This is a genomic window from Pseudomonas sp. NPDC087029 (assembly GCF_044745345.1).
Lineage (GTDB): Bacteria > Pseudomonadota > Gammaproteobacteria > Pseudomonadales > Pseudomonadaceae > Aquipseudomonas > Aquipseudomonas faucium.
The window spans coordinates 35,749-92,315 of record NZ_JBIVAB010000001.1 but is presented as its reverse complement, the minus strand read 5'-3'; the positions used below and the strand labels follow the sequence as shown (position 1 = coordinate 92,315).

48 protein-coding genes, 4 tRNA genes and 1 pseudogene are annotated in these 56,567 nt (G+C 63.1%); 13 read left to right on the top strand and 40 right to left on the bottom strand.

Annotation, left to right across the window (positions count from 1 at the left end):
• Positions 1-47: 47 nt before the first annotated feature.
• From ACIPG5_RS00440 to gltX, 4 genes are all read right to left on the bottom strand, one after another.
• Positions 48-123: transfer RNA gene (locus ACIPG5_RS00440), tRNA-Ala, on the bottom strand.
• A 52-nt stretch (positions 124-175) separates the two neighbouring features.
• A tRNA-Glu gene (locus tag ACIPG5_RS00435) sits at positions 176-251 on the bottom strand.
• A gap of 72 nt (positions 252-323) precedes the next feature.
• Positions 324-399, bottom strand: a tRNA-Ala gene (locus tag ACIPG5_RS00430).
• Between the two features lie 325 nt (positions 400-724).
• Entirely contained in the window at positions 725-2,206 is a 1,482-nt protein-coding gene (gltX, locus tag ACIPG5_RS00425; RefSeq protein ID WP_176512250.1) for a glutamate--tRNA ligase, read from the bottom strand.
• Between the two features lie 143 nt (positions 2,207-2,349).
• On the opposite strand from gltX, the gene ACIPG5_RS00420 reads away from it, so the two are divergent.
• Both ACIPG5_RS00420 and ACIPG5_RS00415 read left to right on the top strand, forming a co-directional pair.
• Complete coding sequence (locus tag ACIPG5_RS00420) at positions 2,350-3,405, top strand: HlyD family secretion protein (protein WP_176512249.1); 1,056 nt, start codon at positions 2,350-2,352, stop codon at positions 3,403-3,405.
• A gap of 49 nt (positions 3,406-3,454) precedes the next feature.
• The gene (locus tag ACIPG5_RS00415; protein ID WP_176512286.1) at positions 3,455-4,945 is read left to right on the top strand and encodes an MDR family MFS transporter; all 1,491 of its coding nucleotides are present in this window, start codon (positions 3,455-3,457) and stop codon (positions 4,943-4,945) included.
• A 111-nt stretch (positions 4,946-5,056) separates the two neighbouring features.
• Here the strand turns inward: ACIPG5_RS00415 and uvrB are convergent, their stop codons facing one another.
• Positions 5,057-7,072: an excinuclease ABC subunit UvrB gene (uvrB, locus tag ACIPG5_RS00410; RefSeq protein ID WP_176512248.1), complete on the bottom strand. Its 2,016-nt coding sequence runs from the start codon at positions 7,070-7,072 to the stop codon at positions 5,057-5,059.
• Positions 7,073-7,359: 287 nt separating this feature from the next.
• Between uvrB and ACIPG5_RS00405 the strand changes: the two genes are divergently transcribed.
• Positions 7,360-8,556, top strand: a complete 1,197-nt coding sequence (locus ACIPG5_RS00405; RefSeq protein WP_176512247.1) for an amino acid aminotransferase — start codon at positions 7,360-7,362, stop codon at positions 8,554-8,556.
• A gap of 73 nt (positions 8,557-8,629) precedes the next feature.
• Positions 8,630-8,705: transfer RNA gene (locus tag ACIPG5_RS00400), tRNA-Asn, on the top strand.
• Between the two features lie 56 nt (positions 8,706-8,761).
• On the opposite strand, the gene ACIPG5_RS00395 is transcribed toward ACIPG5_RS00400, so the two are convergent.
• From ACIPG5_RS00395 to ACIPG5_RS00375, 5 genes are all read right to left on the bottom strand, one after another.
• Positions 8,762-9,178, bottom strand: coding sequence for a cupin domain-containing protein (locus ACIPG5_RS00395; protein WP_401372776.1), 417 nt, complete (start codon positions 9,176-9,178; stop codon positions 8,762-8,764).
• A gap of 89 nt (positions 9,179-9,267) precedes the next feature.
• Complete coding sequence (locus tag ACIPG5_RS00390; protein ID WP_286913795.1) at positions 9,268-9,828, bottom strand: DUF1285 domain-containing protein; 561 nt, start codon at positions 9,826-9,828, stop codon at positions 9,268-9,270.
• A 10-nt stretch (positions 9,829-9,838) separates the two neighbouring features.
• Entirely contained in the window at positions 9,839-10,444 is a 606-nt protein-coding gene (locus ACIPG5_RS00385; RefSeq protein ID WP_401372774.1) for a DUF4823 domain-containing protein, read from the bottom strand.
• Between the two features lie 65 nt (positions 10,445-10,509).
• On the bottom strand, positions 10,510-11,478 hold the full coding sequence (locus ACIPG5_RS00380) for a GTP 3',8-cyclase MoaA (RefSeq protein WP_401372772.1): 969 nt from the start codon (positions 11,476-11,478) through the stop codon (positions 10,510-10,512).
• A gap of 107 nt (positions 11,479-11,585) precedes the next feature.
• The gene (locus ACIPG5_RS00375; protein WP_085675550.1) at positions 11,586-12,221 is read right to left on the bottom strand and encodes a TetR/AcrR family transcriptional regulator; all 636 of its coding nucleotides are present in this window, start codon (positions 12,219-12,221) and stop codon (positions 11,586-11,588) included.
• Between the two features lie 72 nt (positions 12,222-12,293).
• Here ACIPG5_RS00375 and ACIPG5_RS00370 point away from each other — a divergent pair, with 72 nt between their 5' ends.
• Complete coding sequence (locus tag ACIPG5_RS00370) at positions 12,294-13,427, top strand: aminotransferase class V-fold PLP-dependent enzyme (protein ID WP_401372770.1); 1,134 nt, start codon at positions 12,294-12,296, stop codon at positions 13,425-13,427.
• Positions 13,428-13,645: 218 nt separating this feature from the next.
• Here the strand turns inward: ACIPG5_RS00370 and ACIPG5_RS00365 are convergent, their stop codons facing one another.
• The 12 genes from ACIPG5_RS00365 to ACIPG5_RS00310 all read right to left on the bottom strand — a co-directional run bounded on the left by ACIPG5_RS00365 (position 13,646) and on the right by ACIPG5_RS00310 (position 23,469).
• Complete coding sequence (locus tag ACIPG5_RS00365) at positions 13,646-14,431, bottom strand: TatD family hydrolase (protein WP_176512241.1); 786 nt, start codon at positions 14,429-14,431, stop codon at positions 13,646-13,648.
• 30 nt (positions 14,432-14,461) lie between these two features.
• Complete coding sequence (locus ACIPG5_RS00360; protein WP_176512240.1) at positions 14,462-15,448, bottom strand: DNA polymerase III subunit delta'; 987 nt, start codon at positions 15,446-15,448, stop codon at positions 14,462-14,464.
• Positions 15,441-16,073, bottom strand: a complete 633-nt coding sequence (gene tmk / locus ACIPG5_RS00355; RefSeq protein ID WP_286914431.1) for a dTMP kinase — start codon at positions 16,071-16,073, stop codon at positions 15,441-15,443. Before tmk ends, ACIPG5_RS00360 begins: the two co-directional genes overlap by 8 nt.
• Before the next feature lie 9 nt (positions 16,074-16,082).
• Positions 16,083-17,234 (bottom strand): endolytic transglycosylase MltG, encoded by a 1,152-nt coding sequence (gene mltG, locus ACIPG5_RS00350; protein WP_401372767.1) that lies wholly within the window; start codon positions 17,232-17,234, stop codon positions 16,083-16,085.
• Positions 17,235-17,238: 4 nt separating this feature from the next.
• The gene (pabC, locus tag ACIPG5_RS00345; RefSeq protein WP_401372764.1) at positions 17,239-18,054 is read right to left on the bottom strand and encodes an aminodeoxychorismate lyase; all 816 of its coding nucleotides are present in this window, start codon (positions 18,052-18,054) and stop codon (positions 17,239-17,241) included.
• Entirely contained in the window at positions 18,054-19,298 is a 1,245-nt protein-coding gene (fabF, locus tag ACIPG5_RS00340; protein WP_176512236.1) for a beta-ketoacyl-ACP synthase II, read from the bottom strand. The genes pabC and fabF overlap by 1 nt, the downstream gene beginning before the upstream one ends.
• A 173-nt stretch (positions 19,299-19,471) precedes the next feature.
• Positions 19,472-19,708 (bottom strand): acyl carrier protein, encoded by a 237-nt coding sequence (acpP, locus tag ACIPG5_RS00335; RefSeq protein WP_008096410.1) that lies wholly within the window; start codon positions 19,706-19,708, stop codon positions 19,472-19,474.
• Between the two features lie 203 nt (positions 19,709-19,911).
• The gene (gene fabG, locus ACIPG5_RS00330) at positions 19,912-20,652 is read right to left on the bottom strand and encodes a 3-oxoacyl-ACP reductase FabG (RefSeq protein WP_176512235.1); all 741 of its coding nucleotides are present in this window, start codon (positions 20,650-20,652) and stop codon (positions 19,912-19,914) included.
• A gap of 16 nt (positions 20,653-20,668) precedes the next feature.
• On the bottom strand, positions 20,669-21,607 hold the full coding sequence (gene fabD, locus ACIPG5_RS00325) for an ACP S-malonyltransferase (protein WP_401372760.1): 939 nt from the start codon (positions 21,605-21,607) through the stop codon (positions 20,669-20,671).
• 124 nt (positions 21,608-21,731) lie between these two features.
• A complete protein-coding gene (plsX, locus tag ACIPG5_RS00320) occupies positions 21,732-22,742 on the bottom strand; it encodes a phosphate acyltransferase PlsX (RefSeq protein WP_373874176.1) in 1,011 nt (336 codons plus the stop codon).
• A 3-nt stretch (positions 22,743-22,745) separates the two neighbouring features.
• The gene (gene rpmF / locus ACIPG5_RS00315) at positions 22,746-22,928 is read right to left on the bottom strand and encodes a 50S ribosomal protein L32 (RefSeq protein WP_003247154.1); all 183 of its coding nucleotides are present in this window, start codon (positions 22,926-22,928) and stop codon (positions 22,746-22,748) included.
• Positions 22,929-22,941: 13 nt separating this feature from the next.
• Positions 22,942-23,469, bottom strand: coding sequence for a YceD family protein (locus tag ACIPG5_RS00310; protein ID WP_176512232.1), 528 nt, complete (start codon positions 23,467-23,469; stop codon positions 22,942-22,944).
• Positions 23,470-23,565: 96 nt separating this feature from the next.
• Here ACIPG5_RS00310 and ACIPG5_RS00305 point away from each other — a divergent pair, with 96 nt between their 5' ends.
• Positions 23,566-24,144: a Maf family protein gene (locus ACIPG5_RS00305; RefSeq protein WP_401372756.1), complete on the top strand. Its 579-nt coding sequence runs from the start codon at positions 23,566-23,568 to the stop codon at positions 24,142-24,144.
• A gap of 98 nt (positions 24,145-24,242) precedes the next feature.
• Here the strand turns inward: ACIPG5_RS00305 and ACIPG5_RS00300 are convergent, their stop codons facing one another.
• Genes ACIPG5_RS00300 through rluC form a run of 3 tightly spaced genes read right to left on the bottom strand, consistent with a single transcriptional unit; the run spans position 24,243 to position 26,875 of the window.
• Positions 24,243-25,232 carry a S49 family peptidase gene (locus ACIPG5_RS00300; protein WP_401372753.1) on the bottom strand — a complete coding sequence of 330 codons (990 nt, stop codon included), beginning with the start codon at positions 25,230-25,232 and terminating at the stop codon, positions 24,243-24,245.
• A gap of 23 nt (positions 25,233-25,255) precedes the next feature.
• The gene (locus ACIPG5_RS00295; RefSeq protein ID WP_176512229.1) at positions 25,256-25,915 is read right to left on the bottom strand and encodes an HAD family hydrolase; all 660 of its coding nucleotides are present in this window, start codon (positions 25,913-25,915) and stop codon (positions 25,256-25,258) included.
• Between the two features lie 3 nt (positions 25,916-25,918).
• On the bottom strand, positions 25,919-26,875 hold the full coding sequence (gene rluC / locus ACIPG5_RS00290) for a 23S rRNA pseudouridine(955/2504/2580) synthase RluC (RefSeq protein ID WP_176512228.1): 957 nt from the start codon (positions 26,873-26,875) through the stop codon (positions 25,919-25,921).
• 810 nt (positions 26,876-27,685) lie between these two features.
• On the opposite strand from rluC, the gene rne reads away from it, so the two are divergent.
• A complete protein-coding gene (gene rne, locus ACIPG5_RS00285) occupies positions 27,686-30,949 on the top strand; it encodes a ribonuclease E (protein WP_401372749.1) in 3,264 nt (1,087 codons plus the stop codon).
• 166 nt (positions 30,950-31,115) lie between these two features.
• Here the strand turns inward: rne and murB are convergent, their stop codons facing one another.
• The 8 genes from murB to ACIPG5_RS00245 all read right to left on the bottom strand — a co-directional run bounded on the left by murB (position 31,116) and on the right by ACIPG5_RS00245 (position 37,950).
• On the bottom strand, positions 31,116-32,135 hold the full coding sequence (murB, locus tag ACIPG5_RS00280) for a UDP-N-acetylmuramate dehydrogenase (protein WP_401372746.1): 1,020 nt from the start codon (positions 32,133-32,135) through the stop codon (positions 31,116-31,118).
• On the bottom strand, positions 32,132-32,596 hold the full coding sequence (locus ACIPG5_RS00275; RefSeq protein WP_176512225.1) for a low molecular weight protein-tyrosine-phosphatase: 465 nt from the start codon (positions 32,594-32,596) through the stop codon (positions 32,132-32,134). The genes murB and ACIPG5_RS00275 overlap by 4 nt, the downstream gene beginning before the upstream one ends.
• A complete protein-coding gene (kdsB, locus tag ACIPG5_RS00270; RefSeq protein ID WP_401372743.1) occupies positions 32,596-33,360 on the bottom strand; it encodes a 3-deoxy-manno-octulosonate cytidylyltransferase in 765 nt (254 codons plus the stop codon). Before kdsB ends, ACIPG5_RS00275 begins: the two co-directional genes overlap by 1 nt.
• Positions 33,357-33,542, bottom strand: a complete 186-nt coding sequence (locus ACIPG5_RS00265) for a Trm112 family protein (RefSeq protein WP_003247142.1) — start codon at positions 33,540-33,542, stop codon at positions 33,357-33,359. Before ACIPG5_RS00265 ends, kdsB begins: the two co-directional genes overlap by 4 nt.
• A 43-nt stretch (positions 33,543-33,585) precedes the next feature.
• On the bottom strand, positions 33,586-34,587 hold the full coding sequence (gene lpxK, locus ACIPG5_RS00260; protein ID WP_401372740.1) for a tetraacyldisaccharide 4'-kinase: 1,002 nt from the start codon (positions 34,585-34,587) through the stop codon (positions 33,586-33,588).
• Positions 34,587-35,021 (bottom strand): biopolymer transporter ExbD, encoded by a 435-nt coding sequence (locus ACIPG5_RS00255; protein ID WP_176512222.1) that lies wholly within the window; start codon positions 35,019-35,021, stop codon positions 34,587-34,589. Before ACIPG5_RS00255 ends, lpxK begins: the two co-directional genes overlap by 1 nt.
• Entirely contained in the window at positions 35,018-35,653 is a 636-nt protein-coding gene (locus ACIPG5_RS00250; protein WP_176512221.1) for a MotA/TolQ/ExbB proton channel family protein, read from the bottom strand. Before ACIPG5_RS00250 ends, ACIPG5_RS00255 begins: the two co-directional genes overlap by 4 nt.
• A gap of 68 nt (positions 35,654-35,721) precedes the next feature.
• A complete protein-coding gene (locus tag ACIPG5_RS00245) occupies positions 35,722-37,950 on the bottom strand; it encodes a DNA internalization-related competence protein ComEC/Rec2 (RefSeq protein ID WP_401372736.1) in 2,229 nt (742 codons plus the stop codon).
• Between the two features lie 142 nt (positions 37,951-38,092).
• On the opposite strand from ACIPG5_RS00245, the pseudogene ACIPG5_RS00240 reads away from it, so the two are divergent.
• Positions 38,093-38,590, top strand: a pseudogene (locus ACIPG5_RS00240) (DUF2062 domain-containing protein); the annotation flags it as partial.
• A 12-nt stretch (positions 38,591-38,602) separates the two neighbouring features.
• Here the strand turns inward: ACIPG5_RS00240 and ACIPG5_RS00235 are convergent.
• The 3 genes from ACIPG5_RS00235 to ACIPG5_RS00225 form a co-directional block, all read right to left on the bottom strand.
• Entirely contained in the window at positions 38,603-39,382 is a 780-nt protein-coding gene (locus ACIPG5_RS00235) for an ABC transporter permease (protein ID WP_012271145.1), read from the bottom strand.
• A complete protein-coding gene (locus ACIPG5_RS00230) occupies positions 39,379-40,311 on the bottom strand; it encodes an ABC transporter ATP-binding protein (protein ID WP_176512218.1) in 933 nt (310 codons plus the stop codon). The genes ACIPG5_RS00235 and ACIPG5_RS00230 overlap by 4 nt, the downstream gene beginning before the upstream one ends.
• Before the next feature lie 135 nt (positions 40,312-40,446).
• Entirely contained in the window at positions 40,447-41,070 is a 624-nt protein-coding gene (locus tag ACIPG5_RS00225; RefSeq protein ID WP_401372733.1) for a glutathione S-transferase, read from the bottom strand.
• A 257-nt stretch (positions 41,071-41,327) separates the two neighbouring features.
• Here ACIPG5_RS00225 and ACIPG5_RS00220 point away from each other — a divergent pair, with 257 nt between their 5' ends.
• Together ACIPG5_RS00220 and ACIPG5_RS00215 are read left to right on the top strand one after the other, a co-directional pair.
• Positions 41,328-43,775 (top strand): acyl-CoA dehydrogenase, encoded by a 2,448-nt coding sequence (locus ACIPG5_RS00220; RefSeq protein ID WP_401372730.1) that lies wholly within the window; start codon positions 41,328-41,330, stop codon positions 43,773-43,775.
• An 80-nt stretch (positions 43,776-43,855) separates the two neighbouring features.
• Positions 43,856-44,254: a PA2817 family protein gene (locus ACIPG5_RS00215; protein ID WP_176518160.1), complete on the top strand. Its 399-nt coding sequence runs from the start codon at positions 43,856-43,858 to the stop codon at positions 44,252-44,254.
• 44 nt (positions 44,255-44,298) lie between these two features.
• On the opposite strand, the gene ACIPG5_RS00210 is transcribed toward ACIPG5_RS00215, so the two are convergent.
• Complete coding sequence (locus ACIPG5_RS00210) at positions 44,299-45,810, bottom strand: hypothetical protein (RefSeq protein WP_401372728.1); 1,512 nt, start codon at positions 45,808-45,810, stop codon at positions 44,299-44,301.
• 247 nt (positions 45,811-46,057) lie between these two features.
• Here ACIPG5_RS00210 and ACIPG5_RS00205 point away from each other — a divergent pair, with 247 nt between their 5' ends.
• The 3 genes from ACIPG5_RS00205 (at position 46,058) to ACIPG5_RS00195 (ending at position 48,010) form a co-directional block, all read left to right on the top strand.
• Positions 46,058-46,606, top strand: a complete 549-nt coding sequence (locus ACIPG5_RS00205) for a fimbrial protein (RefSeq protein ID WP_401372725.1) — start codon at positions 46,058-46,060, stop codon at positions 46,604-46,606.
• A gap of 64 nt (positions 46,607-46,670) precedes the next feature.
• Entirely contained in the window at positions 46,671-47,396 is a 726-nt protein-coding gene (locus ACIPG5_RS00200) for a molecular chaperone (RefSeq protein ID WP_176518157.1), read from the top strand.
• Between the two features lie 74 nt (positions 47,397-47,470).
• The gene (locus tag ACIPG5_RS00195; protein ID WP_401372722.1) at positions 47,471-48,010 is read left to right on the top strand and encodes a fimbrial protein; all 540 of its coding nucleotides are present in this window, start codon (positions 47,471-47,473) and stop codon (positions 48,008-48,010) included.
• 224 nt (positions 48,011-48,234) lie between these two features.
• On the opposite strand, the gene ACIPG5_RS00190 is transcribed toward ACIPG5_RS00195, so the two are convergent.
• The 3 genes from ACIPG5_RS00190 to ACIPG5_RS00180 form a co-directional block, all read right to left on the bottom strand.
• Entirely contained in the window at positions 48,235-52,062 is a 3,828-nt protein-coding gene (locus ACIPG5_RS00190) for an RHS repeat domain-containing protein (RefSeq protein WP_401372720.1), read from the bottom strand.
• Between the two features lie 57 nt (positions 52,063-52,119).
• The gene (locus ACIPG5_RS00185) at positions 52,120-54,924 is read right to left on the bottom strand and encodes a hypothetical protein (RefSeq protein ID WP_401372717.1); all 2,805 of its coding nucleotides are present in this window, start codon (positions 54,922-54,924) and stop codon (positions 52,120-52,122) included.
• Between the two features lies 1 nt (position 54,925).
• A partial coding sequence (locus ACIPG5_RS00180) for a hypothetical protein (protein WP_401372714.1) occupies positions 54,926-56,567 on the bottom strand: 1,642 nt, incomplete at its 5' end.

The window sequence follows — 56,567 nt, the reverse complement described above, 5'->3', positions numbered from 1 at the left end:
GGGACATAACCTTCGCGAAGATTCGCTTGAGCGAACCCTGGCTGAATTGGTGGAGCTAAGCGGGATCGAACCGCTGACCTCCTGCATGCCATGCAGGCGCTCTCCCAGCTGAGCTATAGCCCCGGATTTCTAGCCTCTCGGCCCAGCGATGCCATCGACATCACTTGTGCAAAACTGGCGTCCCCTAGGGGACTCGAACCCCTGTTACCGCCGTGAAAGGGCGGTGTCCTAGGCCACTAGACGAAGGGGACGAACCTTCTTACCTTCAAGACCCGGTTGCTGGACCCGGTCTTGCTTGCCAGCCTCGGCTGCCAAGCGGAATTTGGTGGAGCTAAGCGGGATCGAACCGCTGACCTCCTGCATGCCATGCAGGCGCTCTCCCAGCTGAGCTATAGCCCCACAATGTCGCTTTGAACCGAACCACCGGCTGGGTGCCTGGCGTTTCGTTTTCGTTCATCGCTGTGGACGGGGCGCATATTAAGATCGGATTGCACAGCTGTCAAACAAATTTTCGAAAAAATTCAAAAGTTTTTTCACAGATAACAATCACTTACCGCCCTGCCCCTGCTATTCGCGGTGCGCATGGCCCTTGTAGGAGCGGCCTTGCGTCGCGAAAGGGGCGCAAGGCGCCCCCCGGCGATGGTGCGAACTTATCGATCGTGGGGCCGCTTCGCGCCCCTTTCGCGACACAAGGCCGCTCCTACAGACGATCAGCGGCGCTGGATCAGGCGATGTTCGCCAGCAGCTTTTCCCATTCCTTGTTTTCTTTCTTCGACACGCCACCCAGCAGGTCCAGGGCCTGGCGCAGGCGGTAGCGGGTCAGGTCCGGGCCGAGGATTTCCATGGCGTCGAGCACCGACACCGAGCTGGCCTGGCCAGTGATGGCAGCAAACATCAGCGGCATGGCATCACGCAGCTTGAGCTCCAGCGACTCGACCACAGCCTGGATGCAGGCGGTGATGCGGTCTTTTTCCCACTGACGCAGGCTTTCCAGCTTCCACAGGATCAGCTGCATCACCTGGCGCACCTGGTCGGCCGACAGCTTCTTGCTCTCGAACAGCTTGGCGTCGAGCTTCAACGCGCCTTCGAAGAAGAAACCACCCAGCGGGGCGATCTGGCTGAAGGTTTCGACCCGGCCTTGCACGTGCGGGGCGATCTTCATCATGTAGTCGCTATTGAAAGCCCACTTCTGCACCCGTGCGGCAAACTCCTGCACCGGCAGCTCACGCAGCCACTGGCCGTTCAGCCACGACAGCTTCTCGATGTCGAAGATCGGGCCGCCCAGGGAAATGCGCGACAGGTCGAAGTGCTCGACCATTTCGGCCAGGGAGAACTTCTCGCGCTCGTCCGGCATCGACCAGCCCATGCGGCCGAGGTAGTTGAGCATCGCCTCGGGCATGAAGCCCATGCGCTCGTAGAAGGTCACCGAAGTCGGGTTCTTGCGCTTGGACAGCTTGCTCTTGTCCGGGTTGCGCAGCAGCGGCATGTAGCACAGCTTGGGCTGCTCCCAGCCGAAGTACTCGTACAGCTTGATCAGCTTGGGCGCCGACGGCAGCCATTCTTCGCCGCGCAGCACGTGGGTGATGCCCATCAGGTGGTCGTCGACCACGTTGGCCAGGAAGTACGTCGGCAGGCCGTCGTTCTTCATCAGCACCTGCATGTCCATGCGGTCCCACGGGATTTCGACGTCGCCGCGCAGCATGTCCGGGACCACGCAGATGCCTTCGCTCGGCACCTTCATGCGGATCACGTGGGGCTCGCCCGCGGCCAGGCGGCGTTGCACTTCCTCGTCGCTCAGCAGCAGGGCGCGGCCGTCGTAGCGCGGCGTCTCGCCACGGGCCATCTGCTCGGCGCGCATCTGCTCCAGCTCATCGGCGGTGCAGAAGCAATAGAAGGCGTGGCCGGCATCGACCAGCTGCTTGGCGTACTTGGCGTAGATCTCGCCGCGCTCGCTCTGCCGGTAAGGGCCATGCGGGCCACCGACATCCGGGCCTTCGTTCCATTCGATGCCCAGCCAGCGCAGGGCGTCGAAGATCTGCTGCTCCGACTCGCGGGTGGAGCGCAGCTGGTCGGTGTCTTCGATCCGCAGGATGAACTCACCGCCATGCTGCTTGGCGAAGCAGTAGTTGAACAGGGCGATGTAGGCGGTGCCGACATGGGGGTCGCCAGTGGGCGATGGCGCGATACGCGTGCGAACGGTGGTCATGGAGAGTCTCGAACGAAAGATGAAACAAAGGCGGGATGTTAGCAGGGAGCAGGCATCGGGCTCCAGCAATGGCGCTAACGACACTTGTGGACAGACCGTCTGTCGCTGTTAAATTTGTTTACATTTCTGGAACGATAGTCCCCATGCCTGCTCAACTCAAACGCCGCCTGCTGATCTTCTTCAGCCTGGTGGCCATCATCGCCCTCGCCTTCCTCGCCCATTGGTACTTCAAGGGCCGCTTCTTCGAAAGCACCGACAATGCCTACGTACAGGGCGAGATCACGCGCGTGTCCAGCCAGCTCGGCGCTCGCATCGACGAGGTGCGGGTAGACGACAACCAGCACGTGAACAAGGGCGACCTGCTGGTGCGCCTGGAAGTCGCCGACTTCCAACTGGCCGTGGACCGTGCCCGCGCCGCCCTGGCCACACGCGAGGCGGAATATGCCCAGGCACAAAGCCGCCTGACCCAACAGGGCAGCCTGATCGCCGCCGGCCAGGCCCAGGTATCGGCCAACCAGGCAACCTTCGACCGCTCGCGCCTGGACCTGAGCCGCGCCGAAAAACTGCGCAAGCCTGGGTTCGTCTCGGAGGCGCAGGTCACCACCCTGTCGGCAGACGCCCACGTGGCCGGCTCCCAGGTCGATAAAGCCCGCGCCGACCTGCAAGGCCAGCGCCAGCAGGTCAGCGCACTGAACGCCGACCTCAAGCGCCTCGACGCGCAGATCGCCAATGCCCGTGCCGACCTGGCCCAGGCCGAGCTGAACCTGACCCGCTGCGAGATCCGCGCGCCCCTGAGCGGCACCATCGGCCAGCGCAATGCGCGCAATGGCCAGGTGGTGCAGGCCGGCGCCTACCTGCTGTCGATCGTGCCCGACGAAGCCATCTGGGTGCAGGCCAACTTCAAGGAAACCCAGATCGGCCACATGCAGCCTGGCCAGCGCGCCGAACTGCTGTTCGACAGCTACCCCGACACCCCGATCGAGGCCCGCGTCGACAGCCTGTTCGCCGCCTCCGGCGCGCAGTTCAGCCTGCTGCCGCCGGACAATGCCACCGGCAACTTCACCAAGGTGGTGCAGCGCATCCCGGTGAAGCTGACCTTCGCCGCCGACAACCCGCTGCACGGGCGCATCCGCCCCGGCATGTCGGTAACCGCCACCGTCGACCTGCGCTCCGCGGACGAAGGCCACGATGGCCGGTGACACGCTGGCGCGGCCGACCGCCGAACCCAGCCGGCGCGACTGGATCGCGGTGATGAGCGTGATGCTCGGCGCCTTCATGGCGGTGCTGGACATCCAGATCACCAACTCCTCGCTCAAGGACATCCAGGGCGCGCTGTCGGCGACCCTGGAGGAAGGTTCGTGGATCTCCACCTCCTACCTGGTGGCGGAAATCATCATGATTCCGCTGACCGCCTGGCTGGTGCAGCTGCTGTCCGCGCGGCGCCTGGCGGTGTGGGTGTCGGCCGGGTTCCTGTTCGCCTCCCTGCTCTGCTCGATGGCCTGGAACCTGGAAAGCATGATCGTGTTCCGCGCGCTGCAGGGTTTTACCGGCGGCGCGCTGATTCCGCTGGCCTTCACCCTGACCCTGATCAAGCTGCCCGAGCACCACCGCGCCAAGGGCATGGCCATGTTCGCCATGACCGCCACCTTCGCCCCCTCCATCGGCCCGACCCTGGGCGGTTGGCTGACCGAGAACTGGGGCTGGGAGTACATCTTCTACATCAACATCCCGCCTGGGCTGGTGATGATCGCCGGCCTGATGTACGGGCTGGAGAAGAAAGAAGCGCATTGGGAGCTGCTCAAGAGCACCGACTACGCCGGCATCCTCACCCTGGGCCTGGGCCTGGGTTGCCTGCAGGTGTTTCTCGAGGAAGGCCACCGCAAGGACTGGCTGGAGTCGAACCTGATCGTCGCCCTGGGCACCGTCGCCCTGATCAGCCTGATCACCTTTGTGATCCTGCAGTTTTCCAAGCCGCACCCACTGATCAATTTGCGCATCCTCGGCAACCGCAACTTCGGCCTGTCGAGCATCGCCAGTTTGGGCATGGGCGTGGGGTTGTACGGGTCGATCTACCTGCTGCCGCTGTACCTGGCGCAGATCCAGGGCTACAACGCCCTGCAGATCGGCGAGGTGATCATGTGGATGGGCGTGCCGCAGCTGTTTCTGATACCCCTGGTGCCGCAACTGATGAAGGTGATCTCGCCCAAATGGCTGTGCGCAGCAGGCTTCTGCCTGTTCGGCGCCGCCAGCTTCGGCTCCGGCGTGCTCAACCCGGATTTTGCCGGGCCGCAGTTCAACCACATCCAGATCATCCGCGCCCTGGGCCAGCCGATGATCATGGTGACCATCTCGTTGATCGCCACGGCGTATATCCAGCAGCAGGATGCAGGGTCGGCTTCGAGCCTGTTCAACATCCTGCGCAACCTCGGGGGCGCCATCGGCATTGCCCTGCTGGCAACGTTGCTGGATGCGCGGACCAAGGTGTATTTCGACTACCTGCGTGAAGCGGTGGTGCCGAACAACCCGCAGGTGGCCGAGCGGCTGGCGCAATTGACCGAGCGGCTGGGCAACGAGGGGGCGGCGCTGGGCAAGTTGAGCGAGATTACCCACCAGCAGGCGCTGATCATGGCCTACAACGATGCCTTCCATTTTGTCGGGATCGGGTTGGCGGTGAGCATGGTGGCGGTGTTGTTGACGCGCAAGTTGCCAGAGGGGTTGAAGGCTGGCGAGGCTCACTGAAACCGTACTGGCCCTATCGCCGGCAAGCCGGCTCCCACAGGTACAGCACAGCTATTTGAAACTGTGCGGACTTTGTGGGAGCCGGCTTGCCGGCGATAGGGCCCGTGAAGGTCAGCTGCTAATCAGCCGCTCACGCAGCTGGGTGATCTCATCGCGCAACTGCGCCGCCGCTTCGAACTCCAGGTCACGGGCAAACTGCATCATCTTCTCTTCGAGCTGCTTGATGCGCTTGGTGATCTCACCCGGCGTACGCAATTCGGCCTCGTAGCGGGCAGCCTCCTCCGCCGCCTTGGCCATGCCCTTGCGCTTCTTGCTGCGCGCCCCCGGCACGGTGGCGCCTTCCATGATGTCGGTGATGTCCTTGACCACGCCCTTGGGCACGATGCCGTTGGCCTCGTTGAAGGCCACCTGCTTCTCGCGCCGCCGCTCGGTCTCGTCGATGGCCCGCTGCATCGACCCGGTGATGTTGTCGGCGTAGAGAATCGCCCGGCCATTGAGGTTGCGCGCGGCGCGGCCGATGGTCTGGATCAGCGAGCGCTCTGAGCGCAGGAAGCCTTCCTTGTCGGCATCGAGGATCGCCACCAGCGACACCTCGGGCATGTCCAGGCCCTCGCGCAGCAGGTTGATGCCCACCAGCACGTCGAAGGTACCCAGGCGCAGGTCGCGGATGATCTCGACCCGCTCCACCGTGTCGATGTCCGAGTGCAGGTAGCGCACCCGCACATCGTGGTCGGCGAGGTAGTCGCTGAGGTCTTCGGCCATGCGCTTGGTCAGCGTGGTGGCCAGCACCCGCTCGCCGAGGTCGACGCGCTTGCGAATCTCCGACAGCAGGTCGTCGACCTGGGTCAGCGCCGGGCGCACTTCGACCTGTGGGTCGACCAGGCCGGTGGGGCGCACCACCTGCTCGACCACTCGCCCGGCGTGCTCGGCCTCATACGGCCCCGGGGTCGCCGAGACGAAGATGGTCTGCGGGCTCACCGCCTCCCATTCGTCGAAGCGCATGGGCCGGTTGTCCAGCGCCGAAGGCAGGCGGAAGCCGTACTCCACCAGGGTTTCCTTGCGCGAGCGGTCGCCTTTGTACATGGCGCCCACTTGCGGCACGCTGACGTGGGATTCGTCGATCACCAGCAATGCATCCGCCGGCAGGTAATCGTACAACGTCGGAGGCGGCGCGCCGGCCGGGCGGCCGGACAGGTAGCGCGAGTAGTTCTCGATGCCGTTGCAGTAACCCAGCTCGAGGATCATCTCCAGGTCGAAGCGGGTACGCTGCTCCAGGCGCTGGGCTTCCACCAGCTTGTTGGCCTTGTGCAGGTACTCCAGGCGGTCCTTGAGCTCTTCCTTGATGCCCTCCACCGCCTCCAGCAGGGTTTCGCGCGGGGTGACGTAGTGGCTCTTGGGGTAGAAGGTGAAGCGCGGCAGCTTGCGAAACACCTCGCCGGTCAGCGGGTCGAAGGCGGCGATGTTCTCCACCTCGTCATCGAACAGCTCGATGCGGATGGCTTCGAGGTCCGATTCGGCCGGGAAAATGTCGACCACATCGCCGCGCACGCGGAAGGTGGCGCGGGCAAAGTCCATTTCGTTGCGGGTGTACTGCAGGTCGGCCAGGCGGCGCAGCAGCGCGCGCTGGTCGAGCTTGTCGCCGCGGTCGACGTGCAGGACCATCTTCAGGTAGGTCTCGGGGCTGCCCAGGCCATAGATGCACGACACCGTGGTGACGATGATCGCATCGCGCCGCTCCAGCAGCGCCTTGGTCGCCGACAGGCGCATCTGCTCGATGTGGTCGTTGATCGAGGCGTCCTTCTCGATGAAGGTGTCCGACGACGGCACGTAGGCTTCTGGCTGGTAGTAGTCGTAATAGGAAACGAAGTACTCCACCGCGTTGTTCGGGAAAAACGCCTTGAACTCGCCATACAGCTGCGCCGCCAGGGTCTTGTTCGGCGCCAGCACCAGGGTTGGGCGCTGCACCTGCTGGATGACGTTGGCGATGCTGAAGGTCTTGCCCGAGCCGGTCACCCCGAGCAGGGTCTGGTGCGACAGGCCGGCATCGATGCCTTCGACCATCTGGCGGATGGCCTCGGGCTGATCACCTGCCGGCTGGAAACGGGTGACGAGCTGGAACTCGGACATGACGGACCTCGCGACGCTGCAGCAACTGTAAATTTAGCCAGTAGTCTATACCCAAATGCGCCCGCCCGGGGCCGGATTCAAGGCCCGCCCGCGAGCGCCTACTGCGATGGACCTGGCAATTCGACCAATGGTCGAAAAATATTTGCGCAAATCCGCTGAAAAGCCGCGACACAGTGTCGCCGTGACCGATCGGTATCACTATACTGACTCCCCGTTTGTGCACCGCTTCAGTGCATTCGGCTGGAGCGTGTACGCCCTATCACTCTCCAATCAGAGCCAAGGTAACAATGAGCCTGTTTTCCGCTGTAGAGCTGGCACCCCGCGACCCTATTCTGGGCCTCAACGAAGCATTTAACGCCGACCCGCGCACCGACAAGGTGAACCTGGGCGTGGGCGTCTACTGCAATGAGGAAGGCCGCATTCCGCTGCTGCGCGCCGTGATCGAAGCCGAAACCCAGCGTGCCGCCCAGCACGCCTCGCGCGGCTACCTGCCGATCGACGGTATCGCCAGCTACGACCAGGCTGTACAGAAACTCATCTTCGGCGCCGAATCGCCACTGCTGGCCGCTGGCCGCGTGGTCACCGTGCAGGCCGTTGGCGGTACCGGTGCTCTGAAAATTGGCGCCGACTTCCTCAAGCGCCTGTCGCCCAATGCCGTGGTAGCCATCAGCGACCCGAGCTGGGAAAACCACCGCGCGCTGTTCGAGACCGCCGGCTTCCCGGTGCAGAACTACCGCTACTACGACGCGCCGAGCAATGACGTCAACCGTGCCGGCATGCTCGAAGACCTGAACAACCTGCCGTCCGGCTCGATCGTCGTGCTGCACGCCTGCTGCCACAACCCGACCGGCGTCGACCTGGGCCTGGACGACTGGAAAAACGTCCTGGAAGTGGTCAAGGCCAAGGGCCACGTGCCGTTCCTCGACATGGCCTACCAGGGCTTTGGCGCCGGCATCGCCGAAGACGCCTTCGCCGTGCGCCTGTTCGCCGAATCGGGCCTGGAATTCTTCGTTTCCAGCTCGTTCTCCAAATCGTTCTCGCTGTATGGCGAGCGCGTTGGCGCCCTGTCGATCGTCACCGCCTCCAAGGACGAAAGCACCCGCGTGCTGTCCCAGGTCAAGCGCGTGATCCGCACCACCTACTCCAACCCGCCGACCCATGGCGCCACCATCGTCGCCACCGTGCTCAACAGCGACGAACTGCGCAACATGTGGGAAGCCGAGCTGTCGGAGATGCGCCAGCGCATCCACGGCATGCGCCAGCAGATGGTCCAGCTGCTGGCCGAGTACGGTGCCAAGCGCGACTTCAGCTTCGTCGGCCGCCAGGCCGGCATGTTCTCCTACTCGGGCCTGACCGTGGAGCAAGTGGCTCGCCTGAAGAACGAGTTCGGCATCTATGCGCTGGACACCGGCCGCATCGCCGTTGCCGCATTGAACCAGAGCAACATCCACGTGGTCACCAAGGCCATCGTCGAAGTGTTGTAACTGCTTGATTCGTATCTGAATTGCCGAGCGGAAGCTTGACTTCCCCTCGGCAATCATTAAGATACGCGCAGATTCCGCGATAGCTCAGTCGGTAGAGCAAATGACTGTTAATCATTGGGTCCCTGGTTCGAGTCCAGGTCGCGGAGCCAAACACTGAAAAAGCCCCCGGGTGCGCAAGCACCGGGGGCTTTTTCGTTGTGGCCGGTTATTTTGCCAGCGGTTCGGTCACAGGCTTGCCCTCGTCCACCAAACTCCAGACCAGCAACTTGGCCGGCGTCTTGTCACTGGCGTTGCGCGACACGCTGTGCACGGTGCCAGGCGCTTCGTACCAGAACTCGCCGGCCTTGTAGGTTTTCTCCGGTTCATCGTTGAGCTTCGAGACCACTGCACCTTCCAGCACATAAGCCATCACCGCACCGGGGTGCTGATGGGCGGGCGAGGCCTGGCCAGGTGCATAGCTGACGGTCAGCATCACGGCGTTCTTGCCGGGTGCGTTCGATGGCTGCTTTTCCTGCAGGACCTTGACCTGATCGGCTGCCTCGCCATGCGCCCAGGCGGCAGGCTGGCCGGCGAGCAGGCCGGCACCGAGGAGCAAGGCAAGGGAAAGGTGGGCAGTTTTCATGGGGCGTCTCCTGATTGGCGATTGCCTGCAGGTTAGGCCCCTGGGGGTGGGCGGCAAACGGCCAATTCAGGGAAAAAGCAGGAGGCCGCTCAGCTGGCACGCCCGATCGGGTAGAACTGGCCATGGCTCCAGACCCCGAGCCACTCCTCGCCCTCGATCACCCTCGGCACCGCCAGCTCGACCAACTGATAGAACACATTGCGGTGGATCAACGCCTCGAGGTTGCTACGCATCAGCACATAGGGCGCCGGCTCCTGGGTGACCGGGTCGATTTCCACCCGCAGCGGGTGATCCGGCCCGGCCTCGGCTTCGTCCTCGACGTTGCTGGTAAAGCGCAGCACCTGCTGCTCGCCACTGCCCTGCACATCCAGGGCCACGGCAACGAATGGCGCATCGTCGACCCGAATGCCGACTTTCTCCACCGGCGTGATCAGGAAGTAGTCGTCGCCATCACGGCGCATGATGGTGGAGAACAAACGCACCATCGGCTTGCGCCCGATCGGCGTGCCCAGGTAGTACCAGGTGCCATCACGGGCGATGCGCATGTCGATGTCGCCGCAGAAATCCGGGTTCCACAGATGCACCGGCGGCAAGCCCTTGTGCTTGGGAATTTGCGCCAACAGGTCATTGGCCTTGCCGGTATCGCTCATCGCGTTTGCCTCACTCACTCATGCCCAGGAGGCTACGAGCGTACTCGCGCATCGGGGCGGCAAGCAAATCCCGGGGCGAGTTGTCGTGGAACGTCAACAAACCGCCACGGCTCTTGATGCGTGCGGTGTCGATCAAGTAGCGGGTGTTGGTTTCGATGAGCATCATCTGCACCACGCCGGTATCCCAGCCCAGGCGATCGACCGCCTGCTCGTCGTACCACTCATCGCCATTGCCGATGCGGTCGTCGGTACACGCGAAGCGGGTGTACAGCACATAGTCGGCGCCCACCGAACGCGCCTGGGCAATCGCCTCCTCCAGGCCCAACGGCCCCTGGGCGCGACGCACCAGCGGGAAGTACTCGACAAAGCTCTTGAACGCTTCCTCTGCCACCGCGTTCTGCTGCGGCAGCGGCCCTTTGCCCGGCGGCATGAACGCGCCCTGGCCGATGAAGATGAACGAATCGGGCTGCAGGCGGATCGACAGGCTGCGGCGCGTATCGCTGTGGTCCAGCAGGCCGGCATCGCTCATGTGGTAACGGACGCCCTCGCCCATATCGCTGACATTCATGCAGCCACCCAGCGCCAACAGCGCCAGCGGCAAGACCAGGCTACGCATCTTTCCTCCAATGGCCGGCGACGAAAAACCGGCGAATAGCCGGCGGATGCAGCTTTTGCGCCAGATCAGCCGCCAATCACCTTCATCACCATCACATCACCGGAAAACGCCAGCGCCTGCTTGTCGGCCAGGGCCTTGACCAGCAGGCGCTGCAGCGCCGGCAAGGCTTCGTGGCGCGGCTTTTCCAGCAGGTCACCGACAAAGTGGCGATTGCTCGACGACAGGCAGCCGTGCAGCCAGCCGGTTGACGACAGGCGCAAGCGCGAACAGCTGCGGCAGAACGGCACGCTTTCGTTGGCAATCACGCCGAAATGGCCCTTGCCGGGGATCTGGTAGCGCAGCGCAGTCGCGTCCACCGGCGCCTGGGCCTGCTGGTAGTCATGCGCCTGGCCGATCACCGCCAGCAGATGGTCAAGGCCCACGAACTGCTGGAGAAACGCATTGTGGTCGCGGGCCAGGTGCCCCATGCGCATCAGCTCGATGAAGCGCAATTCATAGCCGCGCTCGAGGCAGTAATCGAGCATCGGCAGCACCTGGTCCAGGTTCTGCCCGCGCATCGGCACCATGTTGACCTTGATCCGCATGCCCATGCCCTGCGCCTGATCCATGCCGGCCAGCACGCTGGCCAGGTCGCCACCGCGGGCGATGCGGCGAAATGCCTGTGGGTCGAGGGTGTCGAGGGAGACGTTCAAGCGGCGGATGCCGGCGGCGTGCAGTTGCGGCAACTTGCGCGACAGCAGCTGGCCGTTGGTGGTCAGGGAAATGTCTTCGAGGTCGAGCCTGGCAACAGCAGCCAGAAACGCGTCCAGCCTCGGGCTGACCAGGGGCTCGCCGCCGGTGATACGCAAGCGCTCGATGCCGGCGGTTTCGATCAGGTAGGCCACGCCGCGTGCCAGGGCTTCGGCCGACAGCTCGTCCTGGGCCGCCACCAGGCGCTTGCCGTCAGGCACGCAATAGCTGCAGGCATAGTTGCAGGCAGCCGTCAGGCTGACGCGCAGGTTGCGAAAACGCCTGCCTTGACGATCGACGATCATGGGTGACTCCGGCATGGATGAAACGGGGCCGGCAAAACCTGACTCAAAATTCAGGTTTTTGCAAGCCCCTGCTCCATGCCGTGTTCAACGCGAAGTGGCGGATGCCTTCAGTTGGCCGCTTCCGGGTCGCGCTTGCGCTTGTTGCCCATGCGCACGCCGATGTCCATGAGGAACTGGAAGAAGCCTTCCTGATCTTCCAGCACATTGCTCCAGAACGGCGAGTGATACAGCGCCACGGCGCCGTGCACCAGTGCCCAGGCGGCGCAATAGTGGAAGTACGGCGGTACGTCTTCGAGCTTGCCTTCGCTGATGCGGCCCTTGATCAGCTGGGTCAGGCGATCGAAGTTGGAGGCGCGGATGCTGTGCAGCTCCTCGACCATCTCCGGCACCTGGTTGCCCTTGACCACCTTCTCTTCAAGGCGGTCGAACAGCCGGTAGCGCTGCGGGTCACGCATGCGGAACTCGAAGTAGGCGCGCGACAGCGCCTCCTTGTCACGGTCGACATCGGCCGAATGCAACAGCGCGTTCAGGTCGCGCTCGTAGTCGAGCATCAGGCGCAGGTAGATCTCCGCCTTGGACTTGAAGTGCTTGTAGATCGTGCCTTTGCCGATGCCCACGGCATCAGCGATCATCTCGACGGTGACGCTGTCTTCACCCTGTTCGAGAAACAGCTTGAGTGCAGTGTCGAGGATTTCCTGTTCGCGACGGCGAAACTCACGGACCTTACGAGGTTCTTTCTGCATAGGAAGGACTGGATGACAATCGAAGCGGTTTATTATGCCTAACTTGCGGCAAATTGCACGGATCTTCCAACCATGTCTATGTTTCACGATGAGTTCGAGCAAGCCCCGGGGCTGCGCTACCTGAACCACGCCGCCATCGCCCCCTGGCCGCGGCGGGCCAGTGAGGCGGTGGCGCGCTTCGCCCGTGACAACGTCAGCCTGGGCGCCAGCGAGTACCCGGTTTGGCTGGCCACCGAACGGCGCCTGCGCGAGCGCCTGGCACGCCTGCTCAACGCCCCTTCGCGCGCTGACATCGCGCTGGTCAAGAACACCTCCGAAGCCCTCTCGCTGGTCGCGTTCGGGCTTGATTGGCAGCCAGGCGAGCAGGTGGTGATCAGCGACGAGGAGTTCCCTTCCAACCGGGTGGTCTGGGAGGCCCTGCCCGATCGTGGGGTCGAGGTGTTGCAGGTGAGCCTTGCCGGGCCCGACCCGGAGGCCTCGCTGCTGGCTGCCTGCACCGCGCAGACGCGCTTGCTGGCGGTCAGCGCGGTGCAATTTGGCAGCGGCCTGCGCCTGGACCTGGCGCGCCTGGGCCAAGGCTGCCAGGCGCGCAATGTGCTGTTCTGCGTCGACGCCATCCAGCAGATCGGCGCCCTGCCCTTCGATGTCCAGCAGTATCAGTGCGATTTCGCCATGGCCGACGGCCACAAGTGGATGCTCGGCCCCGAGGGGCTAGGCGTGTTCTATTGCCGCGCCGCGATACGCCCACGCCTCAAGCTGCACGCCTACGGCTGGCACATGCTGGAACAGCTGGGCGACTTCGAGCGCCGCCAGTGGCAGCCCGCGCGCAGCGCACGGCGCTTCGAATGCGGCAGCCCGAACATGCTTGGCGCCTGTGCGCTGGAGGCGAGCCTGTCGCTGCTCGAAGAGGTCGGCATGGACGAGGTGGCGCGGCAGTTGCAGCAGCGGGTGGAGCAGTTGCATCAGGGCCTGGCCAGCATCCCCGGCGTGCGCCTGCACAGCCCCGCCGCCGCGCAGAGGCGTGCAGGCATCGTCAGTTTCAGCATTCAAGGGCAAGACAGCGGGGATGTTTACCGGGCGTTGTCTTGCGAGCGCACGATCTGCGCATTACGCGGGCCTGGTGTGCGCTTTTCGCCGCATTTCTACACCAGGGAGCACCTGATCGACGAAGCTGTGCAGCAAGTGCGGCGACTGGCCATACGCTGAGGAAGGAACGGAGGGCGGGCGTATTCCAAATCTGTTTAAAAAACGACCAACAGGCACTGGCACTGCGCCAAACCTGACCAATACTTGAAGTGTTGGCGCGGCGCATCCCCCCCAAGTGGCGCGCCAATAAAGGTGCTCAGGGACCGCGTACCTTTGTTTTACTCCTAATGGTCTTAACCCGGATTCCCCCCCCAGAACCCGGGTTTTTTTTGCCCGCCTTAAGCCGCTACGCGGGCAAGGGGGAACAAGCGCTTGAAGTTGTCGGTGGTCTGGCTGGCCAGCTGCTCGTAGCTGACCCCGCGCAAGGACGCCACGTACTCGGCCACCTCGCGCACGTACTGCGGCAGGTTCGGCTTGCCGCGGTGCGGGATGGGCGCAAGGTAGGGCGAATCGGTTTCCACCAGCAGGCGGTCGACCGGCACCTGGCGCGCCACTTCGCGCAAGGCATCGGCGTTGCGGAAGGTGACGATGCCCGACAACGAAATGTAGTAGCCCAGGTCCAGGGCGGCCTTGGCCATGTCCCAGTCCTCGGTGAAACAGTGCAACACGCCCGCCTGGGGCAGGTTGGCCTCGCGCAGCAGCGCCAAGGTGTCGGCCCTGGCAGCGCGGGTATGCACGATCACCGGCTTGCCGGTCTGGCGAGAGGCTTCCAGGTGCAGGCGGAACGAGGCCTGCTGCAGCTCTGCGGCTTCTGGCTCGTAGTGGTAGTCCAGCCCGGTTTCGCCGATCGCCACCACATGCGGGTGCGCCAGTTCGCGCAGCAGCCATTCCAGGGCCGGGGTTTCGCCGGGCGCCAGGTCCAGCGGGTGCACCCCCACCGAGCAATCCACATCGGCGTACTGCTCGCTCAGGGCCTTGACCGACCCGGCGTTCTCGGCGCTCACGCCAATGCACAGGAAATGCCCGACACCGCGCTCCCGGGCCGCCTGCAGGGCGGCATCGAGGGAACCCTGGTGGGCGCTCAGGTCAAGACGGTCGAGGTGGCAATGGGAATCTACGAGCATGGGATACGACACACATGAGGAAGTGAAAAATCAGCGAGCGCCCGGCAACTGCTGCCAATGGGCCAGCAACGCTTCCAGCAGCAGCACGCGATTGAGGTTGGCCTTGCCCAGCACCTTCTGGCGCTGTTCGAGGATCCACGCCTGAACCTCGAGCACCTTGCCCTGGCGGCTCTTCTGCGCCAGGTACTGCACGACCTTGCGCATATCGGCCAGGCCCAGCCCTGCTTCGTCCTGGCTCAGTTGGTAGCGCAGGATCAGGTGCGACCAATCGAAGAACCAGTCGAACAGCAACAACAATGGCACACCACTCCAGGCCTCGGCCAGCTGGCTGGGCGATTGCTGCTGCTTGAGCAGCTTCTTCACCCCTTCGGTGACCAATGCGCGCTGCTCGCGCACGCCCTGGGCCTGCAGCTTCACCGCCGTCAAGGGCGAACCGGCCGCCAGGGTCAGCAGCTCATCGCGCTCGGCTTCGTCGCTGTCGGGCAGCGCCGCGGCCAGCCACGCCTGGCTCTGGGCCAGGCTTGGCTGCGGGCAGGTCACCTGCTGGCAGCGGCTCTTGATGGTCGGCAGCAGGCGGCTGGGCTGGTGGCTGACGAGCAGCAGCACGGTATCGCCGGAGGGCTCCTCGAGGCTCTTGAGCAAGGCGTTGGAGGCGTTCACGTTCATCGCCTCGACCGGCTCGATCAGCACTACCTTGCGGCCACCGAGCTGCGCGGTCTGGACCACGAAGGACACCAGCTCACGCACCTGATCGACCTTGATCGGCTTGTCGGCCTCTTCCGGCTCCAGCACGAAGTTGTCCGGGTGGCTGCCGGCCCTGAGCAGGTGGCACGCCTTGCACTGCCCGCAGGCATCCAGCCCCTGCGGTTGCTGGCACAGCAGGCGCGCCATCAGGCGCTCGGCCAGGGCACGCTTGCCGATGCCCTGGGGGCCGTGCAGCAGGTAGGCATGGGCATGCCGGGCGCGCCCGGCCAACTGCTGCCACAGCGCCTGCTGCCAGGGGTAGGCCTCAGCCACGGCAACGCTCCACGATGGCCGGCAACAAGGCGTCGATGGCACGCTGCACGCCAGCCAGTGGCTGCGCGGCGTCCAGCAAGGTGTAACGCTGCGGCTCGCGCTGCGCGCGCTGCAGGTAGGCCTGGCGCACGGCCTCGAAGAAGGCTTGGCCTTCCTGTTCGAAACGGTCCAGGCGACCGCGCGCGGCGGCGCGGGCCAAGCCGACTTCCACCGGCAGGTCGAAGACCAGGGTCAGGTCCGGGCGCAGGTCGCCCTGGACGAATTGCTCCAGGGCGGCAATGCGCTCGACCGACAGGCCGCGACCGCCACCCTGGTAGGCATAGGTGGCATCGGTGAAGCGATCGCACAAGACCACCGCGCCCTTGGCCAAGGCCGGGCGGATCACCTGCGCCAGGTGCTGGGCACGTGCGGCGAACACCAGCAGCAGCTCGGTGTCGGCCGCCATTGCTTCGTCGCTGGGTGCCAGCAACAGCTCGCGGACCTTCTCGGCCAGCGGGGTGCCGCCCGGCTCGCGGGTCAGCACCACGTCCAGCCCCTGTTCGCGCAGGCGTGCGGCCAGGTAGTCGCGGTTGGTGCTCTTGCCCGCGCCTTCGGGGCCTTCAAGGGTAATAAACAAGCCGCTCACAGGCAGTCCTTAATGTTGTTCGTCAGGCGCCGGCGCTTGGGCCGGTGCAGGTTCGCTGGCCGGGGCCGGGGCCGGCTCCTGCGCCTCGGGCTCATCCCCCGCGGGTTGATCGTCGGCAGGCGCGGCCTGTGGCCCGGGGCTGGAGCGGTAATCGGCGCGCCGCTTGAGCTGGAACTCGCGCACCGCCGAGTTGTGGTTGTCCAGGTCGTCGGAGAACACGTGGCTGCCATCGCCGCGGGCGACGAAGTACAGGCTGGTGCCATCGGATGGATTGAGCGCGGCGTGAATCGCCTCGCGCCCGACCATGGCAATCGGCGTCGGCGGCAGCCCGCTGATGGTGTAGGTGTTGTAGGGCGTCGGCTCGCGCAGGTCGGCGCGGGTGATCCTGCCGTTGTAACGCTCGCCCATGCCATAGATCACCGTGGGGTCGGTCTGCAGCATCATGCCCAGGCGCAGGCGGCGCACGAACACGCCGGCGATCTGCCCGCGCTCCTGGGGAATGCCGGTTTCCTTTTCCACCAGCGAAGCCATGATCAGCGCCTGGTAGGGGTCGCGATAAGGCAGGTCGGTGCTGCGCTCAGCCCACTCCTTGGCCAGCACATCGTCCAGGCGCATGTAGGCCTGTTGCAGCAACTCGGCGTCGCTCATGCCGCGCACGAAGCGGTAGGTGTCAGGGAAGAAGCGCCCCTCGGGGAATACCCCGGTGTGGCCGAGCTTGTCCATCACCTCGGCATCGGACAGGCCGTCGAGGGTGTGCTTGAGCTTTTCATGCTTGGCGATCGCCGAGCGCACCTGGCGGAAGGTCCAGCCTTCGACCAGCGTCAGGTTGTATTGCACCACATCGGCCCGGCGCCAGGCGTCGAACAGGTCTTCGACGGTCATGCCGGGGGTGAGGCGGTACTCACCGGTCTTGAGGGGCACATCGGCCATGTTGAAGCGCCAGTACAGGCGCAGCCAGACGGCGTCATCGAGCAACCCCTCGTGCTGCATGCGGTAGAACATGCGGTTGGGGTTGGTGCCATTGGGCACGTCGAGCAGGCGCTCCTGCGTCACGGCCAAGGGCTGCTCCAGCACCGAGTTGAGCTTCCAGGCCGACCAGCCCAAGGCCAGGCCTGCGAGGATCAAACCCATTTCCAGCAGCAGCAGGAATTTGCGTCTCACGAATTCAGGTATCCAGTAACGTACGGGCAACGGCCTGCAGTTTACGGGTGAGTGGGCCCGGCGACCAGTTCAGCGCGGCAATTGCCCGCACCGGCCAGACACCGTAGACACTGTTGCAGACGAACACTTCATCGGCCTGTTCGAGCTCGTCGAAGGCCAGGTCGCGCACCTGCAACGGGATCGACAGCGCCTGCGCCTGCTCCAGCAACGCGCCGCGCATCACCCCGGCCACGCCGCAACGGCTGAGGTCGGCGGTGAGCAGCTTGCCATCGCGCACCAGGAACAGATTGCTGTACACCCCTTCGATCACCCTGCCCTGCCCATCACGCATCAGGCCTTCGGCATGCTCGCTGTCCTGCCATTCGGCACGGGCCAGCACCTGCTCCAGGCGGTTGAGGTGTTTGAGGCCGGCCAGCAAGGGTTGTTCCCCAAGCCGGGTCTGGCAGGGGAACAAGCGCACGCCGTGCTCGGCATGTTCGACAGGATAGCTGGGCAGCGCGCTGCCCTGCAGGATTCGTCGTGGTGCAACACCCACCGCCGGCGCATAGCCACGCTGGCTGTCGCCACGGGTGAGGATGAGCTTGGCGACACCGTCGCCCAACTGGCTGGCATAGCGCTGGATTTCATCGCGCAGCAGCGCCAGGTCGCCAGCCAGTGCCAGGCGCTGGCAACCCAGCGCCAGGCGGGCCATGTGGCCGTCCAGCAGGCTGGGCCGGCCGTTGCGCACGGCGATGGTCTCGAACAGCCCATCGCCGTAGGCCAGGCCGCGGTTCTGCAGGTTGAGCGCAGTCGCCGGCTGGCCATCGATCCAGCTTTGCATCAACCGGCGAACCGGCGGAACACCAGCGAGCCGTTGGTGCCACCAAAGCCGAACGAGTTGGACAGCACCACATCGATCGGCATGCTGCGCGCCACGTGCGGCACGAAGTCGAGGTCGCAGCCTTCGTCCGGCTCATCGAGGTTGATGGTCGGCGGCGCCATCTGGCTGTTGATCGCCAGCACGCTGAAGATCGCCTCTACCGCGCCTGCGGCACCCAGCAAGTGGCCGGTCATCGACTTGGTCGAACTGACCGCCAGCTTGTAGGCGTGCTCGCCGAAGACGCGCTTGATCGCCGCCACTTCAGCAATATCGCCAGCCGGCGTCGAGGTGCCGTGGGCATTGATGTAGCTGACCGCTTCCGGGGCGATGCCAGCATCGCGCAGGGCATTGGCCATGCAGCGCGCCGCACCTTCACCGCTGTCGGGCGGCGAGGTCATGTGATAGGCGTCGCCGCTCATGCCGAAACCGACCAGCTCGGCATAGATGGTCGCGCCACGGGCCTGGGCGTGCTCCAGCTCTTCGAGCACCAGGGCACCGGCGCCGTCCGACAGCACGAAGCCATCGCGGCCCTTGTCCCACGGGCGGCTGGCCCGGGCCGGCTCGTCGTTGCGGGTGGACAGCGCGCGCGAGGCACCAAAGCCGCCCATGCCAAGGCCACAGGCCGCCATTTCGGCGCCACCGGCGATCATCACGTCCGCCTCGCCATAGGCGATGTTGCGCGCGGCCATGCCGATGCAGTGGGTGCCGGTGGTGCACGCCGTGGCGATGGCGTAGTTCGGCCCCTGCAGCCCCAGGTGGATCGACAGGAAGCCGGAGATCATGTTGATGATCGAACCGGGCACGAAGAACGGCGAAATGCGGCGCGGGCCCTGCTCGTGCAGGGTACGGCTGGTTTCTTCGATGTTGGTCAGGCCGCCGATCCCCGAGCCCATGGCAACGCCAATGCGCTCGCGGTTGGCGTCGGTGACTTCCAGGCCGGCATTACGCACTGCCTGGAAACCGGCCGCCAGGCCGTATTGAATGAACAGGTCAAGCTTGCGAGCTTCCTTGGCCGACAGGTATTGCTCGACCTCGAAGCCCTTCACCGAGCCGCCAAAACGGGTGGAGTAGGCAGACAGGTCCGTGTGTTCGATCGGACCAATGCCACTGCGGCCAGCCAGAATGCCCTGCCAGGTGCTCGGTACATCGGTACCCAGTGGCGACAGCATACCCATACCGGTGACCACGACGCGTCTACGCGACACAGTACTCTCCTTTTCTAATATCAGAGTCTCTTGCCATTGCATTCAGGCAATGGAATGAAATGGCAACAGGCTCTCGGTGCGAGCGGATCGACGCCAGCGTTTCGCAAAGAAAAAACCGCACGCCGGCAAAGGCAGTGCGGTTTTTCTCGTCAAGAAGCGACGACTACAGCGTCTTAGGCCTTGTGGCTGTTGACGTAGTCGATGGCAGCTTGAACGGTAGTGATCTTCTCGGCTTCTTCGTCAGGGATTTCGGTCTCGAATTCCTCTTCCAGAGCCATCACCAGCTCAACGGTGTCAAGCGAATCGGCACCCAGGTCATCGACGAAGGACTTCTCGTTGGTCACTTCCTCTTCCTTGACGCCCAGTTGCTCGGCGACGATTTTCTTGACGCGTTCTTCGATGGTGCTCATACCTAGTTTTCACTCCTAATGGACATATGTCAGGCAGCTGGCCGGTGACCAAGTTTATAGAAAGACGTTCGCTTTTCAAGCGGAACGCACCTTCGGAATGGTTACCTAACCCTCTGCCTGGAATCTGGTTGCAGCTTTATAACGGATTTTAGGCTCGCAGTATGACTCTTTTTTGAAGCAATCCGTCACATTGAGTTGCAGTTTTACATGTACATCCCGCCGTTGACCGGCACGGTAGCGCCGGTAACGTAGCCTGCGCCGTCGGACGCCAGGAACGAAACCACCTTGGCGATTTCGTCGGCCTGGCCCAGGCGGCCCAGCGGAATCTGGGTTTGCAGGGCTTCGCGCTGCGCTTCTGGCAGTTCGCGGGTCATGTCGGTGTCGATGAAGCCTGGGGTCACCGAGTTGACGGTGATGCCACGCGAGCCCACTTCACGCGCCAGGGCGCGGCTGAAGCCTTCGAGGCCGGCCTTGGCGGCCGCATAGTTGGCCTGGCCAGCGTTACCCATGGCACCGACGACCGAGCCGATGCTGATGATACGGCCCCAACGCGCCTTGGTCATGCCACGCAGCACGCCCTTGGACAAACGGTAGAGGCTGTTGAGGTTGGTGTCGATCACGTCGAACCACTCGTCATCCTTCATGCGCAGCATGAGGTTGTCGCGGGTGATGCCGGCGTTGTTGACCAGGATGGTCGGCGCGCCGAACTGCGTGCCGATGGCGGCCAGTACCGCTTCCACGGACTCGGCGCTGGTCACGTTCAGTTCCATGCCGGTACCGGTGATGCCGTGCTCCTTCAGGGTGGCGGCAATGCGCTCGGCACCGGATGCGGAAGTGGCGGTGCCGATCACGGTCGCGCCCTGGCGGCCCAGCTCGAGGGCGATGGCCTGGCCGATACCACGGCTGGCGCCGGTAACCAGTGCAACTTTACCTTGCAGGCTCATGCAAGCTTCTCCAAATTCAGGCCAGCGCCGCGCGGGTGGCGGCGACGGCATCGGGGGTATTGAGGTTGTAGGTGGTGACGCCGTCGGCGCAACGCTTGTTCAGGCCGGCCAGGACCTTGCCCGGGCCGCACTCGACCAGGTTCACGGCACCGTTGGCTGCCAGGGTCTGCACGCACTCGACCCAACGCACGGGCTGGTACAGCTGTGCAAGCAGGTCATGCTTGAGTGCATCGAGGTCGGCGGCGATGGCGGCGGTGACGTTCTGCACCACCGGAATCTGCGGAGCCTTCCACTCGATGGCGTTGACCGATTCAGCGAAGCGCTCGGCGGCCGGCTTCATCAGTGCGCAGTGCGACGGCACGCTGACCGCCAGTGGCAGGGCGCGTTTGGCACCGGCCTCTTTGCACAGCTCCATGGCACGATCCACGGCAGCCTTGTTGCCGGCGATGACCACCTGGCCTGGCGAGTTGAAGTTCACCGCGCTGACCACTTCATCTTCGGCAGCCTTGGCGCAAATCTCGACCACCACGGCGTCGTCCAGGCCAAGAATGGCAGCCATGGCGCCGTGACCGGCCGGCACGGCCTCTTGCATCAGCTGGCCACGACGCTCGACCAGACGCACAGCGTCCTTCAGCGACAGGGCGCCGGCAGCGACCAGGGCGCTGTATTCACCCAGGCTGTGGCCGGAAACAAACGCCGGCTTGGCGCCGCCCTCTTCCAGCCACAGGCGCCACAGGGCGATGGAGGCGGTGAGGATGGCCGGCTGGGTCTTGTCGGTTTGGTTGAGTTGTTCTTCCGGGCCTTCCTGGACCAGTTTCCACAGGTCGTAGCCCAGAGCCTCGGAGGCCTCCTTGAAGGTCTCAACGATCACCGGCTTTTCGGCGCCCAGTTCCTTGAGCATGCCCAGCGATTGGGAACCTTGACCGGGGAAGACGAATGCGAGGGATGCAGACATTGAACAAGCCCTTATGATCTTGTCGAATGGGGTGCGCCGAGCCCTGGGCTAGACGCGGAATTTGAAAACTTGGATGGAGACGCAGACCAAGCGGTCACATTTAAGCACTTCATCGGCGAAATACCTAAGGCAACAGGTCTTCGAGGCGGCCGTGCAGGCGTTGCGGCAGGTTCTCCTGAATCTCGATCAGCGCCCGCTGGATCGCACTCTGGAAGCCCTCCACCCCGGCCGACCCATGGCTCTTGATGACGATACCCTGCAGGCCAAGGAAGCTGGCGCCATTGTGCCGCGCCGGGGCCAGGTCGGCCTGCAGGCGCTTGAGCAGCGGCATGGCCATGGCACCCGCCAGCCGCGCCAAGGCACCACCCTTGAACAGCCGCTCGATGCGCGCGCCGATCATGGTGGCCAGGCCTTCGCTGGATTTGAGCAGGATGTTGCCGACAAAACCGTCGCACACCACCACATCCGCCTCACCGCGATACAGCCCGTCACCTTCGACGAAACCGACGTAATTGAGGCCGCGGGCGTTTTGCAGCAGGGTTGCCGCCAGCTTCACCTGCTGGTTGCCCTTGATGTCCTCGGTGCCGATATTCAGCAAGGCCACCCGCGGGCGATGAATACCCAGGGCCTGGGCGGCCACCGAGCCCATCACGGCGAACTGGTAGAGGTTTTCGGCGCTGCAATCGACGTTGGCACCCAGGTCGAGCAGCTGGCAGTAGCCTGCCTGGGTGGGGATCGCCGCCACCATGGCCGGCCGGTCGATGCCCGGCAGCGTCTTGAGCACGAAGCGCGACAGCGCCATCAGCGCGCCAGTATTGCCGGCACTGACGCAGGCCTGGGCCTTGCCATCACGCACCAGTTCCAGGGCAATGCGCATCGACGAGTCCGGCTTGCCACGCAACGCCTGAGAGGGCCGCTCGTCCATACCGATCACCTCGCTGGCGGCGACAATCTGCAGGCGCGCGCGATCCGCAGCTGGCAAGCCGCTGACGAGATCTTCAAGGAGGGAGGGTTGACCGACGAGGGTCAGGTGCAGCGAGGGGGTAGCACTAAGGCAGGCAATACTGGCCTGGACAATGCTGCGGGGACCGAAGTCCCCGCCCATTGCGTCGATCGCGATGATCTGAGCGGACAAGGATTACTCGTCAGCGCCCTTGTCGACCACTTTGCGACCACGGTATACGCCTTCTGGCGAAACGTGGTGGCGCAGGTGAACTTCACCGGTGGTTTTCTCTACCGACAGCGCGTTTTCCGACAGAGCGTCGTGCGAACGGCGCATGTCACGGGCAGAGCGGGATTTTTTGTTCTGCTGAACAGCCATAATTGATTAACTCCTAAACGTTTGGGTCACGCTTTAACTGCGCCAAAACACTGAACGGGTTGGACCGCGATACCTCGTCCTTGCTCGAGTCGGGCTCGTCTGCGCCCGCCGGCTGCTGGCATTCTTCCGGATGATGAGCAGGCACGATGGGCAAGGCGAGCAGAAGCTCCTCCTCGATCAAGGCCTGCAGATCCAAAGGATCTTCGCCCAGTTCCAGCACGTCATAGCCTTTCGGCAACGACTGGGTATTCGCACCCTCCTTCACCACAGCGTATGTACATTCGCTATGGATCGGCAGGGTGACCAGCTCAAGACAACGCTGGCAAACCATTTTGACTTCGACGTCCAGCTCGCTGTGGATAACCACCACGTGCTGTTCATCTCGTTCAAAATCGAACTTCGCCTGCACCGTACCGACATTGTCGGAAAGCGGGTCGCAGAGTCTTTCCAAATCAGCGAGTTGCAGCGAACCGTTAAGGGTTACGCCACGATCGGCTAATTTGCGCGGGTCAACGTGAGGTGGAATCGGGTCATTCAACATAGGCGCAGCATTCTAGGGATGCCCCCCGCCCCTGTCAAAGGAAATTCGGCGGCATCTCGCATGTTAGAATCGGGGACAACTGACCAGGAGTCTACCATGCTGCCTCTGTTGCTGGCTTCCAGCTCTGCCTATCGGCGCGAACTGCTTGCGCGCCTGCGCCTGCCCTTCACCTGGGCAAGCCCCGATCTAGACGAGCAGCGCCTGGATGACGAACCCGCCGCGGCGCTGGTGCAGCGCCTGGCCAGGCAGAAAGCCGAAGCACTTGCCCCCAGCCACCCTGGGCACCTGATCATCGGCTCCGACCAGGTTGCCGTGCTGGGCGAGCAGATCCTCGGCAAGCCACACACCTTCGAGCGCGCCTGCGAACAACTTCTGGAGGCGAGCGGGCAACAGGTGACCTTCCTTACCGGCGTTGCGCTGCTGAACACCGCTACGGGGCAATGCCAGGTCGATTGCGTGCCATTCACCGTAACCATGCGGGAATTGGACCGGGCGCGCGTGGAGCGCTACGTGACGGCGGAGCAGCCGCTGGATTGCGCGGGCAGCTTCAAGGCGGAGGGGTTGGGGGTGAGCCTGTTCCAGAGCACCCACGGGTGCGATGCGACCAGCCTGATCGGGCTGCCGCTGATTCGGCTGGTGGATATGCTGAGCAACGAAGGGGTGGTGATCCCCTGAGGGAATGCGTCGACCCCATCGCCGGCAAGCCGGCTCCCACAGGTAGAGCGGTGTGCTCGTTGTGGGAGCCGGCTTGCCGGCGATGAGGCCGGAACTGATCAGCGCAGAACAGGCCCCTGGAAGCCCATCCACATGGCCAGGCGCTCAGCCACGCTGGCACCGATGCGCTTGGAGAAGCGATCGAACGGCGATTCCTGGACGGTGAAGTCCACCAGCTCTTTCTCGCCAACGATCTCCCGCGCCACATAGCTGGCACTGCCCAACCCGTCCACCAGGCCAAGCGCCTTGGCTTGCTCGCCCGACCACACCAGGCCACTGAACAGCTCCGGATGCTCCTTGCCCTTCAGGCGATCACCGCGGCCTTGCTTGACCATGGCAATGAACTGCTGGTGCGTGGTGTTCAGCACGCCCTGCCAGAACGCCCGCTCTTCGGGCTTCTCCGGCGAGAACGGGTCGAGGAAGGCCTTGTGCTCGCCTGCGGTGTAGGTACGCCGCTCGACACCCAGCTTCTCCATCGAGCCCACAAAGCCGTAACCGGCCGCCGTCACGCCAATGGAGCCAACCAGGCTGGCCTTGTCGGCATAGATCTCGTCGGCTGCGCTGGCGATGTAATAAGCACCGGAAGCACCCAGGTCGGTGATCACCGCATACAGCTTGGTATCCGGGTATTCAGCGCGCAGGCGGCGGATCTCGTCATACACGTAACCGGCCTGCACCGGGCTGCCTCCCGGGCTGTTGATGCGCATGATCACCGCTTTGGTCTTGGGATCCTTGAAGGCCTCGCGCAGGCTCTTGACCAGGTTGTCGGCACTGGCGGCCTCCTGGTCGGCGATCACCCCGCGCACCTCCACCAATGCGGTATGGCTACCGCTGCGCGACGCGGCCTTGTCCATGTCCATGAAGGGCAAGAACAGCGCAAGCAGGCCGAACAGGTAAACGAAGGTCAGCAGCTTGAAGAAGATCCCCCAACGCCGCGCTCGGCGCTGTTCCTGGACACCCGCCAGAAGCGTCTTCTCCAACAACTGCCAGCTTTTGCGCTCTTCGCGCTCGTCAGGCTCGGATTCTGGTGCTTTCCACTCGTCAGCCATGCTCACCTACCTTGGAATTGGAATTACCTGCTACCTGCCAGCCACTCGCGCAGCTGGGAGAAATGATCGATGCACACTTGCGGGCCGAATTCGGCCAGCGCCTGCAGCGGCATGGCACCATAGCCCACGGCCACCGAGTGCATGCCGGCATTGCTGGCCATCTGCAGGTCGAACGCCGAGTCGCCGACCATCAACGCACGCCCGGCTTCAACACCGCAATGGCCGAGAATCTCCTCGAGCATCAAGGGGTGCGGCTTGCCGCGGGTTTCGTCGGCGGCGCGGGTGATGTCGAAAAACTGCTCCCAGCCATTGGCCTTGAGCACCCGATCCAGGCCACGGCGCGCCTTGCCGGTCGCCACCGCCAGACGATAGCCCTCGGCCCGGAAGGCATCCAGCGATTCGACCACGCCCTCGAACAGCGGCGAAGGCTGCTGGTCGAGCGCCATGTAGATGTCGGCGTAGTGCTGGCGAAAACGCTGCACTTGCACAGGCTCAAGGTGCGGATACAGCGTCGAAATGGCCTCGTCCAGCGCCAGCCCGATGATGCCCTTGACCGCCTGCTCGTCACTTTGCGCCTCACCGGCGCGGTCGGCGGCCGCATTCATCGATTCGACGATGCGGCCGATGGAATCGGCCAGGGTGCCGTCCCAATCGAAGATCAGCAGCTCATACGCCTTGCTCATAGATCACGACGCACTCAGGCGCTCCACGGTTTTCGCCCAGACCTCATCCACCGGCGCCTCCAGCTTGAGCTCACCGCCATCGGGCAGCGGCACGGTCAGGGCGTAGGCATGCAGGAACAGGCGCTTGCCGCCCAGGTCGCGAATTTCTCGGCTGAAGTCTTCGTCACCGTACTTGCTGTCACCGGCAATCATGTGCCCGGCGTGCAGGGTATGCACGCGGATCTGGTGGGTACGCCCGGTGATCGGCCGCGCCTCGACGATGGTGGCGAACTCGCCGAAGCGGCGCAGCACGCGGAACAGGGTCAAGGCCTCCTTGCCCTCCTCGTTCACCTCGACCATGCGCTCGCCCGAGCGCAGGTTGCTCTTGAGCAACGGCGCATTGACCTGCTTCTTGGAGGTCGGCCAATGGCCGCGCACCAGCGCCATGTAGCGCTTGTCGACACCATCGCCGCGCAGGGCGGCATGCAGGTGGCGCAGCATGCTGCGCTTCTTGGCGATCATCAGCAGGCCCGAGGTATCGCGGTCCAGGCGGTGCACCAGCTCCAGCTCCTTGGCGTCCGGGCGCAGCTGGCGCAGCGCCTCGATCACCCCGAAGCTCAGGCCGCTGCCGCCATGCACGGCGATGCCGGCAGGCTTGTTCATCACGATCAGCGCCTTGTCTTCGTAGACGATGGCCGCTTCCAGGCGCTGCAGCAGCCCCTGGGCGACCGGCGCCGGCTCGTCACGCTCGGGCAAACGGACCGGCGGTACGCGCACGACGTCGCCGGCCTGCAGCTTGTACTCAGGTTTGACGCGGCCCTTGTTGACCCGCACCTCGCCCTTGCGCAGGATGCGGTACACCAGCGTCTTGGGCACGCCCTTGAGCGCCGTGATGAGGAAATTGTCGATACGTTGGCCGGCAAGCTCCGGCGCGACTTCGATCAGCTTTACGCCGGAAGTCGGAGGGGTATTGGTCGTCATTGCGGGATCATAACAATTTTTTATGGAATTGAAGCACTTAATCATTACTGCTATAGTCGCGAACGCCGCCAAAAGCGGCAGGCCAGCGGCACCAGGCCCTTAGCCGGTCCCTGACCAACGCAATTCTGCAGGACGCGAGGCCGTCCTACGGGGTTTTCGCCAGTTTACCGAATTGCCTGGAATCGCCACCAGCGCCGTGTAGAGAAGACCGAAAAAAAACGACAAGCGCGGTATTTCACCTGCTTACCCGATTCTTTTCGCTGCACCTCTGCCCGCCCGTCGCTTCCACGCAACGCCCGGCGAATGCTTCGGAAATACCTGCCTTGGACATGAATGGCGCCAGCCCAGAACCTGCGCTGGCGAAAAATGCAACCCGTTGCGGATTCAGCGCGCGGCAGCACCCGAATTATCAGGGATACGTGCAGGGTGGAGATGCACAGCCCTCGGACCGTGTAGCACCGCGTCCGGCCACCGGCCCACTGAATGGCCGGCGAGCGGATAAGGTCCTGAACAGATGCCCTCGGGCGTCCACGGCTGACGGTTGATTCCTCCTCCTGACTGAGTGCACGAGGCCTGCTGGGTTGATTCGGATATCGATTCGGATATCTCTGCAGAAACCGCAGGGGCCTCGTTGGCACCGCAGCAAACAGGACGCGTCGTCGCGACAACGGCAGGCTGGGTAACCGGCTGGTGCCGAACGTTGCTCGACACGGGGGTGGCCCGGCCACCCTTTGCGCACCTTGGCACCGACCATGAGAAGTCGTGTGTGCCGAACGCCGTTTCCGGCAGCCCGGAAACCGACGGTACAACATGAAAAGAATGCTGATTAACGCAACTCAACCCGAAGAGTTGCGTGTAGCCCTGGTGGACGGCCAACGTCTCTACGACCTGGACATCGAGTCCGGCGCGCGTGAGCAGAAAAAGGCCAACATCTACAAAGGCAAGATCACCCGGATCGAGCCCAGCCTCGAAGCCGCCTTCGTCGACTTCGGCTCCGAACGTCACGGCTTCCTGCCGCTGAAGGAAATCTCCCGCGAGTACTTCAAGAAAGCCCCTGAAGGCCGCGTCAACATCAAGGAAGTGCTCAGCGAAGGCCAGGAAGTCATCGTCCAGGTCGAGAAGGAAGAGCGCGGCAACAAAGGCGCCGCCCTCACCACCTTCATCAGCCTGGCCGGCCGCTACCTGGTCCTGATGCCGAACAACCCACGTGCCGGCGGCATCTCCCGCCGCATCGAAGGCGAAGAGCGCAACGAACTGCGCGAAGCCCTCAACGGCCTGACCGTGCCGGGCGACATGGGCCTGATCGTGCGCACCGCAGGCCTTGGCCGCAGCAGCGAAGAAATGCAGTGGGACCTCGACTACCTGCTGCAGCTGTGGACCGCCATCAAGGAAGCCTCGCTGGACCGCGCCGCGCCGTTCCTGATCTACCAGGAAAGCAACGTCATCATCCGCGCCATCCGCGACTACCTGCGCCAGGACATCGGCGAAGTGCTGATCGACAGCATCGACGCCCAGGAAGAAGCCCTGACCTTCATCCGCCAGGTGATGCCGCAGTACGCCAGCAAGGTGAAGCTGTACGAAGACAGCGTGCCGCTGTTCAACCGTTTCCAGATCGAAAGCCAGATCGAAACCGCCTTCCAGCGCGTGGTCGACCTGCCGTCCGGCGGCTCGATCGTGATCGACCCGACCGAAGCCCTGGTTTCCATCGACATCAACTCGGCGCGCGCCACCAAGGGCAGCGACATCGAGGAAACCGCCCTGCAGACCAACCTGGAAGCGGCTGAGGAAATCGCCCGCCAGCTGCGCCTGCGCGACATCGGCGGCCTGATCGTCATCGACTTCATCGACATGACTCCGGCGAAGAACCAGCGCGCCGTGGAAGAGCGTGTGCGTGAATGCCTGGAGGCCGACCGTGCCCGTGTCCAGGTAGGCCGCATCTCGCGTTTCGGCCTGCTGGAAATGTCCCGCCAGCGCCTGCGCCCATCGCTCGGCGAAAGCAGCGGCATCGTCTGCCCGCGCTGCTCCGGCACCGGCATCATCCGTGACGTCGAGTCGCTGTCGCTGGCCATCCTGCGCCTGATCGAGGAAGAGGCCCTGAAGGACCGCACCGCCGAGGTTCGCGCCCAGGTGCCGATCCCGGTAGCCGCCTTCCTGCTCAACGAGAAGCGCAACTCGATCACCAAGATCGAACTGCGTACTCGCGCCCGCATCATCATCCTGCCGAACGATCACCTGGAAACCCCGCACTTCGAAGTCCAGCGCCTGCGCGACGACAACCCGGAAGTGCTGAACAACCAGTCCAGCTACGAAATCGCCGCTGCCGAAGCCGAAGAAGCGCCGCTGCCGACCGCCACCCGCACCCTGGTTCGCCAGGAAGCCGCGGTGAAGACCGCGCCGGCCCGCGCCAACGCACCGGTGCCGACCGCCGAGGAAGAGCAGCCAGTCGCACCTGCAGCCCCTGCACCGAGCGTGCCGGAACCAAGCCTGTTCAAGGGCTTGGTCAAGTCGCTGGTCAGCCTGTTCGCCGGCAAGGAAGAACCTGCCGCCGCCCCGGCCGTGACTGCCGAGAAGCCTGCCAGCGAACGCACCCCGCGTAATGAGGAGCGTCGCAACGGCCGCCAGCAGAGCCGCAACCGTAACGGTCGCCGTGACGAAGAGCGCAAGCCGCGCGAAGAGCGTGCCGAGCGCGCCCCGCGTGAAGAGCGTCAGCCTCGCGAAGAGCGTGCCCCGCGTGAAGAACGCGCACCACGCGAAGAACGTGCACCACGCCAGCCACGCGAAGACCGCCGCGGCAACCGCGAAGAGCGCCCAGCACGTGAACTGCGTGAGCCCCTGGATGCCGCACCGGTCGTGCGCGAAGAGCGCCAGCCGCGTGAAGAGCGTGCCCCACGTGAAGAGCGTGTAGCCCGCGAAGAGCGCGCACCGCGTGAAGAGCGTGCTCCACGTGAAGAGCGTGCTCCTCGCGAAGAGCGTGCTCCTCGCGAAGAGCGCGCCCCACGTGAAGAACGTGCCCCTCGCGAAGAACGCGCTCCACGTGAAGAGCGTGCACCTCGCGAAGAACGTGCTCCACGTGAAGAACGCGCCCCTCGTGAAGAGCGCCAGCCTCGCCCACCGCGTGAAGAGCGCCAGCCACGCGCTGCCGAACAGGCCGCCGAGCAGGCTGCAGAGCTCGCCGAAGAGCAACTGCCGAACGAAGAGCTGCTGCAGGACGAGCAGGAAGGTGCAGATGGCGAGCGTCCGCGTCGTCGCTCCCGTGGCCAGCGTCGTCGCAGCAACCGTCGTGAGCGCCAGCGCAATGCCAACGGCGAGCTGATCGACGGCGATGACGAAGGCAGCGAAGGCAACGAAGAGCAGCCGCAACAGCACCAGGCCTCCGAGCTGGGTGCCGAATTGGCCGCCGGCCTTGCCGTTACCGCCGCCGTCGCCAGCAGCAACATCAGTGCCGATGCCGAAGCCCAAGCCAACCAGCAAGCCGAACGCGCCACTGCCGAAGCCGCTGTTACCGAAGCCCGCGAAACCGCCCAGCCGGCAGAAGCTGTCGAGGCGGTAACCCAGGCCGAGGAAGTTGTGATCGCGCCAGTGGTCGAGCAGCCTGTCAGCGAGCCCGTTGCCGTGGTCGAAGCCAGCGCTGAGCCGGTGGTCGAAGTAGCACCACAGCCCGTTGTCGAAGCCGAAGCTGCCCCTGCCGTTGAGCCGGTAGTGGTCGCCGAAGCGCCTGTCGAGGCTCCAGCCGTAGAAGCCGGTGAAGCCGAGAAACCTCAGGTTGCCTTCGAAGCCGTCACTGCTGAAGAGCCGGCAGCGGTCGTCGAAGCCCAGCCAGAAGTGGTAGCAGAGCCTGCGCCGGTTGTTGCCGAGGTAGCGCCGGTCGCCGCCGAGCCTGCCCCGGTGGAAGCACCGGCAGCGGTCGAAGCCGCTACCGTGATGCTGCCTAACGGCCGCGCGCCGAACGACCCACGTGAAGTGCGTCGCCGCAAGCGTGAAGCCGAGGCCGCTGCCAAGGCTGCACAGCAAGCTGCTGCCGCCGACGAGCCTGCCCTGGAAACCGCCGATGAGCACAAGCCTCACCACGGTTGATAGCAACGGCTGAATGAAAAAGCCCCGCCAGTGCGAACTGGCGGGGCTTTTTCTTGGCTGGGGGGTTGTCTTTGCTGGCCTCATCGCGGCTAAAGCCGCTCCTACAGGTACCGCGCAACCCTTGTAGGAGCGGCTTTAGCCGCGATGAGGCCAGCACCAACCTACATCAATAAAGGTTCGGCTCCATCTCAAGCTCAACCCCAAAGCGCTCCAGCACATCCGCCTGGATCCGCTGCGCCAGCGCATGCATCTGCCCCCCGCTCGCCTGGCCATAATTGACCAGCACCAGCGACTGCAGCCGATGCACCCCGGCATCCCCTTCGCGATACCCCTTCCACCCCGCCTGCTCGATCAACCAGCCCGCCGCCAGCTTCACCTGGCCATCGGCCTGGGCGTAGCCAACCACCGCGGGATGTTGAGCGCGAATGCGCTCCACGAGCACAGCAGATACCACCGGATTCTTGAAGAAGCTGCCGGCATTGCCCAGCTCGGCCGGGTCCGGCAGCTTTTCGCGGCGGATGCTGCAGATGGCATCGCTGATTGCCTGCGCGGTGGGCCGTTCGACACCCTGCTCCTGCAAGCGCTGACGCACCGGGCCGTAGTCCAGGTGCGCCTGCAGCACATGGCTCAAGGCAAAACGCACCCGCAGGATCAACCAGCGGCCAGGGTTGCGCTTGAACAGGCTGTCGCGATAACCGAAGGCGCATTCCTCAAGGCCGAAGTCACGCAACTCGCCGGTTTCCCGGTCTAGCGCGGTCAGCCCGACGAACACATCCTTGATCTCCACGCCATAGGCGCCCACGTTCTGCATCGGCGCAGCGCCCACCGTGCCCGGGATCAGGCTGAGGTTTTCCAGGCCACAGAAGCCTTGCGCCAGCGACCATTGCACGAACGGGTGCCAGGCTTCGCCCGCTTCGGCCTCGACCACCACCCGCGTGCCGTCATCGCTGAGCACGCGGCGCCCCTGGCTGGCCATGTGCAGCACCAGCGCGTCGACATCACGGGTCAGCAGCAGGTTGCTGCCGCCGCCGATCACCAACACCGGCACGCCGGCCTCGTGCGCCAGCCGCAGGGCCTCGCGCACCTCTTCATCATTGTGCGCCTGGGCAAAATAGCGGGCTTTCACATCGATGCCGAAGCTGTTGTAGGGCTTGAGCGAGACTTGCGCTTGCCAACCCGCCGTCATAACCGCCCCTTGATTTCCACGACCAGCTCACGGCACGCCGCCTCGATCAGGTCGAGCACCTGCTCGAAGCCATCGGCGCCGCCGTAGTAAGGGTCTGGCACTTCGTCCAGGGCGGCGCCATAGCGGCGCAGGAACAGGTCCAGCTCACCCACGGCGCTGTGCGGGCGCATGGCGCGCAGGTGGCCGAGGTTGCTTTCATCCATGGCCAGAATCAGGTCGTACTCGGCAAAGTGCGCCGCCTTGACCTGCTGCGCACGCTGCGCCGAGAGGTCGTAACCGCGGGCCAGCGCAGCCTTGCAGGTGCGACTGTCGGGCGCCTTGCCCACGTGCCAGTCACCGGTACCGGCAGATGCCACCTGCACCTGGTCGGCCAGCCCTGCGGCCTGCAGTTGATGACGCAGCACACCTTCGGCAGTGGGCGAACGGCAGATGTTGCCCAGGCACACGAACAGAACGCGCATCAGGCCTCCAGCAAGCGCCTTACGCGCTCAAGGTCTTCAGGGGTGTCGACACCAACGGCTGGCGCCTCGATGGCGTCCTCGACGTGGATGCGCACGCCGTGCCACAGGGCACGCAGCTGCTCCAGCGCTTCGCTCTGCTCGAGCCAGCAAGGGCCCCAGGCGACGAAGTCCTGAAGGAAGCCGACGCGGTAGGCGTACATGCCGATATGGCGGCGATACGGCACGCCTTCGGGCAGTGGGTCGCGGCCCTTGGCGAAGGCATCGCGCGCCCACGGCAGTGGCGCACGGCTGAAGGTCAATGCCAGGCCGTTCTTGTCGCTGACCACCTTGACCGCGTTCGGGTTGAACACGGTTTCGGGGTCGTGGATCGGCTCGGCCAGGGTGGCGATGCTCGCCTGCGGGTGAGCAGCCAGGTTGGCGGCCACCTGGTCGATGATCACCGGTGGAATCAACGGCTCGTCACCCTGCACGTTGACCACGATGGCATCGGCGGCCAGGCCCAGGTGGGCGGCCACTTCGGCCAGGCGGTCGGTGCCCGACTCATGGTCGGCGCGGGTCATCAGCACTTCGCCGCCAAAGGCCTGGCACGCCTCGACGATGCTGGCATCGTCGGTGGCGATGACCACGCGGCTGGCGCCGCTCTTGCGCGCCTGCTCCCAGACGTGCTGGATCATCGGCTTGCCGGCGATCAGCAGCAGCGGTTTGCCCGGCAGGCGCGTGGAGCGCAGGCGAGCAGGAATCACCACGGTGAAGTCGAGGCTCATTTGTCCAGGCGCTCGTCGTCGGTCAGGGTGCGCGCCTCGCTTTCCAGCATCACCGGGATGCCATCGCGAATCGGGTAGGCCAGGCCTGCGCCCTTGCTGATCAGCTCGGTCTTGTCGGCGCTGAGCTTGAGCGGGCCTTTGGTGATCGGGCAGGCCAGGATGTCGAGCAGTTTGGTGTCCATGGAAGCGTCCTTGAGGCCAGGTGGCCGGAAATTGAAAACGGGCTCAGGGCTTGCGCAGCAGGCGCTGCAGCTGGCTGTCGAACCAGGCCGTGAAGGCCGGGGTGGGCCGGGCCTCGACGGCCAGGTACCACCAGTCGTCGGCGGCGAAGGCCCGGCATTTCACCGCATCCTTCTCGGTCATCACCAACGGCAAGGGCGGGCTGAATGCCAGGCGCTCGGCGCTGAACTCGGCGTGGTCGGCGAAGGGGTGCGGCACCGGCTGCCAGTTTAGCCCCAGCAGGGTATTGAAGAAACGTTGCGGGTTGCCGATACCGGCGACCGCGTGCAGGCGCTGGCCTGCTGGAAACAGATCGAGCCCGCGCCGCTCGCCGCTGCGCAGGTTGACCAGGGCGCTGGGCTGCAGGCTGAAGGCAAAACCGTCTGCACGATCGGCGCTGGCGCCGTTGAACAGCACGGCATCGGCCTCTTGCAGGCGCTCGGCGGGCTCGCGCAAGGGCCCGGCCGGCAGGCAGCGGCCATTGCCCAGGCCGCGCGCGGCATCGATCAGCACCAGCTCCAGGTCACGCGCCAGGCGGTAGTGCTGCATGCCATCGTCACACAGGATCAGGTCCAGCGGCTCGCTGGCCAACAGCGCCTGCACGGCGCGGGAGCGGTCCGGGTCGATCATCAGCGGCACGCCGGTGCGCTGGACGATCAGCAAAGGCTCGTCGCCAGCCTGTTCGGCTGGCTGCTGCGCCTCGACCCGCCACGGCAGTTGCGGCGGTTTGGCACCGTAGCCACGGCTGACCACACCGACCTTCAGCCCCTGCCGGCGGCAATGCTCGATCAGCCAGAGGATCATCGGCGTCTTGCCGGTACCGCCAATGGTGATGTTGCCGACCACGATGACCGGCACTGGGGCGCGGTAGCTGGCGCTTTCACCACTGAGAAAGCGCGCCCGCTTGCGCGTGACCACGCGGCGGTACAACGCCTCCAGCGGGCGCAGCAGCGCCAGCGCAGGGTGCCCGGCATACCAGGCCGCCAGCAGTCGGTCAGCCAACGCCATCAGGGTGTCCCCTGGGCCGCCTCGACGGTGGTCATGCGCAGCTGGCTGAAACCGAGCTTGCCGGCAGCATCCATTGCGGTGATCACAGCCTGGTGCGGCGTCTTGCCGTCGGCGCTGATTGCCAGGGGCAACTTATTGTCGCCAGCGGACTCACGCTCGATGGCCTCGGTCAGGGTGGCCAGGTCGCTCTTGGGCAACAGGTGGTTGTTCACCGAGTACACGCCCTCGGCGCTGATGGTGACTTCCACCAGCTTGCCCTGGTCGGCAGGCGGCTGCTCGGCGCTGGCGGCCTCGGGCAGCTCGACGCGCAGCTGGGTCTCGCGGGTGAAGGTGGTGGTGACCACGAAGAACAGCAGCAGGACGAACACCACGTCGATCAGCGACGCCAGGTTGATGTCGACGTTCTCCCGCTGGCGATTGCGCCGGAACTTCACGCCTTGCCTCCGGCCACTTCCACTTCGCGGTCGCCCTGGATCACTTCCACCAGCTTGATCGCTTCCTGCTCCATGCCCACCACCAGCTCATCGATGCGGCGCAGCAGGAAGCGGTGGAAGAACACGGCGGGGATACCGATCATCAGGCCGGCCGCGGTGGTGACCAGGGCCTTGGAGATACCGCCCGCCAGCACGGCGGCATTGGCGGTCATCTGCGAGCCCATGAACGCGCTGAAGATGTCGATCATGCCCAGCACGGTGCCCAGCAGGCCCAGCAGCGGGGCCATGGCGGCAATGGTGCCGAGGGTGCTGATATAGCGCTCCAGGTCATGAATGACCCGCGAAGCGGCCTCTTCGATGCACTCTTTCATGATCTCGCGGCCATGGCGCGAATTGGCCAGGCCCGCAGCGAGGATCTCGCCCAGCGGCGAATCGGCGCGCAGGGCCTTGAGCTTGTCACTGGTGAGCTGCTTGTCCTTGATCCACATCCATACCTGGCCGAGCAGGTGCGGCGGGGTGACACGGCTGGCGCGCAGGGTCCACAGGCGCTCGACGACGATAGCCATGGCGACGACGGAGCTCAGAATGATCGGCAGCATCATCCAACCACCGGACTTGACCAATTCCCACACAGTAAACGCCCCTTCGGAAAAAGGCCGCCACTCTACCATACGCACGCGGGGCGCTCATCTGCCGAAGGTCAGGGAATTGGCTGTGCATCGCGCCAGAAGCGGCGCTGCGCGCGCACCCCCTCGGCGCCGCCCCGGCTGCCCAGCAGCAGGCGCAATGCGCCCTCTTGCGCCGTATCGTGGATCGCCAGCTGGTGAAGGCGATAGCGCTCTAGCACCTGCGCATGGGGGTGGCCGAAGCCATTGTTGCGCCCGCGGGAAATGATCACCCCGCGTGGCGCCGTGGCCCGCATGAATCGCTCGGTGGAGGAGCTGGCGCTGCCGTGGTGCGGCGCCTGCAACCAGTCGATGGCCGGCGCCGGGTGGTCGGCCAGCCAGGCGCGCTCGGCGCCGGCTTCCATATCACCGGCCAGTAGCAAGCGCTCGCCCTGCGCCTCGACCAGCAAGACACAGGAGCGATCATTGCTGCCCTCCCCCTCGCCCCAGTGCCACAGCGAAAAACGCACGCCATCCCATTCCCACCCTTCATGACTGACGCATGGCTGCGCCGACAACGGCGCAGCGAGCGCCTGCGCCTCGCCACTGAGCACCCGCGCCACCGGCAGCCCCCGGGCAACCGCCAATGCCCCGCCAGCATGGTCGGCGTGGGCGTGGCTGATCAGCATCAGGTCCAGTTGCCGCACGCCCAGTTTGTGCAAGGTGGGCAGCACGACCCGCTCGCCAAGGTCCACGTCACCGCGCGCCGGGCCAGCGTCGTACAGCACGCTGTGCTGGCGCGTGCGCAGCAGCACCGCCAGGCCCTGGCCGACATCCAGGTGCCAGACCTCCACCTGGCCATGCGCCACCGGCGCCTTGGGTACCCACAGGGCCAACAGCATGACCCAGCCCAGGCCACGCAGCGGCACACCCCGTGGCAGCAGCACCAGCAGCGCCCCCAGGCACACCAGTGCCCAGGCCCACAGCGGCAAGGCCGGCGGCACCCAGGCCGGGCGCCAGGCGGCGAGCCCTTGCAGCACCCGCAGCAGGCCATCCAGCAGGCCGCCTGCCAGCCACAGCAATGCCTCGCCAACGCCTGCCAATGGCAGCAGCAAGGTACCCAGCAGCGCCAGCGGCAATACCGCCAGGCTGATCCAGGGCACGGCCACCAGGTTTGCCAATGGCGCACTGAGGCTGACCGGCAGCCCGGTGGCCAACAGGATGGGCAGCAGGCCGATGGCGATCACCCACTGGGCGCGGGTCCATGCCTGCCAGGGGCGCCAGCCGCCCAGGCGCCCGCTGAAGCAATAGACCAGCGTCGCCACCGCGCCGAACGACAACCAGAACCCCGGCAGCAAGGCGGCCAGGGGCTCGGCGATCAGCACCAGGTTGAGCGCCACCAGCAGCGGGAAGAAGGCCCCCAGGTGGCGAAAGCGCAAGCGCCAGAGCAGCACCACCGCCAACATCAGGCAAGCGCGCTGCACCGGCACCCCGGCGCCGGCCAGCCAGCCGTAGGCCAGCGCCGCCGCCAGCGCCAGGGCACAGGCGCAAGGCAGCCAAGGCAGGCGCCGGGGCCACAGCCCCCAGCGCGCCAGGCCCGCCACCAGGGCGTACAGCAGCCCGGCCACCAGGCCGATGTGCTGGCCCGAAATCACCAGCAGATGCACCGTGCCCGTGGCTTGCAACACTTGCCAGTCGCTCTGGGCCAGCCCGCTGCCGTCGCCGAGCACCAGTGCCACCAACGCCGCCTGCCTGCCGTTGGCATCGACGGCCAGCAGCCGCTGGCGCAGGGCATCGCGCCAACCCGGCGCCTGCGCCTGCAACACATGGCCTGCCTTGACCGTGCCGGTCGCACCCACCCGCCGGGCCAGCAAATGCGCCTCGCGGTCAGGCCCATGTGGATTGAGCAACCCGGCGGGCCGTTGCAAGGTCACGGCCAGGCGCCACTGCTCACCAGCCCGCACCGGCGGGCCACCGAACCAGCTCAGTTGCAGGCGCGAGGGCAGCTCGGCGCGACGCGAGCGGGGTTGTTCCAGCTCAAAACGCACGCTTTGCCCGGTGTGGCTCGGCAACCCGACCACCCGGCCTTCCAGCCACAGGGTGCGGCCATCGAGGGGCAGCGCCAGGCGGTCGTCCAGCGCCAGTTGCGCCGACCAGCAGGCCCAGCACAAACCCAGCAGGAAACACCCCACCGGCCAACCGCGCGTGCGCAGGCACAGCAGCCCGCCGCAAAGCAGCAGGCAAAGCCATCCGACCGACGGCAATGCGGGGAGAAGGCCCAGGCACAACAGCCCGAGCGCCAGCGCAAGCATCCCTGTGCGCATGAGGTAGAGCTCCAGAAGCAAAATCGCTTACTGAGGCATAGCTGAAATGCCGCACTGGCTCGCTCAACAATTGTCACAAACTCTGAACGAGCCTGAGCGGGAATCAAGGCATACTGCCTCGATCAACGCGCCAGGAGCCTACATGCCGCGCCGACTTTTCAAACGGTACATGCCGGATCCAACCAGCATCAGGGAACACAAGTCCCTGCGCTTTTTCGGCAAGCTGCTACACGACCCGAACCTCTGGCACCTGAACCGTCACTCGGTGGCGCGGGCCATGGGCGTGGGCCTGTTCGCGGCGTTGATCCCGATCCCCATGCAGATGCTGCTGGCGGCGGCGCTGGCCATCCCGGTACGCGGCAACCTGCCGATTGCCGTCAGCCTGGTATGGTTGACCAACCCGCTGACCATGCCGCCGGTGTTCTTCGTCACCTACATGACCGGTGCCTGGCTGATGCAGGTGCCGCCGCGCACCCTGCCCGACGAACTCACCTTCGAATGGATCACCGACCAGCTGGCAACGCTGTGGCAGCCGTTCCTGCTGGGCTCGGTGGTGTGCGGGGTGGTGCTGGGCATCGCCGCCTACTTCACCACCATGCTGTACTGGCGTTGGTGGGTCGGCCGGCAGTGGCGCCGGCGCAAGCACAAGGCCTCAGGCGCGCATGCCGCGGCCGCTGACCAGCAGGCGAACGCACAGCAGGTAGAGCACCGCGGTGGCCACCAGCATGAAGGTGATCGCCGTACCAATGCTGATATCCGACACCCCTAGGATGCCGTAGCGGAACGAGTTGACCATGTGCAGCACCGGGTTGGCCAACGACACGGTCTGCCAGAACGGCGGCAGCAGGTTGATCGAGTAGAACACCCCGCCCAGGTAGGTCAGCGGCGTCAGCACGAAGGTCGGGATGATCGAGATATCGTCGAAGTTGCGCGCAAACACGGCGTTGACGAAGCCCAGCAGCGAAAAGATGGTGGCGGTCAACAGCACCACGATCACGGTCACGCCCAGGTGGTGCACCTGCAGGTCGGTGAAGAACATCGACAGGATGGTCACGATCACCCCGACCGCCAGGCCGCGCAGTACACCGCCCAGCACATAGCCGACGAGAATGGTGTGCGGCGACACCGGCGATACCATCAGCTCTTCGATCGAGCGCTGGAACTTGCTGCCGAAGAAGCTAGACACCACGTTGCCATAGGAGTTGGTGATCACCGACATCATGATCAGCCCCGGCACGATGTACTGCATGTAGGTGAAACCACCCATGTCGCCGATCTGCCGGCCGATCAGGTTACCGAAGATCACGAAGTACAGGACCATGGTGATCGCCGGCGGCAGCAGGGTCTGCGGCCAGATGCGCAAAAAGCGCCGCACTTCGCGGTAGACGATGGTATTGAGGGCCACCCAGTTGGTGCGCAGTTCCACACTCATATGGCCACCTTCGACAGGTTTTTTTCCACCAGGGACACGAACAGCTCCTCGAGTCGGTTGGTCTTGTTGCGCAGGCTCTGCACTTCGATGTTCTGCAGGGCCAGCTGGCCGAACAGCGCGGTGATGCCGATGTCTTTTTCCACCTGCACTTCCAGGGTGTGCGGGGTCAGCAGGCGGCACGGGTAGCCCTGCAGGGCCGGCGCCTGGGCCAGGTCCTGCTTGAGGTCGAGGACGAAGGTCTCGACATGCAGCTTGCCCAGCAACTGGCGCATGCTGGTGTTCTCGACGATGGTGCCGTGGTCGATGATGCCGATGTTGCGGCACAGCTGCTCGGCTTCTTCCAGGTAGTGGGTGGTGAGGATGATGGTGATGCCCTTCTGGTTGAGCTCGGTGAGGAAGCTCCACATCGAACGGCGCAGCTCGATGTCCACCCCGGCGGTCGGCTCGTCGAGGATCAGCAGGCGCGGTTCGTGGATCAGCGCGCGGGCGATCATCAACCGGCGCTTCATGCCACCGGACAGCGAGCGCGACTGCACGTCACGCTTGTCCCATAGGCCCAGCTGGGTCAGGTACTGCTCGGCGCGCTCCTTGGCCAGCTTGGGCGGGATGCCGTAGTAGCCGGCCTGGGTCACGACGATGTCGAAGGTCTTCTCGAACTGGTTGAAGTTGAATTCCTGCGGCACCACGCCCAGGCAACGCTTGAGCGCAGCGGGCTCGCGGTCCAGGTCATGGCCGAACACGTTGACCGTGCCACTGGTCTTGTTGACCAGGGTCGAGAGGATGCCGATGGTGGTGGACTTGCCGGCACCGTTGGGGCCGAGCAAGGCGAAGAAGTCGCCTTCGGCAACATCCAGGTCGATGCCTTTTAGGGCCTGGAAGCCGTTGCCGTAGGTCTTGGTCAGCTGTCGGATGGACAGGGCAGAACTCATAGCGGGTCACGTACCGAATAAAAAATGGTTCAGGACACGCCAGGCGAAGTCACTGGCGCAGTGAGTGCGGCCATGGTGCAAGGCCAGGCCGCACAAGTACAGTCACATCTATTGATAATGACTATCGAAGCAGGGTCAGGTGAGCGCGGTCATCACGGCGGCCTGGTAGGCCGGGCGCTGTTTCAGGCGCTCGTACCAGGCTTGCAGGTGGTGCATGGCCGGGCGCTCGATGGGCATTTCGAACCAGGCATAGACGAAGCTCCCCAGTGGGATGTCGCCCATGCCGATCTGGTCACCGGAAAGATAAGGCTGGTGCGCCAGGGTTTGATCGGCAATAGACAGCAATTGCGCGCACTGCTTGTGCGCGGCGTTGATCGCCACCCAATCACGTTGCTCTTCGGGGGTGCGCAAAAGGCCCCAGAACAGCGGGCGGAACGGCGTGGCGAAGGACGAGGTGGTCCAGTCCATCCACTTGTCGGCCAAGGCGCGCTGGCGTGGGTCTTCAAGGTACCAGCCCTGCTCGGCGCCGTATTCGGCGCACAGGTAACGCACGATGGTGTTGGATTCCCACAGCACCAGGTCGCCATCTTCGAGCATGGGCACCAGGCCATTGGGGTTGAGGGCACGGTAGTGCGGCTCGTTGACCACGCCGAAGGCACCGCCGGCGTCGATGGCTTCGAAGTCCAGGCCCAGCTCGTGGGCGATCCACAGCGCCTTGCGCACATTGCTCGAATTCTTGCGGCCCCAGATCTTCAGCATGGCAACGTCCTTATGGAATGCGGAGGGAAGACAGTCTACTCCAGAGCTCCATCGCCTGTACTGGCCCTATCGCCGGCAAGCCGGCTCCCACAAGTAACCCACCGTATCCTTGAGAGCCGGCGATAGGGCCACCACAGCCGCAGATGAACTGAAACTCCCGTCGCCCCTCCCTGTCACTGTCATGACCCTGCCGTTTTTTGCGTTGCGTCTAAGCTCTGTGGGACGGCCCAAGCCCCTGGTTCCAAGGAGGACCGATTATGTTGCTGTTGTGGTTGGTAGTGCTGGTGATCGGCGCGGCGTACCTCACGCACCGGCGCCTGGCGCCCTTGCAGATTCTCGGGATCATGGCGGCCTACGTGCTGCTCATGGGCATCTTCAGCAAAGCCCCTGGCTGGTTGCTGATCCTGATCTGGGCCATCCTGGCGGTGAAAATCGCCCTGGTGGCGCTGCCGCAATGGCGGCGCAAGGTGTTCACCGGCCCGGTGTTCAAATGGTTCAAGCGCACCCTGCCGCCCATGTCGCAGACCGAGCGCGAAGCGATCGACGCCGGCACCGTGTGGTGGGACGGCGAGCTGTTCAGCGGCCGCCCCGACTGGGGCACGCTGCTCGACTACCCGGCGCCCAAGCTGACCGATGAAGAGCAGGCTTTCATCGACGGCCCCACCGAAGAGCTGTGCGCCATGGTCAGCGACTGGCAGATCGGCCAGGACCTGGACCTGCCGCTCGAGGCCTGGCAGCACATCAAGGAGCACGGCTTCTTCGCCCTGATCATCCCCAAGGAGTACGGCGGCAAAGGTTTCTCCGCCTATGCCCACTCCCAGGTGGCGATGAAACTGGCCACCCGCAGCGGCGACCTGGCCTCCACGGTGATGGTGCCCAACTCCCTCGGCCCGGCCGAGCTGCTGCTGCACTACGGCACCGATGAACAGCGCAACCACTACCTGCCCCGCCTGGCCCGCGGCGATGACATCCCCTGCTTCGCCCTCACCGGCCCGTTGGCCGGCTCCGACGCCGGCGCCATGCCCGACACCGGCGTCATCTGCAAAGGCCAATGGCAGGGTGAAGAAGTCATCGGCCTGCGCCTGAACTGGGAAAAGCGCTACATCACCCTCGGCCCGGTCGCCACCCTGCTCGGCCTGGCGTTCAAGGCCTACGACCCGGACCACCTGCTTGGCGAGCAAGAAGAGCTGGGCATCAGCCTGGCGCTGATCCCCACCGACACCCCCGGGGTGGAGATCGGCAAGCGCCACCTGCCCCTGGGTGCGGCGTTCATGAATGGCCCCAACAGCGGCAAGGACGTGTTCGTGCCGCTGGACTTTCTCATCGGCGGCCAGGCCATGCTCGGCAAGGGCTGGATGATGCTGATGAACTGCCTGTCGGTGGGCCGCTCGATTTCCCTGCCTGCCGTGGGCACAGGCGCGGCCAAGTACACCAGCCTGGTCACTGGCCAGTACGCCAACATCCGCGAGCAGTTCAACGTGCCGCTGGCAGCCTTCGAGGGCATCCAGGAGTCACTGGCGCGCATCGGCGGCAACGCCTGGCTGATGGACAGCGCCCGCCTGCTGACCGCCAAGGCCGTGGACCTGGGCGAGAAACCGTCGGTGTTGTCGGCGATCCTCAAGTATCACCTCACCGAACGCGGCCGCGAGTGCATCCAGCATGCGATGGACGTGCACGGCGGCAAGGGCATCATCATGGGGCCCAACAACTACCTGGGCCGCAGCTGGCAGGGCGCACCGATCTTCATCACGGTGGAAGGCGCGAACATCCTCTCGCGCAACCTGATGATCTTCGGCCAGGGCGCCATCCGTTGCCACCCGTTCGTGCTCAAGGAAATGGCCCTCGCGGGGCGCGAGGACCACGACCAGGCACTCGAGGAATTCGACGATCTGCTGATGAAGCACATCATGTTCGCCGCCGGCAACGCGTCCAGCACATTGGTGTTCAACCTGGGGCTCGGGCGCTTCGAGTCGGTGCCCGGCGATGCCTTGAGCCAGGGTTACTTCCGCGCCCTCAATCGCCAGGCTGCCGCTTTCGCGCTGCTGGCCGACTTGTCGATGATGCTGCTCGGCGGCGCACTCAAACGCCGCGAGCGGCTGAGTGCACGGCTGGGCGATGTGTTGAGCTACCTGTACCTGTCCAGCGCCGCGCTCAAGCGCTATCACGACCTGGGCTCCCCCGAGCACATGCAGCCACTGCTGCGTTGGGCCATGGAGGAAAGCCTGGGCCAGGCGGAAAGCGCACTGGACCAACTGCTGGACAACTTCCCCAACCGTTTTGTCGGTTGCGCACTGCGTGTGCTGGTGTTCCCCTTCGGCCGCCGCCATACCGGCCCAAGCGATGAACTGGACGCCGAGGTAGCTGCGCTGATCGGCCGCAGTAAAGGCGACCCGGCACTGGAAGAATTGCTCGCTGGCTGCTTCCGGCCGCAAGCCGAGGGCGACCCGGTGGCGGCGCTGCAACGGGCCTGCGACACGCTGGCCGAAGTTGCGCCGCTGCACAAGGTGCTGCACCAGGCGATCAAGGAGGGCAAGGTGCACGCCACCCCGGGGCAGTCAGCCATCGAAGCAGCCGTCCACAGCGGTGTACTGCAAGTCGAAGAGGGGCAACGGTTGCATGCCGCCGAAAAAGCGCGCAGGGCGGTGATCGATGTCGATGCATTCGACAAGGAACAGTTGCGGCCTGAACAAGGCAAGGTGCGCTGAATGGCAGGGGGCCGTTTTGCGGCCCCCTGCCCACCGGCGTATACTCCGCCCCCGTTTCAACCACCCCGAGGACCCTCCCCATGGCCAACCCCCACCTGGAATACCACCTGCAACTGCTTCACCACCTGCGCACCATCCTGGTGGCCTTGGGTGAAGCGGATCAGGTACCGGAGGAAAGCCACACCCTGTTCCTCGAACGCTTCGATGAGTTGCTGACGCTGCTACCGCAGGACCCGCTGCAAAGCCAATACCTTGGCCAGGACCTAATCTGCCAGGTCATCCAGCGCTACCCTCAGATCGCCCACCTGGTGCCCCGCGACCTGCTGTGGTTCTTCGGCGGTGATTGCCTTCACTTCATGCCCGACGAGGAGCTGGAGCTCTATCAAACGCTTGAAGAGCGCCGGTACAGCGCGGAGCAAAACGGCGAACCCTTCGATTGGCATGAAGAAAAACAACAACTCGCCACGCGCCAGCACTGAGTAACCCGCTCACCGCAGTGATGACGCAGGACGGCTGGGTTCGCTCACTCGCGCTGCAACCGTTGCACCAGCGAAGCGGAAAAGAATGGCACTGGCACAATCGTCAATGCATAGCGCCATTCAGTCTGGTCACGCAGGTCTTCGGCCATGACGACGGTCATCGCATCTATACCGGCTGATCCCGGGATGAAATGACCGTCATCCGTTACCGAGCCATCGCCGGTCACGATGTGCCATTTCACCTCTTCGGGTGGCAGTACCCGCTCGCGGCCATCACGATGAATAAAGAAACAAGTCAGGTAGAGCTGCCCATTGCTCTCTTGAAATCTGATGAAATGCGTGGGCGGCACGAGGGTGACCAGAAATACCCCTTGCGCACTGCCTTGAGTACCACTGGCAGTTACCCGGTCGACGCGTACAGGTAAATCGATACCGGTGCGATAGGCTGCGGGAATGAAAGTCTCGCTGTTTTCGTTGAACGTGGCCTGGGGGTCGAATCTTGTAGGCGGGACGTAAAAAACGCCCCCGTTGCGATCAATTGTCCCTTTCGCGTCTCCCTCGATTTGCCAAGTCGAAGGGTTTTGCAACTCGCCAACAAGCTGCAGGGGCTCTTTTTCGGCGCCCACTTTGACAATTGCCAGCTGTGGAAAAATCGCAGATTTTACGGCTGCCTTGACAGTCGGCGGCGCTGCACGGTCGGTTGAAGAGGGAGGATTGGAATCATAGTGTGCCTGATATTGTAAATCGCTGAACTTCCACTCGTTCAGTGAGAACGTTCCAGGGGGCATGACCACATCGACGATCCACCTGGCCTGACTCTCGCCTATCCCGCTCAACAACGGCGCCGTGCCGAGCATCGGAGTCGTGGCGTTTTCAACGGGTGATTCATGTATTGACTGCGCCTGCGCAGCTGGCATGAATGACTGCGCACGCTTATAAAACTTTACGGTGTCATAGATAAGTCCGCTACTGAAATACCCGTACAAGTGTTTCGGTTCGGAAACCCTTTGCTCTGCGGGCAGGTTCCACAGCGCAATCGATTTTGCTTGCTCATAATAGCGTTGTATATCCGCAGGCGCGGGCCGATGGGTTTCAGTCTCGTAATCGTAAAAAGATATCTCCTCCAGCCATCGCCACCGTAGCCTTACCCGTCGGTCCTGCGGGTAACCGCCATCATAAAACAGGTGAGTATCTTCCTGGCGCATATTGATTCTCAACTCACCGTTCATGGGCATTTGCGTCTGGATGCGAATGATTTGTTTCACACCTACGCTACTTTCCTTACGTGTCCGTGCCTCCGCGACGGCGGGCGAACCCAGCGCCACATAGAAACGAAAGAAAATACCTGAATAGGTTAAATCGAGGTGCGAATACGTGGTGATCGCGGTTCTCCATATGCCGGAAACCAATTCTTCAGGCGCCACCATGGCCTCGTCCGCGCCAACACGTTGCTGCAAAAACCGCCGCCAAAGAAACCCCACGCGAGGTGGCGCATCTATTTTGAAAGTGTACGCGGCTTCGATATCTGCCTCGCTAGCGTCCGTTTTCTTTTCCATCTTGCCGCGCTCCTTGTGTGTTATGGCTCCTGCCAGAAAAACACCCTTGGCTTCAACGGTAAACTGGCATTTTTACCAGTTGCCATCCGCAGTCAGATTTACCCATAGTGCAAATCAGGCTTTTCCTACATCTGAATGTGAATATGCATTTTACTATGCGCACCGTCATCGCAGGCTTGAACCGCGTATTTCAGGTTTACGAAATCAGCAACCTTTACTTTCAGACGTCCGCAGCACGGAGACACTCATGAAAAAAACCCTTCTCGTTTTAGCGCTGGGCATTGCCAGCACTAGCGCTTTCGCCAATACCGGCTCGATCAACTTCTACGGCCAAGTTCACGCTGGCACTTGCCCAATCGAAATCATCGACCCGTCAACCGGATTGCCGATGGCGCGAATCAACATGGGTAACGTAAATGTTGCTCAATTCGAGAATGCGGGCGACGAAGCAGCCTCCCGCACCTTCGGCATGCGAATTACTCCAGGGAATGGCTGCACCATACCTCCGCCACCCGCCACACCAGCCGCCAATGTGACGTTCACTGCTGCCTATGGCGGCACAGGTACCGACGGAGCGTTGTATGCACTGGAGCCCGGCGGCGCACAGAACCTGGCCTTGACCATCAAGGATAATACTGGCAGGGCGGTCGTCAACGGCGCAAAATCCAAGAACTACCCACTGAGCGATACCAACCCCACCACCATGATCTTCTCTGCCGCCTACAAGTCTACTGCTGTAGGGGTGACTGCCGGCACCGCCAACACCGACGTGCAATTCCTTGTCGATATTCAATGACATGTTCCCCAAGTGCGCATGCAGCACTTGGGGAGCCTTTCCCTTTTTCTGAAGGTATCGCCGAATGAAAACTCATTTGCGCAACCTTGTGCTGGCTGCCGGCCTGGCAACCACCCTGTCACCCGCGCAGGCAGCGTTGACCGTCAACATGACCCGCATCGTTTTCGATAGCGATAAGCGCAGCACTTCAGTCGTGATCGCCAACCCCAGTCCGCGCCCCTATGCGGTTCAAAGTTGGGTCAATACCGCCAAGGACGACACGGATACAGCCGTGCCATTGGCGATTTCACCTGGCTTGTTCAGGCTAGACCCGGGTAAAGAGCAGATGGTGCAAATCAGCCGCCTGCCTAATCAGTTGCCCACGGATCGCGAAACACTGTTCTACATGAATGTGCAGGAAATCCCCGAAATCAATCCCGAGGATGAGAATGTACTGAATGTCGCATTGCGCACTCGTCTCAAGCTTTTCTACCGCCCCAGCTCGCTGAAAACCAAGCCGGCCGAGCAGGTTGGAGAACTCAAATGGTCGCTGCGTTCGGTGAGTGGGAAGGTGCAACTGGTGGTAAACAACCCCACGCCCTACCACTATACTTTCGGGCGCCTGGAAGTCAGTGGCGCTGGCAAGACCGAGGCCATACAGGCAATGGCCATGGCACCGCCATTCGGTCAGCAGGCCTATGACCTGGCCACTACCAAGACCTTCAGCGGGCTGACGATCACGTTCACCACCATCAATGACTACGGCGTGCACACCCCTGCTGTACAAAAGCCGTTGCCTGCACTGCCCTGAATACACTGCCAGCCATCAGCACTTGCGATCTACGCAGAATGCTTCGATGCGCTGTCACCTGCCAGGAACACACCATGAAATACACCCTGCTCGCTCTTGGGTTAGGCTTGGTCAGCAGCCAAGCCCTTGCCAACACGGGGTCGGTCAATTTCTACGGCAATGTCCATTCCGGGACCTGCTCGATCGAGATTGTCGACCCTTCAACCGGCCTGCCCGTCAGTCGAATCTACATGGGCAATGTCAATGCCGCGCAGTTCAAGCAAGCCGATGACGAAGCGGCTTCGCGGGCATTTGGTTTACGCCTCACGCCAGGTGCCAACTGCATACTTGTACCGGGGGCCTACACCACCGTGACCTTTACCGGCAAGTACGGCGGCGCAGGCAATGCCGGTACGCTCTACGCCCTGGAGCCCGGCGGCGCTCAAGGCCTGGCATTGATCATCAAAGATGACCTTGGCACCCCAATAAGCCCGACGGTACCTTCCCGGCAATACCCTCTGGATGACAGCAAACCTAGCACCATGCTGTTCTCCGCCGCCTACAAGGCCACTGCCGGCAACGTAACCGCCGGCTTTGCCAATACCGACATCGGCTTCTACGTAGACATTCCATAAGCACAAGTGCCGTAGCCCGGCCACGCGTTGAGACAATGCTCCGCATCGCAAGATGGGGAGCATTTTTTCATGGCTTGCATTCAGGCGCGGTCGCAGGCGAGCTTGAATGCATGCTCGGATAGGCCGGTTACCCCTGATCATTCAAAGCAAAAGGGCCGCATAGCGGCCCTTTACGACAGTTTTGCAGGAGAGCGCAAGCGCCCTCCCTCACCCCACATAGCCCTTCAGCTATCCTGGCTGGCCAAGCGGTCCAACGCATCGTACCCATAGCCTGCCACGGTGCCGTCCAGCAGTTCGACACTGGCAAGCCGGCCCAGTGGATCGTAGCTCAAGCCCCTGCCCTGCTCGTCGCTGATCATGTTCCCGTCCGGGTCATACTGCAGCGTTACCGGTGCCGGATAGTCTGCATGGGTATTTTCTATACCGGTCAACTGCGCAGGATCAGCTGGGTTCTCGAACAGGTAAGTGGCTTCGTTAAACTCCTGCTTGCCCTCGGCGCCGTCGAACGCCGTGAACACCCAGGTGATGTTGTCGATCCTGTCGAACTCGAACTGCTGCTCGCGGATGGTTTTGCCGCAAGGATCCTGCGGCGCCAGAGGCCCTTTGCAGGTGTAGCCCTCCAGCCGGCCGCGCAAGTCATAATCGTATTTTTCCTCGCGCAGAATCTCACCGTCCTGGCTCAGTACACGCAGTGTGAGCTGGTCCAGCGCACTGTATTGCTGGGTGAGTTCCTGGACACTGTCCGGGAAAGTGAAACGGCGAAGCTTTTCCCTTCCCAGGTCGTCATATTCAAGCTCGGTGAGCAGCCAGCGCTCGCACGCGGCATCATCCTCGCCCTCGACGCCGTCGCAGGTCTTGTAGCTCTTGAGGTTACCCAGCGCGTCGTAGCTGAACGTGGTCGACAATCCGCCCAACCAGGTTTTTTCCAGGCGCCCCGCCGCATCGTACCGGTAGTGCTGCGTCTGCCCGAGCACGTCTTGATACGCCAGTGCACGCCCTTGCAAGCTGGCACCGTAGGTCATGCTCCAGGATTCGCTGCCGACTGTACGGGTTTCTAGCTTGAGCTCACCCGTGCTGAAATAATCACGGGTCAGTTCCTGGCCCGGCTCACCACAGTAGGTAAGGCGCGCGTTCTCACGGTCATAGGTGTACTTGGCCTCGACCGCAGCACTCTGGGCCTGCCCTGGCAGGGGCAGCACGCGGCGAACTTCAGGTTGATCGGTCAGTTGCAGCGTGTAGTCGTACTCGATCTCTCGGTTGGCTGGCGTGCGCACTTTCCAAGGTTTGTTCTGCCCGACTTCGTAGAACATCACACGCTTGCGACCGCCTGTGATGGACAGGCTCATGCGGTCCAGCCCATCGAACGCTTGTTCGCCCAGAACAGCGCCATTGACCGCAATCTTCACAGGCAGGTCTTCGCTACTGTGTGGCGCGTAGTCACGGTGCACCACGCTTCTGTCGGCCAAGGTCTGGTCGACCAGGCGATCGAAGGCATCGTAGGCGTTGCGGGTAACCGCGTTACGGCCATCGATTTCCCGAACAGTGCGGCCCAGCCCATCATAAAAGTACTGATGTTTGCTGAGCACCTTGTTCTGCCGGTCAAAACGCTGCACAACGTCCGGTTGCTCGAACAGGTTCAGGTAGGTCACCGTCTTGCCTTGGGTGAGCGTGCCGTCCTTCGACTCGCTCCAGCTGGTCTGAATCGGCAAATTGCCCGACTCGGCCGTACCGATCGGATCGGTGTGCGTGTGATGCTGTACGTCGTCCGGGCCGATTTCAGTGCAACGCTGGCCCCAGTTGTCGTAGAGGTAGCGGGACCGAAGCGGTACCTGTTCGCCCCCGAACCAGTCATGCTCGGTTTCTTCAAGCAACTGGCCAAGCGCATCGTAGCGCGCCTCGTAGCGCACTCGGAATGTTTCCTGCTGCAGGCTGTCTTCGGCGTCGGCATCGTGACGCTGCTCGAGCACGAGGCGGTTGAGCCCGTCGATCAACGAACGCGTGCCGACACCTTTGACGTCGATGGAGGTCTGCCAAGCCTGCTGGCCATCACTGCCTACCAGGTAGTATTGGTAGTGGCGCGAAGCCGTGTACGCAGGATCGTTGGGTGACACCGTCTCGCTGGTCGTGCGGTTCAGGGCGTCATAGGTATAGGCGATCTCGATATCAGCGTCGTCGCGGTTGAGCAAGGGCTCGCCGATCAGGATCGAATCCTTGAGCGTAATGACCTTGACCGTATTTCGAGGCAACTGGGTGTCGTCATCTTCCAGGCCATGGTCAAAACCTGTGATCGTCTGCTCGGTTACCAGCGCAGGTTCACCGTCGACCAGCTCTTTCTGGTAGTCGAAGCTTTGCGTGGTCAGGTTACCGTTCATGTCCAATGTCTGCGTCAGTGGGCGGCCATGGCGCAGCAGGTCAGTCACGTCGTCCACGGGCTCGATGCTGGTGACTTGCAGTGGCGGCTGCTCGACGTCACCGACCACTTCACACAGTGAGATGCGCTCTTCCAGCAACCAGGTATCAGCATCGCCACCCACCGTGCCCAGCGCTTGGTAACGGTAGCCAGTACGTAATGTCGGTGCAGGCTCATCGCCTCGCGGAGCTGGGATCACGGTTGAGTGCTTGAGCGAGCGCTCGAACAGTTCCGGGTCGGGCGGACAGCCGTCCTCGCCTTGTGCGGGGTAGAACTCACTCACCACTTGCTGGCCGTTCGGCATGACCTGCTTGATCAGGTTACCCAAGGTGTTGTAGGCCGTTTCGGTGACTTCATAACGAGATCTGCCCGGCTCGGCGGTCAGTGCCCACGACTGGGTGGAGCGCTTGGGCATCTGGAAGTTGCCCAACTGGTTGTCGATCGGTTCTGCCACGTTGCCGTGGTATTCGACCCGTGTGCTTTGGACGTGCCCGGCCTGTTGCGTGATTTCGGCTTCCATCAGGTGGAAGCGGTTGTACACCCGCTCTACCGTGCGCAATTCAACCTCTTCACCGTCATCATCAAGCCCCCAGAAGTGCGCCGTCGAGCCATATCGGTAGCTGGGTTGAGCTCTGAAAACGTTGTCCTGGCCGTCGTTGCTCCAGGTGATGCCGCTGTTGTATCCGACGAAGTTGTGGTCAAAGGTCTGGCCACTTTGCGGGTCTTTATAAAGATAGGTGTAAGTCGTTTTCACGGGTTGCTGAGCGGCACCTGGATTCAGCACATGGGTGGTGACACGGGGCAGGGCCACGCGCTCGCCGTTCGTGGGCAATACATGCCCCGGATCACCGTTATCGCCGTAGCTGATGTGCTCCACCGCCCCAGAGGGCGTATGCAACTTTGTCACACAGGTCAGTTCACGCACCGTGCCATATTCGATCCGCCAGCTGGCGAGGTCTGAGGTCGGCAGGGTGATCTTGGTCAATTCGCGGTTGAACATCTCCAGCGCATAGCGAGCCCGCGGCAGCTTGCTCGGGTCTGCATTGGGGTGCACGTCGATGGTCACCCCGGCCGTCGTGTAAGCCAACTTGAGCAGGTGCTGGGTTTGCTCATCACTGTCGCGATAACTGACGGATTCCAGGTACGCTGTGCTCGGGCTGTAAGCAAGCGTCACCTTGTGCCCGGAGGGCGAATAGACTTCGGTTGGCAGGTACACAGGATAAGTACCAGCCTGTTTGGTCAGCACTTCCACCAAGCCGGACTTGTGCACGACGCGGTACCGGTCCTTGCCCTCCACGGTGTCATCGTGGAAGTGGAAGGTGTCGAGCTTTTTTTCGCGGATGCCTGGCTGCGCACCGCTGCCAGTCACTTTGAAAGATTCTCCGCTAGACAGCGTCAACATTTGCGTGCCAGGCACATATTGGGAAAGGGCCAAGCTCCAGCCTTTGCCAAAACCGCTATCTTCATCATTCAGCGGGCTGAAGAACAGGCGCAGGGGTAACTGCGGGCCGGCCAGTTCGTTACCAATGAGCGCGGGCAACTCGATGCCCAGTGTATATTGCCCCGTGCGCGGGTCCACACTGTTCTGAAAGAAACTCTGAAAGTTGAAAGCATTGGAATGCACGACGTTATGGCATGCCATGATGGCCTCCAAAAGGACTAATTATTAAGTCCCTCCCGTGAAGGAGGGAGAACACGATCAGACTGTAAGTATCAAGCAGTCGCGCGTTTGCGCCTCTCTGTCCTCACCCTCTGGCACGCCAAAGTCGAATACCAACTTATGTTGATTGCCTTGCTGATCAATCAGCTCGACGTGGATGGCGCTTCGCAGGTGAGCTTGGTAAGGCAGCCGGGTCGAATAATCATCCCAGAACTGCATGGCGTCGGTACGGCGCAAGCTGATCATCAACTCACCCGCTCTGGCCCCATAAGCAGGGTCGATCAACGGCAGTTCGTGCTCGCGCTCATAGGCCATCCGATACAGCAGGCCATCCATGTACAACCTAAGGTGGTCAGCCTCTGGCTCATTCAACGGCATGAACTGCAGGCCCGTGTAACTGCAATAATGATCATTCAGCTGCTCGGACGCCCAGCGCAGCATGCTTCTATTGGCCCCCGGCGCCATGATCATGCTGATAAACTTGAGCGGCTGGCCATTGTTGAGGGCATGCGTGAGCCGCCAATAGTCCATCGTATTGTCGACGTAAATAAACTCATCACCTTCTACCGGTGACCTGTCTGACGCCGCGGCGATACGTGTACGGCTGAATCCATACTGTTCCCGGACATAATTCGGCACCGTTCTGCCCGTCACCTCTACCTTGCCGTCGGACGAACCATTTGAGTAATGCCAGGTACCGGTCTCGGCACTCTGGATACCTGCATAAATTTCAAGTGTCGTCGCTTCCCGAGTATGAACAAAGAAGCGGATACGCCGTTCATTCATTGTCATCGCCGGTGCGGCAACGGTTTGAGTTGGCAAGGGAGGATCAACCTTGTTCCGGGCGCGGCTGACAGCCCAGCTAAACCCGGACTCGACGCTGATACCTTCCTCGTCAGCACTCAGGAATGGAAACTCATTGTCTGCCCCTTCCACCCTGAACTGTAACGTGGCCAATTCAGCGTCCGAAATTTCAACGGGCTGCCCGCCAACATCGCTCGCCTCCACCCTCACTTCGATCTCGACCTGCTGCCAGCCGTTGGCGTAACAGGCGCTACCCCCAATCACGCGCAGCTCGAAAGTGGCCAGATTGGTCCAGCTGACTTTGCTCGCCAACGATTCGCTCTGCTGGACGAATTCCACCATGGCATAGCCGGTGCGGTCATCGCCGTCATCGGCCATGATCACGCAAACAGGCAGCGTCGAAGCTTCAGGGGGGGTGTAGACACCGGTTTGTGGGTCGATTTCGCCCTCACCGAAAATCTCCCAGCTGATCGGACGGGTGGAATTGCTGACACTGAACGCGACCGGGCTCCCTGAATACAGCTGCCCGACATGGCCAGGCTCGATGACCAGGTCGGCCGCCCAAGCGATGACCACCACAGAACACAGGGTGCTCGCGCCACTGCTCCTGTCGGTTACCCGAATGTGTTGAACGCGAATGGAAGGCAAAGGACTGTCAGGCCGGGCAGGCATGAACGTCGCTCTACCACCGCCCTGATCAGTCAGGATACCCAGGGCCTCGTCGACTAGCTGCCATTCCAGCACGCCACCCTCGACACTTTGGGCACGCAGTTCGATGGCGCTCTGGCCCTCGACCCAACTTGCCACGCGCGGGGCAACACTCACAGGGCGCGCCTCCTCCACCAGCAAAGCGTGCCGCACACCCTCCCCAGCCTCTGCACTGACCACTACCAATTGCTGATCCTGGGCAAAACCGCCAGCGCCCCGAGCCGTGTAGGTGCTGCCCTGGAATGCCCCCGACGCCGCTGGACGCAACAGATTGCGCGCTTGCCAGCTTACCGGGCCAGATACACCCTTGAGCTTGAAGTCCTGCTGCTGCGCCGCCATGACTCTGGAAATTGCAGGTTCGACCGCAACGCTTTTCTCCCCGGGCTGCCAGGCGCCGAAAATAATCCAGTCCAGGGGCTTTTGCGCATCGTTGGCCGAGAACACATGACCACTGCCCAGCCGGATAGCGCGCAGGACATCGGTCGGCCCACCAGCGCGAAGGGGCTCGATGGTCGGATCGAGAATCAAGGCTCCCGGCATGCCGGTGGCTTCTTCAGGAATGGGATACGGGAAATCGAATGCTGGGTCGGGTTGCCCACCCACACTCAAATCGACGCCCAACTTCATGAACACCAGGAGTGCACCGTCGCCCTCGCGGCCCTTACCGGGGTCGCCAGCCCAAGGTGCCGCCTGGGTGCGCAGCAGCATGCGTTCAGGGCTCAAGGGCGCGTAGTCGCGCATGTCGAAGCGCACGAGCCTGTAGCTACGCCGGTATTCAGGCACGTAGCCAAACGTCTCCTGCAGCACGCGGCCAAGCGCGCGGTTGGCGTACTCGGTCGACCCCAGGTTGGTCGTCACCTCTTCCATGGTGCCCAAATCCAGCACCACGGAGGCAAAGCGATGGGTCGAGCCTTGCTCCAGGCGCAGGCTTGCTTGCGCCTGCACCCAATAGCCCATTCCCTCACTGATGGAAAAACTCTCGACAACCCGCGCAGGGCGAGCGACTTGCTTGACCGAACGCATGAAGTCGCCTGCGATTACATTCAGGCGCACCGTCACATCTACCGACGACAGTCGAGTTTTGACGAAGCTGATTTGCGGCTCGCCAAATATCACCCCTTGAAGCGAAACCGAAACTTGTGCACTTTCGTCCAACTCGGCTTCGAGCATGATCGGCTCGACGAAAGTCCGCTCACCCAGCGCTTCGAGAAACTGCTCGCGAAGTTCGATGTTCAAAAGCGCTCGCTCAAGTGCGAGCACGCCTCCCCAGCCGTGGCGGACCGTGCCCTTTTTCAGTAACTCGAGCAGTGCTAGTTTGGAATGGCTGGCCATGTCATTGCTCCTGTTGAGCGCCAAGCAACGCCACAAAGCGCTGGTTGGAAACGAAGGGAATCGGGATGATCATGAACGCGAAACGGTCTGAACTTTCGCCGTCGTCATAGAATGCAGAAACAACCGCGTACTGCTCGACACTGCCTGCTTGAGGGGTGTACACACCGTTGACGAAGGTGCCATCGCCTTTGTATTTGTGCCAATGCGTGTCTGCAGCAGGCACTTCTTCCTTGGAATTCGACCGGGTCGTTCTGTAGAAGGTAAGTTTCACACCCTCGCCCTGCGCACTCGCCTCCAGCCAATAACTGCCACTTTGGTTATTGGTCACCAGCACATCGATCGTGCGCGTGCCGCCTGCTGCGGTTGAAACTTGAACTTCAGTGAGCCGAGACCCGTAGTAGTTCAATGGGTCACCTGAAGCAGGCTCGGGCAAGGTCGTGGCGGCGGTAAACTTGTAACCATCCTGCATGGTCGGGTCTTTGTCCGGGTCCGGCGCAATTGCACCCAGGTTCGCGTCCTTGAGGGCCCAGCTCAGCGCTGCACCTTCCACTTCGCCTGCCACCAGGGAGTGTTGGCTGCCCAACGGAACCACTACCACCGAGGGGTAAACCGAAACACTGCTTTCAACCAGGCTGACCATGGCTTTGCTGACCTTGTCGCCACGCTGGGCAGTGACGACGACACGGCGGAAACCCGCAGCGCGCAACGACTCGGCGCTAGGTGCCGTGTACAAGCCGGTGAAGGTATCGATGCTGCCCGGTGAGCCCCCATCGTCATCAACATTGGCGACCGACCAGTTGGTATCCCCCAGCAACGAAGGCGTGAACTGCAGGCGACCGCCGCCGGCAACGACAACTTCGACCGGTTCGATGACCAGATCGGTACGCTCCGGTGACAAGTGGCCGAGGACGGTCAGATCGGCCGGCAGATTAAGACTCTCGGGGGTGACGACATTGTCGCCTCGGAACAACAGGTTGTTCAGGCGAAATGCATCGAGCGTTGCACCGACTGAGCGCAGTGGGGTGACTAGCTCTTGTGCGAAACGCTGCAGTTTTTCACGCTCGAAATCCAAGCGCTCTTCAAGATACTGCCTTTGAGTGCCCGATCCGTCGTATTCAACAATCTCCATTCCACCCTGTACATTCTCACGCTCATAAACCAAATCAATGACAGGCCTATCCTGTTCATTGGTAACGACAAATTTGAAAAAGACCTCAATCGTTAAACTCCATTGGATCCTGCCGCTGGCACGGCGCCAACCATCGCCGGGGTGTTCTCGCAACCCTTGTTCGCTATTGTTGTATTGCACGTCTGGCTTGAACTCAAATACCAGATTATTACCAGACACATGGAAGCGCATAGGCTTATTACCCGCAAACTGCATACTCCATCGCGGCAGCCGGGTAAAAGACAATGCATGTTCTACATTAATCTCATGCGCAAACTCGCCCGCCGTGGCTATCAGTTGCCGGTGACGTGACCCTGGAACTTCGCGGTCTTCGAACCGCGCATTCTTCACCCATTCCACATCCTTGACGGCAGGCACAAGCACCTTATTCCAAATAAGGTCTTGCGCCAGAATCAAGTTGCTGGAGAAGTTTTCACTGGACGCAGGCAACATGTACAACATGTCTGCATCGTCA

Excerpts from the sequence above, each read along its gene's own strand:
- pabC (WP_401372764.1), bottom strand. The coding sequence starts at position 18,054 with ATGCAAAGCTGGATCGATGGCCAGCCGGCGACTGCGCTCAACCTGCAG.
- ACIPG5_RS00420 (WP_176512249.1), top strand. The coding sequence starts at position 2,350 with ATGCCTGCTCAACTCAAACGCCGCCTGCTGATCTTCTTCAGCCTGGTG.
- uvrB (WP_176512248.1), bottom strand. The coding sequence starts at position 7,072 with ATGTCCGAGTTCCAGCTCGTCACCCGTTTCCAGCCGGCAGGTGATCAG.
- fabG (WP_176512235.1), bottom strand. The coding sequence starts at position 20,652 with ATGAGCCTGCAAGGTAAAGTTGCACTGGTTACCGGCGCCAGCCGTGGT.
- acpP (WP_008096410.1), bottom strand. The coding sequence starts at position 19,708 with ATGAGCACCATCGAAGAACGCGTCAAGAAAATCGTCGCCGAGCAACTG.
- ACIPG5_RS00310 (WP_176512232.1), bottom strand. The coding sequence starts at position 23,469 with ATGTTGAATGACCCGATTCCACCTCACGTTGACCCGCGCAAATTAGCC.
- rpmF (WP_003247154.1), bottom strand. The coding sequence starts at position 22,928 with ATGGCTGTTCAGCAGAACAAAAAATCCCGCTCTGCCCGTGACATGCGC.
- ACIPG5_RS00390 (WP_286913795.1), bottom strand. The coding sequence starts at position 9,828 with ATGAGCGATACCGGCAAGGCCAATGACCTGTTGGCGCAAATTCCCAAG.
- ACIPG5_RS00405 (WP_176512247.1), top strand. The coding sequence starts at position 7,360 with ATGAGCCTGTTTTCCGCTGTAGAGCTGGCACCCCGCGACCCTATTCTG.
- ACIPG5_RS00220 (WP_401372730.1), top strand. The coding sequence starts at position 41,328 with ATGTTGCTGTTGTGGTTGGTAGTGCTGGTGATCGGCGCGGCGTACCTC.
- ACIPG5_RS00295 (WP_176512229.1), bottom strand. The coding sequence starts at position 25,915 with ATGAGCAAGGCGTATGAGCTGCTGATCTTCGATTGGGACGGCACCCTG.
- rne (WP_401372749.1), top strand. The coding sequence starts at position 27,686 with ATGAAAAGAATGCTGATTAACGCAACTCAACCCGAAGAGTTGCGTGTA.
- ACIPG5_RS00380 (WP_401372772.1), bottom strand. The coding sequence starts at position 11,478 with ATGATCGTCGATCGTCAAGGCAGGCGTTTTCGCAACCTGCGCGTCAGC.
- ACIPG5_RS00300 (WP_401372753.1), bottom strand. The coding sequence starts at position 25,232 with ATGGCTGACGAGTGGAAAGCACCAGAATCCGAGCCTGACGAGCGCGAA.
- ACIPG5_RS00210 (WP_401372728.1), bottom strand. The coding sequence starts at position 45,810 with ATGGAAAAGAAAACGGACGCTAGCGAGGCAGATATCGAAGCCGCGTAC.
- ACIPG5_RS00205 (WP_401372725.1), top strand. The coding sequence starts at position 46,058 with ATGAAAAAAACCCTTCTCGTTTTAGCGCTGGGCATTGCCAGCACTAGC.
- ACIPG5_RS00275 (WP_176512225.1), bottom strand. The coding sequence starts at position 32,596 with ATGCGCGTTCTGTTCGTGTGCCTGGGCAACATCTGCCGTTCGCCCACT.
- ACIPG5_RS00265 (WP_003247142.1), bottom strand. The coding sequence starts at position 33,542 with ATGGACACCAAACTGCTCGACATCCTGGCCTGCCCGATCACCAAAGGC.
- ACIPG5_RS00395 (WP_401372776.1), bottom strand. The coding sequence starts at position 9,178 with ATGAAAACTGCCCACCTTTCCCTTGCCTTGCTCCTCGGTGCCGGCCTG.
- ACIPG5_RS00235 (WP_012271145.1), bottom strand. The coding sequence starts at position 39,382 with ATGAGTGTGGAACTGCGCACCAACTGGGTGGCCCTCAATACCATCGTC.
- ACIPG5_RS00230 (WP_176512218.1), bottom strand. The coding sequence starts at position 40,311 with ATGAGTTCTGCCCTGTCCATCCGACAGCTGACCAAGACCTACGGCAAC.
- ACIPG5_RS00305 (WP_401372756.1), top strand. The coding sequence starts at position 23,566 with ATGCTGCCTCTGTTGCTGGCTTCCAGCTCTGCCTATCGGCGCGAACTG.
- ACIPG5_RS00375 (WP_085675550.1), bottom strand. The coding sequence starts at position 12,221 with ATGCAGAAAGAACCTCGTAAGGTCCGTGAGTTTCGCCGTCGCGAACAG.
- ACIPG5_RS00190 (WP_401372720.1), bottom strand. The coding sequence starts at position 52,062 with ATGGCATGCCATAACGTCGTGCATTCCAATGCTTTCAACTTTCAGAGT.
- ACIPG5_RS00245 (WP_401372736.1), bottom strand. The coding sequence starts at position 37,950 with ATGCGCACAGGGATGCTTGCGCTGGCGCTCGGGCTGTTGTGCCTGGGC.
- ACIPG5_RS00215 (WP_176518160.1), top strand. The coding sequence starts at position 43,856 with ATGGCCAACCCCCACCTGGAATACCACCTGCAACTGCTTCACCACCTG.
- gltX (WP_176512250.1), bottom strand. The coding sequence starts at position 2,206 with ATGACCACCGTTCGCACGCGTATCGCGCCATCGCCCACTGGCGACCCC.
- ACIPG5_RS00225 (WP_401372733.1), bottom strand. The coding sequence starts at position 41,070 with ATGCTGAAGATCTGGGGCCGCAAGAATTCGAGCAATGTGCGCAAGGCG.
- ACIPG5_RS00385 (WP_401372774.1), bottom strand. The coding sequence starts at position 10,444 with ATGCGTAGCCTGGTCTTGCCGCTGGCGCTGTTGGCGCTGGGTGGCTGC.
- kdsB (WP_401372743.1), bottom strand. The coding sequence starts at position 33,360 with ATGAGCCTCGACTTCACCGTGGTGATTCCTGCTCGCCTGCGCTCCACG.
- lpxK (WP_401372740.1), bottom strand. The coding sequence starts at position 34,587 with ATGGCGTTGGCTGACCGACTGCTGGCGGCCTGGTATGCCGGGCACCCT.
- ACIPG5_RS00370 (WP_401372770.1), top strand. The coding sequence starts at position 12,294 with ATGTCTATGTTTCACGATGAGTTCGAGCAAGCCCCGGGGCTGCGCTAC.
- ACIPG5_RS00200 (WP_176518157.1), top strand. The coding sequence starts at position 46,671 with ATGAAAACTCATTTGCGCAACCTTGTGCTGGCTGCCGGCCTGGCAACC.
- rluC (WP_176512228.1), bottom strand. The coding sequence starts at position 26,875 with ATGACGACCAATACCCCTCCGACTTCCGGCGTAAAGCTGATCGAAGTC.
- ACIPG5_RS00365 (WP_176512241.1), bottom strand. The coding sequence starts at position 14,431 with ATGCTCGTAGATTCCCATTGCCACCTCGACCGTCTTGACCTGAGCGCC.
- ACIPG5_RS00195 (WP_401372722.1), top strand. The coding sequence starts at position 47,471 with ATGAAATACACCCTGCTCGCTCTTGGGTTAGGCTTGGTCAGCAGCCAA.
- fabD (WP_401372760.1), bottom strand. The coding sequence starts at position 21,607 with ATGTCTGCATCCCTCGCATTCGTCTTCCCCGGTCAAGGTTCCCAATCG.
- ACIPG5_RS00185 (WP_401372717.1), bottom strand. The coding sequence starts at position 54,924 with ATGGCCAGCCATTCCAAACTAGCACTGCTCGAGTTACTGAAAAAGGGC.
- murB (WP_401372746.1), bottom strand. The coding sequence starts at position 32,135 with ATGACGGCGGGTTGGCAAGCGCAAGTCTCGCTCAAGCCCTACAACAGC.